This window comes from Marilutibacter aestuarii (genome assembly GCF_006546775.1).
Taxonomy (GTDB): domain Bacteria; phylum Pseudomonadota; class Gammaproteobacteria; order Xanthomonadales; family Xanthomonadaceae; genus Marilutibacter; species Marilutibacter aestuarii.
In genome coordinates this window covers 1-47,289 of record NZ_VICE01000073.1, presented here as the reverse complement: position 1 = coordinate 47,289, position 47,289 = coordinate 1, and the positions used below count along the sequence as shown (strand labels likewise).

The following is a 47,289-nucleotide window of genomic DNA, read 5'->3' as shown; positions in this document are numbered from 1 at the left end:
TGCCGTCGCTGCCTGGGCGCTCGCCGCCACGGTGGCCCTGGCGATCGGGATCGCCGTGCCGCGCCTGGATACGCCCGTGCCGGCAGCGCGGATGGCCTCGAAGCCATCCGCTGCACTGCCCGCGCGGGGGCATGGATCCCCCGGGCCGGGGCACGAAGCCTCGTCGCCCCCGCCCGGCCAGGTCGTTGCCGGCGAACCCGCGAACGCCGACCGACGGCCCGATGCCGCGGAGCCTGCCGTCGAACCTGCGGCAACGCACCGACGGGTGCGCGATGCCGGCGCCTCGCGGGCAGGGGCCATGGCCACCCGTGCGCCGGCGCCGGTCGACGCGCACCCCACGCCCACCGCCCCTGCATTCGATCGCCTGTACGAGGAATCCGCGCGCCTGGAAGCCGTGGTGGCGCTCGCCCGCGACGACGGCATGTCCAGCGCCACCGCGGCGGCGATGACCACGGCCATCGATGCGCGGATCGGCGGCATCGACGCCTCGCTCTCCGAACCTGGGCTGCTGCCGGATGCGCGACTGCAACTGTGGCAAGCGCGCGTCGACGCGCTTCGCGACCTCGCCGGGCTGGAAACCACACAGCGCCTGATGGCCGCCCAGGGACGCGACTACGACGCCACCCTGGTCCGCGTCGACTGATGGCCCACCGACTTCGAACCACCCAGACGAGGATCCCATGAACGCCCTGACTTCCCGTGCCCTCTGGATCGCCTGCGGCCTGTGCCTGGCCGCAGGGGCAATCCACGCCCAGACTTCGCCGCCCGCCGACACCGAGGCGGCACGCAAGGCGCTCGACGAGGCACGCGCCGAGCTGGATCGCGCCGCGCGCCGCGTGGCCGAACTGTCGCGCGCGAGCGGCGCCGACCCCGCGACGCCGGTGGTCATCGAGCGCCGCCTCCAGCGCTCGCCGGTCATCGGCGTGGTGCTGGCGCCCGATTCCGACAAGGGCGTGCGGATCGCCGCGGTGACGCCTGGCAGCGCAGCCGCGCGGGCCGGCCTCAGGAGCGGGGACCGGCTGCTCGAGGTCGATGGGCAGACGGTTGCCGCCGCCAGTGCGGACGCACGCCTGGCGCGCTCGCGCGAGTTGCTGTCCGACCTCTCGATCGACACGCCGGTGTCGATCGCCTACGAACGCGACGGCACGCGACGCAGCCTGGCGCTCACCCCGACCGTGAGCGAGCGCGTCATGGTTTTCCGTGGTGGCGACGACACGACGATACTCCCGCGCGGCCGCGTGCATTGGCAGCAGGCCGGCGACGGCACGCTCGAAGTCGAGACCGACGGCTTCACCCATGTCGTGGCCTCCGACGGTTCCGGCGCCCACGAGACGATCCTGATCCGCGGCAACGCCGACGGCAGCGGCCGGGCCGGCATCGCATCACCGATGGTGGCACCGCGCGTGCGCACCGAGATCATCGACCTGGGCCGGTCCGAATGCGCCGGCGGCACCTGCGCCTCGCCGCTGCTGATGGAAGCCTTTCGCTGGAACGGCCTGAACCTGGCGTCGGTGGATGCCACGCTGGGACGCTACTTCGGCACCGACGCCGGCGTCTTGGTGCTGAGCACCGGACCGGAACTGGAGGGACTGCAGGCCGGGGACGTGATCCGCTCGGTCGACGGCAAGCCGGTGGCCACGCCACGCGAGGCGATGGCGGCGTTCCGCGGCAAGCCAAGCGGTGTCCGGGTCCCGGTGGCATACCTGCGCGATCGCAAGGCCGCCACCGCCCAGGTCACCGTGCCGGAGCCGATGGTGATCAACCTCCCGCGCGCCCCGGCACCGCCACGACCGCCGGCACCCCCGGCCGCACCGTCCCCACCCGATGCGCGCCCTCCGTCCGCGCCGAACCCCCCGACGCCGCCGGCCCTGCCCTCCACCACGGTGCCTGCGGCACCGGCGCCACCACTCCCCCCGCCCGCACCCGCGGCATCCGGCATGGCGCAGGCGCTGGTCTTCGCGTGATCGCCGGCCGCCGGCGCGCTCAGCGCGTCAGCAGCGCGACGTTCGAACACCGCGTCGATCCCGGCGTCACCGACTTCGCCGCCGGACGACAGGGTCTCCGCCTGTCCGGACAGGGGCGTGGGCAAGGGCGTGCACGGAAAGCGCCAGTCCGATGGCCAGGCAATGCGGATGGAGCGAACGGGAAGTCACGGGGACCCGGCGATGGGGTATGTCGCAAGTAGCCGCCCGTGGCGCGATCCGGCATGGATGCCGGCGACCGGGAGGGGCGGATGAAGGAAAGGGCCTGCCACCGGTGAACGCGGTGGCAGGCAGGCCGTCCGTGGCGTGCCCCACCCGGCGGGGGAGAGAGGGCTTTCCGGGGGAAAGCCGCCGGGCGAGGCCGAGGGCAGCATCGTGCTACTTGGTCAGGATCAGCTTGTCGTTGCGGGTATGGCGCAGGCGGTAGACCTCGCCGCCATGCTGGATCAGCACCTCGCGCCCGCCACGCAGCAGGGCGTCACTGTCGAGCAGCGCACCGCGCGGGACCGGCGCGGCCGGCATCCCCACTGCCCCGGGCTTGAGCGACGCCCTGCGCTCGACGGCGCGCGGCGGAAACTGGACGGCAACGGACGAAGCAGCGATCGAATGACGCATGGGCATGGCCGTGACTCGTTGTGAATGAGATGATGATGATAATCATTCGCATTTTTGAGTCAAGCCGAGGGGGCAAGCGCCACGGCCCTGCCCCCGGCCCTCAGGACGTCGCGGCCTTGACCTGCTGCCAGCCGCGCTCGTCGACCTGTTCGAGTACCTCCAGCGCCTTGAGGTTCTGCTCGAGCTGGGCGGTCCGGCTGGCGCCCAGGATCACGCTGGACACGTGCGGGTTGCGCAGGCACCAGGCAATCGCCAGCGGCGCGGGGTCGACGCCCAGTTCGGCGGCGACCGCGGTGAAACGCCGGGCCCGCGCCAGCCGTTCGGCACCGGCTTCGCCGCGGATGTTGTCCTGCAACCAGGCCGCGTCCTCCTGCGCCAGCCTGGAGTCGCCCGGGATGCCGTCGTTGTACTTGCCGGTCAGCACGCCGGAGGCCAGGGGCGACCAGATCGTCGTGCCCAGCCCGTACTCGCCGTAGAGGGGCGCGTATTCCAGTTCCACCCGCTCGCGGTGGAGCAGGTTGTACTGCGGCTGCTCCATGGTCGGCGGATGCAGGCCGTTGGCGCGGGCGAACTTGCAGGCCTCGCGCAGCTCGGACGCAGCCCATTCCGACGTCCCCCAGTACAGCACCTTGCCCTGGCGGATGAGTGCATCCATGGCCAGCACGGTCTCGCCGATCGGCGTATCGGGATCGGCGCGATGGCAGTAATACAGGTCCAGGTAGTCCACCCGCAGCCGCTTGAGGGCGTCGTGGCAGGCGTCGGTCACGTGCTTGCGCGAGAGCCCGCGCTGGGTGGGCGCGGGGTCCCGGGCACTGCCGAAGAAGACCTTGCTCGAGATGCAGAAGCCGTCGCGGGGCAGCCGAAGGTCGGCGATCACGTCGCCCATCACCCGCTCCGCCTCGCCCTTGGCATAGACCTCGGCGTTGTCGAAGAAGTTGACGCCGTTGTCCCACGCGCAGGCGATGAGGTCGCGCGCCTGCGAACGGCCGATCTGCGCGCCGAAGGTGATCCAGGCACCGAACGACAGGGCCGACAACTGCAGGCCGGACGAACCGAGGCGACGGTATTGCATGGCGGGCTCCAACGTTGGGAAGCCTTCAGTGTATCGGTACCCACGGCGGCGCCAAGCCGGTACAATCCGCCCACTCTTCCTCCGGGGAGTAGCCCACCGGCCGCCCAGCGCGGGCCGGGGCGCGACGTCAACACACTTGGCCGGCAGGCCATGGCGCGCGCAGTCGACATCCGTCCAGGAAACGACCGGGCAAGACCGAAGGCAGGCGTTGCGCGTACCCGGGCCGGGCCGTGCGGCGTCCGCCTTCGCGTCCTGCGAAAGCCCGGCCCACGTCGAGACCCTGGACCCGATATGGATGCCCTGCCCTTTTCCACCACCCTGATCTCCACCGGCACGGTGGCGCTCGCCGAGATCGGCGACAAGACCCAGTTGCTCGCCCTGATGCTGGCGGCGCGTTTCCGCAAGCCGTGGCCGATCGTCGCCGGCATCCTCGTCGCGACGCTCCTCAACCACGCGCTGGCCGGCTGGCTCGGCAGCCTGGCCTCCAGTTGGCTGTCACCCCACGTGCTGCAGTGGATCGTCGCTTTCAGCTTCCTGGCCGTGGCCTTGTGGACGCTCAAGCCCGACACCCTCGACGAGGACGAGTCGCTGCCGGCGCGGGGCGCCTTCATCGCCACCCTCTTCGCCTTCTTCCTGGCCGAGATGGGCGACAAGACCCAGGTCGCCACCGTGTTGATCGCCGCGAAGTACTCGCCGCTCTGGGAAGTCGTGCTGGGCACGACGCTGGGCATGCTGCTGGCGAACGTGCCGGTGGTGGCGCTGGGCAGCCGCTTCTCCTCCCGCCTGCCGCTGAAGACCGCCCGGCTGGCGGCGGCGGCGGTGTTCCTGGCGCTCTCGGCCTGGGCCTTCTGGCGTGCATTGGGCGGCTGACGGCGACACCGGCTATCCTGCCGCCATCGTGACGGGGACCCCCCAATGCTGGCAGCGACCGACCATGGACTGAAGGCCGTCATCTCGACGTTGCTGACGCGGCCCGACGAGATCATGCTCGAGATCGGCGCCAGCGGCGAGCTCATGGTGGCCCGGCTGCGCGCGGTGATCGCGGTGCTGCTGCTGTTGCTCCCGCTGGCCAACATGCTCGGCGGCGGCCGCATCGACGAGAATCTGATCGGCCTGGCGGGCGCGGTGATCGTCAACGTCTTCGCCCAGGTCTGGCTGGCGCTGGCGCGTCGCCGGCGCCGCTTCCGCTGGCTGCCGTTCGTGACCACCGCCTTCGACGTCAGCATCGCCACCCTGGTGCTGGCCATGCTCGCCAGCCAGCACCTGCCGGCCGGCCTCAACAGCCTGATCGTGTGGTGCGGCTACATCCTCGCGATCCTGCTCACCGGCCTGCGCAACGATGGCCGCGTCACCCTGATGGCGGGCCTGCTGGCGCTGGTCCAGTACGGTGCGCTGTATGCATGCATCCTGCTGGTGGCGGACTCCCCCGAGCAGCTGATCTCCATCGACTACGGCACGGTCACGGTGGGCAGCCAGGTGCAGCGCCTTCTTTTGCTGGTCATCGTCACCCTGGTCACGGCGATGATCGTCTACCGCATGCAGCAGCTGGTGCAGATGTCGGGCACGGACGGACTGACCGGCCTGCCTAACCGGACCTGGCTGATCCACCGCATGCCGCGCCTGTTCGAGGCTTCCGACGACGACGGCAGCAGCCTGACCCTGGCCTTGATCAACCTGGACCGGTTCCGGCGCCTGAACGACGAGATCGGCCACGCCGAGGCCGACCGCGCCCTGCGCCACGTGGTGGCGATGCTCAACGAGATGATCGACGCTGGCGAATGGCTCGCGCGCGTGCGCGGCGACGAGTTCGTGCTGGTGCTGCGCAAGCCGGTCGGCACGGCATGGGAGCGGGTCGACGCGATCCGCCGGATCCTCGCCGACCGCCCCTACCAGCCCGAGCGTGGCGCCGATGCCGTCCGCCTGAGCTTCAGCGCGGGACTGGCCAGTTACCCGCACGACGGTCGCAACCTCTCGGCCCTGCTCCGCCGCGCGGACCAGCGCCTGCAGGGCGCCAAGCAGACCGGGCGCGACCGCGTCGTGGCCCGGGAGGCCTGACGCGCCGCCCCGGAAGGTACGCGCTTGCCCGTTCTCGCGGCCCTGCACTAGGCTGGCGGCTTGTCCATCGCGCCATCGCGGCCGCAGGGGTCACTACGTGGAATTCATCACCCGGATCGGGTTCGGCCTGTTCGGCCTCGTCGTTCTGCTCGCCATCGCCTGGTGCTTTTCCAACAACCGGAAGGCGATCAACTGGCGCCTGGTCGGCATCGGCCTGGCCATGCAACTGCTGATCGCCGGCTTCGTGCTGCTCACCCCCTGGGGGGCGAGCGTGTTCGACATGCTCTCGCGCGGCTTCGTCAACCTGCTGGGATTCACCACCGAGGGCGCGCGCTTCATATTCGGCGATTTCACCGACCCGGAGAAGTTCGGTTTCGTGTTCGCCTTCCAGGTGTTGCCGACGATCATCTTCTTCGCCAGCTTCATGAGCGTTCTGTACCACCTCGGGGTGATGCAGAAAGTCGTCCAGGGCATGGCCTGGGTGATCACCAAGCTGATGCCCGTGTCGGGCGCCGAGACCCTGTCGGTGTGCGCCAATGCCTTCATCGGCCAGACCGAGTCGCCGCTGGTGGTGAAGCCCTACATCTCGAAGATGACCGAGTCCGAGCTGCTGACCCTGATGGTCGGCGGCATGGCGACCATCGCCGGCGGCGTGCTCGGCGCCTACGTCATGCTCCTGGGCGGCGGCGACCCCGCGCAGCAGGCGTTCTACGCCAAGCACCTGATCACCGCCAGCATCATGGCCGCGCCGGCGACCCTGCTGATCGCCAAGATCCTGGTGCCCGAGACCGCGACCCCGCTGACACTCGGCACCGTGCGCATGGACGTGGAGAAGACCACCACCAACGTGATCGACGCCGCCGCGGCGGGTGCCGCCGATGGCCTCAAGCTGGCGCTGAACGTCGGCGCCATGCTGCTGGCCTTCATCGCGCTGATCGCACTGCTCAACGCGCCGCTGGTCTGGATCGGCGAGATCACCGGCCTGCAGGACGTGCTCGGGCGGCCGACCGACCTGTCCTCGCTGCTCGGTTACCTGCTCTCGCCGCTGGCCTGGGCGATCGGCGTGCCCTGGCAGGACGCCAGCACCGTTGGCGGCCTGATCGGGACGAAGGTGGTGCTCAATGAATTCGTCGCCTACGTGCAGCTCGGCGAGATCCTCCGCGGCAACGTGCCTGGCGTCGTGCTCACCGAACAGGGCCGGCTGATCGCGACCTACGCACTGTGCGGCTTCGCCAATTTCAGCTCGATCGCGATCCAGATCGGCGGCATCGGTGGCATCGCGCCGGAACGGCGCCACGACCTCGCGCGCTTCGGCCTGCGCGCGGTGCTCGGCGGTTCGATCGCGACCCTGATGACCGCCACCATCGCCGGCGTGCTCACGCACTTCGCCTGAGGACGCCCCATGCCCGCCGCCGTCGTCGTCATCGGTTCCTTCAACGTCGACCACGTGTGGACGGTCGACCGGCTGCCGCGTCCCGGTGAAACCCTCGCCGGCCGCTACCGCAGCGGCCCGGGCGGCAAGGGATTCAACCAGGCCGTGGCGGCGCGACGCGCGGGCGCGGGCACCCGTTTCGCCTGCGCCCTGGGCCGTGACCCCGGCGCCGAGCTGGCCTTGTCGCTGGCCGCCGACGAAGGGATCGAGATGCTGGCCCTGCGCGTGGACGAGGCCACGGGGACGGCCGGCATCCAGGTCGACGCGACCGGCCGCAACCGCATCGTAATCGGCGCCGGCGCCAATGCACGGCTGGACGCCGCCCACATAGGTCGCGTCGCCGACCGCTTCGAGGGCGCGCGCGTCGTGCTGGCACAGCTCGAGACGCCGGTGGACGCGGTGATGGCCGGGTTTGCCGTGGCCCGGGATCGCGGCATGGCGACGATCCTCAATCCGGCCCCGGCCGACGCCGGGGTACCCGACGCACTGTGGGCACTCACCGATTTCGCCACGCCCAACGAAACCGAGTTCAGCATGCAGCTCAAGCGCTGCTGCGGGCTGGAGGTCGATGCCGACACCCTGGCCGCGGAGCCGGACGCATCGCTCCACGCCCTGTGCCGCCGGCTGCTCCCGGCGGGCACCGTCATCGTGACACTCGGCGCGGCCGGTGTGTTCGCGTCGCGGCCGGACGCGGCCCTCCCCGATGGCGATCCGGCCTGGCTGCGCGTGGCGGCCCCCCGGGTCGAGGCGATCGACACCACCGGCGCCGGAGACGCCTTCAACGGGGCGCTCGCCGCGGCCCTGTCCCTGGCGCCCGGCCGCGCCCTCGAGGCGCAGCTGCGTGACGCGGTGCGCTTCGCCTCGCTGTCGACCGAGAAGGCGGGGGCCGCCCTCGCCATGCCCTTGCGCAGCGAGCTCCGGGCACGCTTTGCCACCGACGAGGCCTGAAGCCCAAAGCTTAACGCTCGATTAACAAGGCATGCCCTAGCCTGCTCCCGAGCCTCGTATTTGAGGCATCCGTCACACTTTCAGGGAGACAGCGCATGGCCGGCAAATTCGAGATCAGCACCCGCAGCAATGGCGAATTCCAGTTCAACCTGATGGCGGGAAACGGGCAGGTCATCCTCAGCAGCGAGGGCTATTCCGCCAAGGCGGCGTGCCTGAACGGGGTCGAATCGGTCAAGAAGCACAGCGAGGACGAGGCCTTCTTCGAGCGGCTCACCGCGTCCAATGGCAGCCCCTACTTCAACCTGAAGGCGAGCAACGGCCAGGTCATCGGCCACAGCCAGATGTACAGCAGCACGTCGGCGCGCGACAACGGCATCCAGTCGGTGATGACGCACGCGCCCTCCGCCCTGCTCAACGACAAGACCGCCTGAGGGGTTCCAGGGACTCGTCGCGGCGGCGCCGGGGATGCGCCGCGCCTTACAATGCGCGGATGTCCGACGACGTGTTCCGCATCGGTCCGCACGCCATCGCCCCGCGCCTCGTGCTCGCGCCGATGGCCGGCGTCACCGACAAGCCCTTCAGGATCCTGTGCAAGCGCATGGGCGCGGGCCTGTGCGTGTCGGAAATGACCACGTCCGACCCGCGCTTCTGGAACACCGCCAAGTCCCGCCATCGGATGGACCACGAGGGCGAACCCGAACCGGTCAGCGTGCAGATCGCCGGCACCGAACCCGAGGTGATGGCCGAGGCGGCACGCCACAACGTGGGACATGGCGCGCAGATCATCGACATCAACATGGGCTGCCCCGCCAAGAAGGTCTGCAACGCCTGGGCGGGCTCGGCGCTCATGCGCGAACCCGAACGCGTCGCCCGCATCCTGTCGGCCGTGGTCGCCGCGGTCGACGTGCCGGTCACGCTCAAGATCCGCACCGGCTGGGCGCACGACCAGCGCAATGCCCTGCAGATCGCCCGCATCGCCGAGGAATGCGGCATTGCCGCGCTGGCCGTGCATGGGCGCACGCGCGACCAGCAATACACCGGCGTCGCCGAGTACGACACCATCGCCGAGGTCAAGGCGGCACTGTCGATCCCGGTCTTCGCCAACGGCGACATCGATTCGCCCGAGAAGGCCGCCCACGTCCTGGCGCACACCGGCGCCGACGCACTGCTCGTCGGCCGCGCCGCGCAGGGGCGTCCCTGGATCTTCCGCGAGATCGCGCATTACCTGGCGACGGGCACGAAACTGGCGCCGCCTTCGCTGGGCGAGGTGCGCGACACGTTGCTTTCGCACCTGCGCCACCTGCATGACTTCTATGGCGAAACCTCCGGCGTGCGCATCGCGCGCAAGCACCTGGGCTGGTATGCACGCGACCGACCCGAGCACACGCTGGAACAACGCGCGCTGTTCCGGGCGACGGTCAACCGGGCCGACAATGCCCAGGACCAGTTGCGGATCACCGCCGAGTATTTCGATGCCCTGGTCGCGGGCGAGCCGCCGCGCCTGACCGCGGCTGCCTGAGCCGCGAACGCCCCGCGCCCGCCAAGCATCAAGCGTGCCAGCCAAAGGTCATCGGTGCGTCTGGCTCATGCGCCCGGCCAGGAACCGCGCTCCAATGGATACGCCGGGATGTCCCCATCGGCAGTATCCCCCGCTGCCGCGTCCCGGTGCCCAGGAGACCCCCATGAACGGCAAGATCACGCTTTTCGTACTCGCTTCGTTCGCGGCCATGCCCGCCCTCGCCGGCAACGATCCGGTCGGCGACCTGTCCGACGTCACCGGCCTGAGCGAGCGCAAGGTGCAGATGGTGCTCGGCAACCGCACCGCTTTCGCCGAGTACCGCTATACCTACGACCGCGCACTCGCCCGCTTCACCCGCGCAGTCGGCAAGGACGCGCACGAACGCCTCATGCGCGGCGAGTCGGTGGCACTTCGCGACGCCGAGGGTCGCGAGATCGTGGTGCAACTGCCTGCAGACCCGCACGCGGACCGCACGCTGTAGTCATCGAGGCGCGCTCAGCGCTCCAGGGCAGGCGCCGCGCGAGGCGGCGCCGCGCCCTCGCGGTCCACGATCCGTTCGTCGTCCGGCGAATCCTCCGGTGCCTGCCATATGCGGCGCCACATGTCGCCCAGCCGGCGACTGGCGTCCCAGGGCCACTCAAGCTGCGCAGGCGGAATCTCGCGCCATCCGCCTTCCTGCGCCTCGGCCACCGCGAAGCGGAAGCTGAAGTCGGGCTCGGCGCCCATGCGCAGGTCGGACAGCACGAGCTGGCCATCGCGCTGCTCGGCTTTCATGAAGCCGTGGTTGAACCAGCCCAGCCGGCTGACGCTGGGATAGTCGGCGACCTGGGCGAAGGCGCGCGCATCGGATGGATAGGCGCGGAAGGTCATCGGCCCGGTGTCGGCGGCGAGCGAGCGCTCGCCCTCCAGGAACCCTTCCGGCGTCATCGCCACGACCCGCCACAACAGGATGTTGAATGGCATGGGCACCGAGAAACGCGGCGCGTCGTCCAGTCCACGCGCGGCCAGCGTCTCGCGCGCGACCCGATCCACGCTGGACTTGGCCAGCAACGACGCCCCGAGGTAAAGCGAGCTGATGGTCAGTCCTACGGCCAGAGCGTGCTGCGCGAGGGGTCGCTCGCGTGCGAACCATGCCACCGCGCAGGCCACCAGCAACCAGATCGTGTAGAGCGGATCGATGATGAAGACGCTCGACCACATCACCGGTCGCGTCGGCAAGGGCCACCACAACTGCGTGCCGTAGACGGTGAACGCATCGAGCAGCGGGTGCGTGCACAAGGCCAGCTGGATCGCCCAGAACCAGCGCCGCGGCGATTGCGCGACGCGCTGCCCGCGACCCTTGCACCAGGCCCAGATCGCCCAGGCCAGGAAGGGCAGCACCAGCAGCGAGTGGCTCACGCTCCGGTGCCAGGTCATCCGCCGTACCGGGTCGTCGGTCAGCAGGTGGATGGGCAGCACGTCCAGGTCCGGCAAGGTGCCCAGCGCGGCCCCCGCGAGCAGGGCCGCGCGCCGGTGCCCGCGCGGCGCGATGGCGGCTGCGATCGCGCCGCCGAGGACGATCTGGGTCAGGGAATCCATCCGCGCATGCTACCGGTCCCCCGCCGCCCGGTCCCCTCCCGGAGGTCCTGCCCCTGCGTCCTCAGGCGGCGCTCGGCCACGCCACCGGCGACGGCGTGGTGTTGGCGAGGGCGGGTAGCAGGGCCAGCGTCTCTCCGGTATGCGACAGCAGCCGCAGGCTGCCATCGGGGTCCTCGCACAGGGCGGTGAGGCTTTCCACCCAGTCGCCGTCGTTGGCGTAGATGCGTCCGTCGCGCACGAAAAGCGCCGCCCGGTGGATATGGCCGCACACGATGCCGTCGAGGCCACGACGGCGCGCATCGGCCAGCCCCGCGCCGACGAAGCGCGCGATGTAGCGCTCGGCCGCGCCGCTTCGGCGCTTGAGGAATTCCGACATCGACCAGTAGCGCAGGCCCATGTGCCGGCGCGCGCGATTGAGCCACTGGTTGCCGGTCAGGATGCGGTAGTAGAGCCAGTCGCCGAGCCGCTCCTGCAGGCCACCGAACTGGGTGGCGTCGTCGTAGTCGTCCCCATGGGTGACGAGCAGGCGCCGCCCGTCCGCGGTGACGTGGACGGTGCGCCGCCTGACCTGCATGCGCGGCAGAGCCAGGCCGCAGAAGCGGCGGGCCGGACGATCATGGTTGCCGGGCACGTACACCAGTTCGGTGCCGGCGCGGGCCAGGGCATGCAGGGCTTCCACCACGCGTTGCTGGTGCGTCTTCCACACCGCCCGGCGCTGTGCCATCCACCACAGGTCGACGATGTCGCCGACCAGATAGAGGCGCTCGCAACGCAGGCCGCCCAGGAAATCCGCCAGCTCGGCGGCGTGGCAATGCTTGGACCCCAGGTGGACGTCGGAGATGAAGACCGCGCGGCGCCGGGTGGGCAGTCGAGTCACGGGATTGCCGTGCACGGGTGGCATCTTCATGGGCAGGCTCCATGCGTAGTGAGGGTATCGATCGCGGGTCCGGCGCAGCGCACCTGCAGGTAGCGCGCACGTTTCCGCGGCCGCAGCCGGTGCATGTCGACCTCGATCAGGCCGTCCACCGCGTCGCAGAAGCCCGGGTCCACGCCGAACGCGAGGAAGCGCGCGCCACCGGGCTCGCACAGCTCGGTGTACTGCTTGTAGAGCATGGGCAACGCCGCCCCCATCGCCTCGAGGTTGTCGCGCAGGACCGCGAAGGCCATGCCCGCGTCGAGGGCCTCGTCGAAGCCCGGCGGCGCGGCGCGATAGCGGAAGGGCCGATTGGAAACGGCGTGGCCCTCGGCGCCCCCGTAGAAGCGGCTGTAGTACGCGACGATCTGCTCGCGCGCGTCGACCGGCAGCGCGGCACTGATCGACACCGGCCCATACAGGTAACGCACCCCGGGATGGGCCACGAGGTAGGCGCCGATCCCCTGCCACAGGTAGTCGATGCTGCGGCTGCCCCAGTACTCCGGCGCGACGAAGCTCCGCCCCAGCTCCATGCCCTCCAGCAGCCGCGGCAGCGTGGCATCGGCATAGCGGAACAGGGATGCGGTGTACAGGCCCGCGAGGCCCCGGGAGGGCAACAGGTCCGCGCCGCGCGCGACCCGATAGGCGCCAGCCACCTTTCGTGCCGGGGCATCCCACAGCACGATGTGCTCGTACCAGCCGTCGTACTCGTCCAGGTCCAGTGCCGACCCCGTCCCTTCGCCGACGCGACGGAACGTCAGTTCGCGCAGGCGCCCGATCTCGCGCAGCAGCGGCGAACCCGTCGCGAGCCGACCGACCCGGATCTGCTTGCCGTCGGCAGTGGCGCCCAGCAGCGCCAGGCCTGCCACGCCGCGCGCGACCACGTCCGCATCGACGGGCGGCACCAGTGGCACCGTTGCATCGTCGGGCGCCCGGGTCGGCGACACCCGCCGTGTGCCGATGGCGTGCAGCTCGCGGCGGACGCGTCGCAGCAGCGCGGTCGGCTCTGCATCCGCCGGCAGGTGGAGCAGGCGACCGATGCGCAAAGTCACGCGGCGCCGCCGCCGGACGAACATCTCCCGCGCCAGCAGCATGGTGCCCATCGGCTTGAACACCGCCGAGGCGCCATAGAAGAGCGCCGAGTTGCGGGCCTGCACGCGGATCGGCAGTACCGGCGCGCCGCTGCGCCGGGCGAAGCGCAGGAAGCCACGACGCCAGCGGCCGTCGGAGACGCCCCGCAGCCCCAGGCGGGCGACCTCGCCCGCGGGGAACACGATCACGCACTGTTCCCGTTCCAGCGCGGCCTCCACGGCACGCAGGCTGTCGACCCCCGCGGCGCCACCGATCACCCGGACCGGCAGCAGCAACCCGTCCAGGCCTTCGACCATGGACAGCAGCTCGTTGGCGACGATGCGCACGTCCCGGCGCACGCTGCCGACGAGGTCGAGCAGGGCCAGCGCGTCGAGCGCCCCGGAAGGATGGTTGGCGATGACCAGGAGGCGGCCTCGCGGCGGGATCCGGTCGCGCTCGGCCGGGTCGACGACATAGTGCGCCTGGAGGAAATCCAGCGCCGCGGTGACGAAGTCGAAGCCCCGCAGGTGGCGGTTCGCCTCGACGAAGCGCTCCGCCTCGTCCAGTCGCGACCACCGGCCCAGGGTCCTGAGCAGGGGCCGCGACAGCCGCGACCTGCGGCCGCTGAACCACTGCGGGAAACGTTCTTGCAAACGCTCTTCGATCCGGCCCATCCGTTCGCACCACGGGCGACCCTGCGGTCGTCGGCGGCAGCTTGGGCGCGCCGCGCGACGCACGTGTGTCGCCGCGACGACAGCTCCGTGACATGGGTCCGGGCAGGCTGCACCCCCGGCGCATCGCTTAACCCGCAGGAAACGGTCGGAAGAGGCACAATGCACGTCCGGGCGGCAACCTGTATCATTTCGCCATCCCTTTATCCGAATTGAAGGATATAGCCTCGATGTCCAGCTACCTGTTCACCTCCGAATCCGTGTCCGAGGGCCATCCGGACAAGATCGCCGACCAGATTTCCGACGCCGTCCTCGACGCGATCCTCGCGCAGGACAAGCGTGCCCGCGTGGCCTGCGAGACGCTGGTGAAGACCGGCGCGGCGATCGTCGCCGGCGAAGTCACCACGACCGCGTGGGTGGACATCGAGGAGCTGACCCGCAACGTCATCAACCAGATCGGTTACGACAACTCCGGCGTGGGCTTCGACGGCCACACCTGCGCGATCATCAACATGCTCGGCAAGCAGTCGCCGGACATCGCCGCGGGCGTCGACGGCAGCGCGAAGAAGCAGAAGAAGCCCGAAGAACAGGGTGCCGGCGACCAGGGCCTGATGTTCGGTTACGCCTGCAACGAGGCGCCGGAGTTCATGCCGGCGCCGATCTACTACAGCCATCGCCTCGTCGAGCAGCAGGCCAAGGTGCGCAAGAAGCGCAACTCGCCGCTGCCGTGGTTGCGCCCGGACGCCAAGAGCCAGGTCACCCTGCGCTACGACAATGCCAACCAGATCGTCGGGCTCGATGCCGTCGTGCTGTCGACCCAGCACGACCCGGGCATCAAGCAGAAGGACCTGGTCGAGGCCGTGCGCGAACACATCCTCAAGCCGGTGCTACCGAAGAAGTGGCTCGACGCACTGCCGAAGAACAAGGTGCACATCAACCCGACCGGCATCTTCGTGATCGGCGGGCCCGTGGGCGACTGCGGCCTGACCGGCCGCAAGATCATCGTCGACACCTACGGCGGCATGGCCCGCCACGGCGGCGGTGCGTTCTCGGGCAAGGATCCGTCCAAGGTCGACCGTTCGGCGGCCTACGCCGCCCGCTACGTCGCCAAGAACGTGGTCGCCGCCGGCCTGGCCGACAAGTGCGAGGTGCAGGTGAGCTACGCCATCGGCGTCGCCGAGCCGACCTCGATCTCGGTCACCACCTTCGGCACCGGCCGCATCAGCGACGACAAGATCGAGAAGCTGATCCGCAAGCACTTCGACCTGCGCCCCTACGGCATCGTCAAGATGCTCGACCTGATCCATCCGATCTACCAGGACACTGCAGCCTACGGCCACTTCGGCCGCAAGCCCAAGGACGTCAGTTACGTCGATGGCGCCGGCAACACGCAGGTCGCCACGGCCTTTTCCTGGGAAAAGACCGACAAGGCCGAGGAACTGCGCAAGGCCGCGAAACTCAAGTAAGCGCGACAGTGCCCCGCGCGGGCGTCGCTTCCTGGAACGGGCCGCTTGCGGCCCGTTTTCATGTTCCCTTGCCGCCCGGTGGTGTTTGATGGCCCTGCCGTAGGGCGCGTCGTTGGCACGGCCCCGTGGGTCGCGCATTTGCACGAGAATCCTTGCGCCCTTCATCCTCCCGCCGCAGCGCGACGCTCGACCGCGCCGGCACCGCCCCATGGGCACGCCCGGAGGTATGGCACTCCCTTCCTTCGCGATGGAGCATGCCCATGCCCGACAGGTTCGACGAAATGCACGATGCGTCCGGACAGGTCCGGCCGCATTACCGCGCCTTCGACGATTGGGTGCGCGACACCCCCGACGCCCTCATCGCCGGCAAGCGTCGCGAGGCGGAGATCTCCTTCACCCGCGTCGGCATCACGTTCTCGGTCTACGGCGAAGAGTCCGGCAACGAACGCCTGATTCCGTTCGACATCGTGCCGCGCATCCTGCCCGCGTCGGAATGGCGCATGCTCGAAGCCGGCCTGCGCCAGCGCGTGCACGCGCTCAACCTGTTCCTGGGCGACGTCTACGGCGCCCAGAGGATCCTCAAGGAAGGGCGCGTGCCGGCGCACATGGTGCTGGGCAACAGCGAGTACCGGAACGAGATGCAGGGCCTGGCGGTGCCCGGTGGGATCTATTCGCACGTCTCGGGGATCGACCTGGTGCGCGCCGGCGATGGAGAGTACTACGTGCTCGAGGACAACCTGCGCGTGCCCTCGGGCGTCTCCTACATGCTGGAGAACCGGCGGATGATGGCGCGCCTGATCCCCGAACTCTTCGCCCGCCAGCAGATCGCGCCAGTGGAGCGCTATCCCGATGCCCTGCTCGAGATCCTGCGCCAGGCGGCGCCACCCGCGGTGGACAGCCCCATCGTCGCCGTCCTGACGCCGGGCGCGGCCAATTCCGCGTACTTCGAGCACGCCTTCCTCGCCCAGCAGATGGGCGTGGAACTGGTGGAAGGGGCCGACCTGTTCGTGCGCGACGACATGGTCTACATGCGCACCACCCGCGGCCCCCAGCGCGTGCACGTGATCTACCGCCGCATCAACGACGACTATCTCGACCCGACCGTGTTCCGGCAGGAGTCGATGCTCGGCGTGCCGGGCCTGTTCAATGCCTACCGCGCGGGTCATGTCACGCTGGCCAACGCACCCGGCACCGGGGTGGGCGACGACAAGTCAATCTACCCCTTCGTCCCGGACATGATCCGCTTCTACCTCAGCGAGGAGCCGATCCTGCACAACGTGCCGACCTACCAGCTTCGCCACCCCGACGAGCGCCAGTACGTGCTCGACAACCTCGCCGACCTGGTGGTCAAGGAAGTCCACGGCGCCGGCGGTTACGGCATGCTGGTCGGCCCGGCCGCCACCCGCGCGGAAATCGAGGCCTTCCGCCAGCGCATCCTCGACGATCCGGACAATTACATCGGCCAGCCCACGCTGTCGCTGTCCACGTGCCCTACTTTCGTGGAAAGTGGACTGGCGCCGCGACACATCGACCTGCGCCCGTACATCCTCTCGGGCGAGAAGATCCACGTCATGCCGGGCGGACTGACCCGGGTGGCCCTGCGCGAGGGCTCGCTGGTGGTGAACTCCTCCCAGGGCGGTGGCACCAAGGACACCTGGGTGCTCGACACCGACGCGCCGCTGCCAGGAGGAGCCCGCTGATGCTGTGCCGGACCGCCAACGACCTGTACTGGGTGGCGCGCCACATGGAGCGCGCCGAGAACACCGCCCGCCTGCTCGACGTGACCCAGCGGATCGCGATGCTGCCCGAGCGCCTCGACCGCGGCAAGGCGCATGCCGCGCCCTGGCGCCGCGCGCTGGAAGCGCTGGGCGTGGTCGAGCGCTTCGACGCCTGCCACGACCGCGTCGACGGCGACACGGTGGTCGATTTCCTGCTCCTCTCGCCGGACAACCCGTCTTCGGTGCACCACGCCTTCCATGCCGCACGCGAGAACGCGCGGGCCCAGCGCGTGGCGATCACCGCCGAGATGTACGAAGACCTCAACGCGACCTGGCTGGAGATGCGCGGGATCGATGCCACGCGGATCCGGAACGAGGGCATCAGCGGCGTGCTCGAATGGATCAAGAACTGTTCGGCTTCGTTCCGCGGGGTGATGATCGGCACCCTCGGCCGTGACGAGGGCTACCACTTCCTGCGCCTGGGCACCTTCATCGAGCGCGCCGACTGGGCGATACGGATGCTCGACGTGGTCGGCAGCGATGCCGACCTGGCCGAGAACCGCGAGGTCCGCGACGCGGTGGAGTACTTCCAGTGGAGCGCCCTGCTGCAATCGCTGTCCGCCTTCGAGACGTATCGCCGCCTCTACCGGGACTCGGTCAACCCGGTCACGGTCACCGAGCTGATGCTGCTCAACGGCGGCAATCCGCGCTCGTTGCGCACCTGCGTCGCGCGCCTTCACGAGGTCCTGCAGGCGCTGGCGGCGCACGATGGCCTGGAAGTCGTGCGCCAGGCAGGCTCGCTTGCCGCGCAGGTGCAGTACGCGCGGCTCGACGAGATCGTCGACAGCGGGCTGGAGGCATGGCTGCACGACGCGATGGAACGGCTTGCCCGCCTTGGCGACGAGATCCACCGCGAGTTCATGTCCGCCGATGACGAGGGCGCGCCGGTGGCTGACAGGTCGCGGAACGCGTCGCAGGCCCAATCGGCGGTGCGCCAGTGACGCGCGCTTGCCCCCTCCGGCCCTCCCGGCACAATGGCCATCCCGCGACCTGCCGCCACGAGGCCCGCCGCCCATGACCTACTGCATCGGAATGAACCTCGACGCCGGCCTGGTGTTCCTGTCCGACGCGCGGACCAATGCCGGGGTCGACGACCTGCGCAGCGCCGGGAAGATGCGCACCTTCGGCGCCGATGGCGAACGCTTGCTGGTGACGCTGTCGGCCGGGAACCTGTCGCTGACCCAGAACGTGCTCAACCTGCTCGACCAGCGCGCCCGCCACGAGCCCGATCGACCCGGCCTGCACAACGCGCGCTCGATGGTCGACGTCGCGCAGCTCGTCGGCGACTGCATGCGCGAAGTGCGCGCCCGCGACGAAGCCTACCTGCGCGCCCGCGACATCGACCCCACCGGCAGCTTCATCGTCGGCGGCCAGATCGCCGGCGAGGCGCCGCGCCTGTTCCTGGTGTACTCGGAAGGCAATTTCATCGAAAGCACGCCCGAGACGCCGTACTTCCAGACCGGCGAGACACGCTTCGGCAAGCCGATCATCGACCGCGTGATCGTACCGGGCACTTCCCTGCACGAGGCCAGCAAGTGCGCGCTGGTGTCGATGGACTCGACCATGCGCGCCAACCTGTCGGTGGGGCCACCGCTGGACCTGCTGGTGTACCGCCGCGACAGCCTCGGCGCGACCATCCAGCGCCGCCTGGAGGAAACCGACCCCTACCTGATGACACTCCAGCGCCAGTGGAACGATGCGCTGCGCATTGCCCTCAACGCGCTCCAGCCGGCGCCGTGGCTGGACGACTGCGACGGCTGAACGGGACGCGCCACGGGGGCGCCAGCGGGCGCCGCTCGCGGTAGAATGCGCACCTGCCCCGCCGAGGGGCGCTGCGACCGCCGCGACCGTCCCTATGGACGATCGTCGCTGGCGGCCAGGCTCGGCAGGGTTTCACACGCACCAACGGCGCCCGGTCTGCGAACCCCCGCCTCCGCGACGGCCCACGGCCGCCGGGGCGCACAGAACCGGAGTCCACATGAACGCTGTAAAGAAGACCTTCTCCCAGGATGGCGATTACAAGGTCGCCGACATTTCGCTGGCCGACTGGGGCCGCAAGGAAATCGACATCGCCGAGCACGAGATGCCGGGCCTGATGTCCATCCGCCGCAAGCACGCAGCCGAGGCACCGCTCAAGGGCGTGCGCGTGACCGGCTCGCTGCACATGACCATCCAGACCGCCGTCCTGATCGAGACGCTCAAGGACATCGGCGCTGACGTGCGCTGGGCCTCGTGCAACATCTTCAGCACCCAGGACCACGCCGCGGCCGCGATCGCCGCCACCGGCACCCCGGTCTTCGCCTGGAAGGGCGAGACGCTGGAAGAGTACTGGGACTGCACCCTCGAGGCGCTCAGCTTCCCCGACGGCAAGGGCGGCTACCTCGGCCCGCAGCTCGTCGTCGACGACGGCGGCGATGTCACGCTGCTGATCCACAAGGGCTACGAACTGGAGAAGGGCGACGCCAGCTGGGTCGACAGCGCCTCGGGCAGCCACGAGGAGCAGGTCATCAAGAACCTGCTCAAGCGCGTCAAGGCCGAGCGCCCGGGCTTCTGGACCACGGTCGTGGAAAGCTGGAAGGGCGTGTCCGAGGAGACCACCACCGGCGTCCACCGCCTGTACCAGCTGGCGCAGGACGGCAAGCTGCTGGTCCCGGCGATCAACGTCAACGACTCGGTCACCAAGTCCAAGTTCGACAACCTCTACGGTTGCCGCGAGTCGCTGGCCGACGGCCTCAAGCGCGCGATGGACGTGATGCTGGCCGGCAAGGTCGCGGTGGTCTGCGGCTATGGCGACGTCGGCAAGGGCTCGGCCCATTCGCTGCGCGCCTACGGCGCCCGCGTCGTCGTCACCGAGATCGACCCGATCTGCGCGCTGCAGGCGGCGATGGAGGGCTTCGAGGTCAACACGATCGAGAACACCCTCGGCCGCGGCGACATCTATGTCACCACCACCGGCAACAAGGACATCATCACCGTCGCGCACATGCAGGCGATGAAGGACCAGGCGATCGTCTGCAACATCGGCCACTTCGACAACGAGATCCAGGTCGATGCCCTGTACGCCCTGCCCGGCGTGGAGCGCACGAACATCAAGCCGCAGGTGGACAAGTTCACCTTCAAGGACGGTCGCTCGATCTTCCTGCTGGCCGAGGGCCGCCTGGTCAACCTGGGCTGCGCGACCGGGCACCCGAGCTTCGTGATGAGCAACTCGTTCGCCAACCAGACCCTCGCCCAGATCGACCTGTGGGCGAACAAGGACGCATACGCGAACAAGGTGTACCTGCTGCCGAAGAAGCTCGACGAGGAAGTGGCCCGCCTGCACCTGGAGAAGATCGGCGTGAAGCTGACCACGCTCAGCCAGGAACAGGCCGACTACATCGGCGTCGCCGTCGACGGCCCGTACAAGCCCGAGCACTACCGCTACTGAGCCGGCGCGCGTCGCCAGTGGCATCTCGGAACGGGCGCCTCGCGGCGCCCGTTTCCGTTCCGGGGAGCCGCGCATCCCGGCGATCGCATAGCACCGTAGGATGGGTAGCGCGACGCAAAACCCATCGTTCGACATGCGTACGGCTGCGCGGCGGTGGGTTTCGCCTTCGGCTCTACCCACCCTACGGCGACCCTGCGGCGACGGTGCGGCAAAACCCGTTCGGCGGCCCCACAAACCGTCATTCCAGTGAACGCCGGGATCCAGCTTTTGGCAGGCCCGTGCTGTCCCGGCCCGGACGCCAGTGCCCGGGCGTTCGTGGACGCGCGAACCGGTGGTTCGCAGCCTGCGTCCCCTCACCCCCCGGTCCAGCGCAACGCGCTGGGTGTTCGGCCGGACCGCGCGGCAGCGCCGCGCAATCGGTCCGCCGCACCCCAGCGTTCGCTGGGATGACGAGGGGTGGTGGCGTAGCGCCGTGGGATGGGTTGCGCTCATTGTGCTCGCCGATCCCGATGGCGGCGCGCGCGCCCGCTCACCGCCAGTTCGCGTTGGCGTCCCAGAAGGCGACGCTGCGCCGGTAGGCATCGCGGTCGATCGGCACGCCCGAGCCGCCTTCCTCCACGCCCAGGGCGTTGCGCATCATGGTGATCGGCGCCATCGGGATCTCGTCCGGCGTAGCGGTGTACAGGCAGCCCACCACGCCCCACTCGCGGTCGATCGGGTTGCCTTCCTTCTCGAGCTGCGCGGCGCTGTAAAGGATCACCACGAGGTAGTCGGCCACCGGCGGCTCCACGCCTTCGAACCAGCGAACGAGGACCGGCAGCTCCTGGCGCGAGCGCGCCTCGTAGCCCGAACGCAGCAGGTGCCGGTTGGCCGCCGTGACCGGCACCGTCAGGCAGCGCGTCGTGGTCCAGTTGCGGTGCACGTGCAGCTTGCAGAAGGGCGCATAACCCTCGAGCACGCGCAACGGGGACGTTGCATTGAGATGCTGCTCGAACTGCTCCGGACTGCAGTCGCGGATGGTGTTGGGACGTGGCTCGCGGGGGAACAGCCGGGTGCGGGCGAAGGGCGTGAGGCGGATGGACATCGGCGAATCGCGGGTGGAAGGGCTGTCGCACAGGGTAGCCCTTCGGCAACCGCGCATAACATTTACCTCTATCGCGATGAAGCGATATACTGGCTGCATCCAACCCCCGAGCGCCTGCCCGATGAGCACATCCCACCGCACGCCCGTCAGCTTCGAGTTCTATCCGCCCAAGAACGACGAGCAGCGCGCGCAGCTCGACCGCACCACGGAAAAGCTCAGGAGGCTCGCACCGGAGTACGTGTCGTGCACCTTCGGCGCAGGTGGCTCCACGCTCAGCTATACGCCCGAGACGGTGTCACGCCTCAGCGGCAAGCACGGACTGGACGCGGCGCCGCACGTCTCCTGCGTCGGGGGCTCGCGCGCGGAACTGTCCGAACTGCTCGGCCGATACCGCCAGATGGGTTGCCGCCGGATCGTTGCGCTGCGGGGCGACCTGCCTTCGGGCATGGGCCACCCCGGCGACTTCCGCTACGCATCCGACCTGGTCGCCTTCATCCGCGAGGAGCATGGCGACCACTTCCACGTCGAGGTCGCCGCCTACCCGGAAACCCACCCGCAGGCGCGCGACGCGCATGCCGACCTCGCGCACTTCAAGCGCAAGGTCGAGGCCGGGGCGGACGGCGCGATCACGCAATACTTCTACAACGCGGACGCCTACTTCCGCTTCGTCGACGACGCGCGCGCCCATGGCGTGGACATTCCGATCGTGCCGGGCGTCATGCCGATCTCCAACTTCAGCCAGATCCGGCGCTTTTCCGAGATGTGCGGAGCGGAGATCCCACGCTGGATCGTGCAGCGCATGCAGGCCTACGGCGACGATGCCGCCAGCGTCAGGGCGTTCGGTGCCGACGTGGTCGCCGGCCTGTGCCAGCGCCTGGTCGCGGGGGGTGCGCCGGCGCTGCATTTCTACACCCTCAACCTGGCCAAGCCGTCGCTGAGCGTGATCGAGCGCCTGTCCTGAAGGCGACTGGCGCGCCCCTGAACGGGGCGTGCCGCCTTCACTGTCCGCCCCCCGCGGGCGGCGGTAACCTGCACGGGTGCCCCCTCCCCGCCCCAACCCCACCGCCGCCTGGACGAACACGCGAGCCCTCGCCGCGCTGCTGGCCAGCGTCCTGCTGGTCGCCGCCTGGCCGCGAACGGCGGGAGCGCAGGTGCATCGCTGCAACGCCCCCGACGGCACCTCGATCTTCACCGATCGCGCCTGCGCCTCGCTGGGCGCCACCGCGAGCCTGCCCGACGCGGGCACGCACGGCGCCCGCCACGCCAGCAGGATGCGCTGCATGGGCTCGGTACAGGACCTGATGTTCGAGATGTCGATGGCCTTCGATGCCGGCGACCCCAATCGACTGGCCAGCGTCTACCACTGGGCCGGCATGTCCTCGGGCAGCGCCTATGCGACCATCGAGCGCCTGGACCGCATGGTCAGCCGCCCGCTGGTGGATATCGTGGCGATGATGCCCACGCCGCCCGAACCACCCCCCACCCAGCAACCGATGCCGCGCCGTCCCGCCGCCGATGCGGCGAGCACGGGCCGATCGCCGGAGCCGGCCGAGGAGGATCAATCCTACGTGGAGACACTTGCCCGGCGCTACGCCGACTCGCCAGAGCCCGAGCCGGCAGTCCACCATGCCGCCGCGGTCGCGGCACCTGGCCGTCCCACGCCCCCGCCGACCACGCTGCCTCCCGCGCCGGTCGTGCCGGTGACAGCGGCCAGGCCGGTCGGGATCAAGGTGGTGCAGACGCTCACCGATGGCGTGACCCCCACCAGCACCGTCTTCGGGCTGACCCGGCATTTCGGCTGCTGGTGGATCCGCAACTGAGCCCCCGGGCAGCGGGCGCCGCGCCGCGAGACAGGGCAAAATGGTCGCCTTTACTCCACTTCAAGGGACCCCGGCGATGCAGCAGTACCCCGATTGGATATGGCACAACGGCAGCATCAAGCGCTGGCAGGAGGCCACCACGCACGTCATGGCCCACGGCCTGCACTACGGCTCGTCGGTGTTCGAGGGCATCCGCTGCTACGAGACGCCGGACGGCCCGGCGATCTTCCGCCTGACCGACCACAATCGCCGCCTCTACGCCTCGGCGCGCATCTACGACATGGCGCTGCCCTACGACCTGGATACCCTCAACGCCGCCTGCCACGAGGTGATCGCGAGGAATGGACTGACCCGTGCCTACCTCCGCCCGTTCGCGTGGCGCGGCCTGGGCGGCTTCGGCCTGTCGGCCGACACGCCGATCGAGATGTCGGTGGCCACCTGGTTCATGGGCCCCTATTTGGGCGAGGCCGCGCTCGAGACCGGCATCGACGCCTGCGTGTCGAGCTGGCAGCGTTTCGCGCCCAACACCATCCCGGCCGGCGCCAAGGCGGGCGGCAACTACCTGTCCGGCCAGCTGATCGCCCGTGAGGCGCGCCGCCTGGGCTTCGGCGAAGGCATCGCGCTGGCATCCACCGGCCTGCTGAGCGAGGGCGCCGGCGAGAACCTGTTCCTCGTCTTCGACGGTGCCCTGCACACCACGCCGGTCAGTGCCGCCCTGCTCAATGGCATCACCCGCAACACCATCATCACGCTCGCCCGCGAGAACGGCATCGAGGTCGTGGAGCGCGACCTCCCGCGCGAGTACCTGTACCTGTGCGATGAACTGTTCATGTGCGGCACCGCGGCGGAGATCACCCCGATCCGCTCGGTCGATGGCCGCCAGGTCGGCGCCGGTCGCCCGGGCCCGGTGACCCAGAGAATCCAGGACCTGTTCTTCGGCCTGTTCGACGGCCGCACGAAGGACACCCACGGCTGGCTGGAACCGCTCAAGGGCTGACCGCCCCTCCAAGAGCGCGCCACCGCCGAAGGCGGCGGCGCGGCGGAGGTCAATCCGCGCCGGCGTCCGCGGCCTCCGGCGCGAAGGACATGGTCGCCACCACGCCCCGGGTTTCGCCCGGGGTGACGCGGACGTTCCAGCCGTAGAGATCGCACAGGCGGCGGACGATCGACAGGCCGATGCCGCCGCCCTGCGAATGGCCGGCATGGGTGCCGCGATAGCCGCGCTCGAACAGCTTGGCGGCATCCTCGGCGCTCAGGCCCGGCCCGGAATCGATCACTTCGACCGAATCGGGGAGCAGGCGGACGATGACCTCGCCGCTCTTGGTGTACTTGACCGCGTTGCCGATCAGGTTGCCGAGCGCCACCGAGACCGCGGCTTCCGGCGCATCGACGACCAGCTCGCTGTGCCCTTCGATCCGCAGCTCGAGCGGCTTGCCGGCGATCTGGGCGCGATGGGATTCCAGCAGGGTGTCGGCAAGCCGTCCGACGTTGGTGGCGCCATGTCCGCGCTCGTTGCGCGAAAGCAGCAGCAGCGCGCTGATCAGGTCGGTGCACTGCGCCTCGGCGCGCTGGATCCGCAACAACCGGTTGCGGGTCTTGTCGTCGATGCCGGGATGGGAAAGCAGCAGCTCCACCGCGCCCTTGATGACCGCGAGCGGCGTACGCAGCTCGTGGCTGACGTCGGCATTGAATTCGCGGTCACGCTCCACGACTTCGGTGAGCCGCGCGGAGTAGTCGTCGAGGGCCTCGGCCAGCTGGCCGACCTCGTCGTCCGGGAAATGGCTGGCCAGCGGTTCGAGCTGGCTGCTGTCGCCTGACTCCTTCAGGCGCGTGGCCAGTTCCGACACCGGGCTCATGACGCGCGACGCAGACCACCAGCCGACCAGCAGCGACAGCAGGCTGAAGACGAAGACCGAGACATAGATCGCCCGGTTGAACTGCGTCTCGCCGCGCACCGACTGGGTCATGTCATAGGCGAGGAAGAACCACTCGTTGGGCGTCTTGCGCACCGCCAGCTTGTAGGCGAACGGAGAGCCATCGGGGTTGGTCCCCGACATACTGTGGATGCCGTCGCCGAACTCGTACCAGTCCGGCTCCTCCTGTCGCAGCGCATCGAAGTTCTCGCGGCGCACGACCTTGCCGTACATCTGCTGGAACGGGATGCTCGGCGACTGCCCTGGCGCGGTGTAGTAGCTTTCCGCGTAGGCGTCGATGTTGCGGTTCATCACGTCCTCGACCAACTGGTTCTCCACGCGGTTGCGCGTGTAGTTGGTCGCCCATGCGAAAAGTGCCGTCAGGCCGAAGCCCAGCAGCACGAAGGCGAGGATGATGCGGCTGCGAAGTTGTCGCCGGAAGCGCCGGCGCCGGCGCGGGCGCGGGGATGCGTCAGTCGCGCTCATCGGGCGCGGCGATGCGGTAGCCGATTCCGTGGCGGGTCTGGATCAGGGGCACCTCGAAGGGCTTGTCCGCCACCGCCCGCAGGCCGTGGATGTGGACCCGCAGGCTGTCCGAATCGGGCAGTTCCTCGCCCCAGACGCGGGTTTCCAGTTCCTGGCGGGTGACCACCGCGGGCGAGGCCTCCATCAATGCCTGCAGGATCTTCAGCGCGGTCGGGTTGAGCTGGAGCAGCTTGCCCTGCCGCCGCACTTCCAGGGTATCGAGGTTGTACTCGAGGTCGCCCACGTTGAGCACCCGCGTCTGCACGCCCCGGCCGCGACGCGAGAGCGCGTTCAGGCGAACCTCCACTTCCTGCAGGGCGAACGGCTTGATCAGGTAGTCGTCGGCGCCGGAATCGAAGCCGGCCAGCTTGTTGTCCAGGCTGTCGCGCGCGGTGAGCATCAGCACCGGGGTCTGCTTGCGTGCCTCGTTGCGCAGCTTGCGGCACACCTCCAGGCCGTCCATGCCGGGCAGGTTGAGGTCGAGCACGATCGCATCGAAGTCGTGGACCACGGCCAGGTGCAGGCCTGTGATGCCGTCGGCGGCGAAATCGACCGTGTGGCCGCGATCTTCGAGGAAGTCGCCCAGGTTCGCGGCGATGTCCTGGTTGTCTTCGATTACGAGTATGCGCATCACGCCTTCCTTCAGTGGGTGCCGGCCCGGGGACCGCCGACCCGATGGTTGTTTGACCGCCGACCGGAGCCGCGGTTCCTGAACAGGCAGCATGGTCCCCATGCGACCGCATGCCTCGATTCTGCCAGAGCGACGGGACGGCGCCGTGCAGGCGCCTTCACCCGTTCGCGGCCCGGGCCAACAAAAGGCCCAGGGACGGGACCACCGTGCCTGGGCCAAGATTGGTTCGTACTGTCCCGATACCGTAACCCGCTATGTCCATCGACTGACCTGAGGCTGACCGAACTGGAACGGGCTGAGCTGCGGTCCGGCCAAGGCTACGCGGGTGCCGATTAAGGGCTTGTTAAATACCGACGCCTCGACCTGATTCCGAATTATTGTATTTGGAATCAGTCACTTGCACATGGATCACAGAAGATGTCAATCGCCCAGGACGCTTGCGGGGGTCAGACTCCCCTGGCGAAGCGCGTCCGCACCGGCCTCCTGCTGCCGCCGGCGCTCGGCCACGGTCTGGCAGGTGCTGACGACGAAATTGCTGCCCACGCGCCGCTCCCGCTTACAGACGCGGCGACTGTCCTCGGCAGCCTGGGTCAGCAAGGTGTTGACCTTTTCCTGGGCGTTGAACAGTTCCACGCGCTGGGCCGGGGGCATCGCCTCGATGGTTCCCGACTCCGCGAGCAGGCCTTGCATGGCATCAAGCGCGGCGACGACCTCGGCGCGCGCCGACGCCGAAAGCTCGGCGTAGGTCTCGCCATCGGCGAGGTCCCGCGTGATCGCCGCGCGCTGGGCATCGAAACCTGCCCCGGCCGAACGCGTCACGTCGAGCGCGGTCACGCCATTGGCAGCGCGGACCGGCGCGGACAGGCAAAGCAAGAGGGCACAGCCAAGGACGACTGCCTTCATCACGAACTCCTTCGTTTCCCGGAATGGACTGGCCCGGCCCAATGCCGGCCCCTGGCCCATGAAGCTAGCGCGGTCGAGGCACGCGTGGCATCGCGACGGGACAACCCGCCCGATCCGGCAAAGAACCGCCGTGTGCCGACCTAGGCCTTGCGCACCTGGTTGCGCTTGGCGGCGCGGCGTTTGTGGCGCTCGGCGGAATACTTGATGATCTCGCCGGCGATGTCGATGCCGGTGGCATCCTCGATCCCCTCCAGGCCCGGCGAGGCATTGACCTCCAGCACGAGCGGGCCACGCGCGGAGCGGATCAGGTCGACGCCGGCCACCCCCAGGCCCAGGACCCGGGCCGCACGGATCGCGACGTCCTGCTCGGCGGCGGTGGCCTTCACCACCCGGGCGCGACCGCCGCGATGCAGGTTGGAGCGGAAGTCGCCCTTCGGCGCCTGGCGCTTCATGGCCGCCACGACGCGCCCGCCGACGACGAAGCAGCGCAGGTCGGCGCCCTTGGCCTCGGCGACGAACTCCTGGACCAGGAACTGCGCATACAGGCCGCGCAGGGCCTCGATGACGCCGCGGGACGCGCTCAGCTTCTCGGTCAGCATCACCCCGGCACCCTGCGTGCCTTCGTTCAACTTGATCACGTGCGGCGGGGGCCCGAGCATCGACAACAGGTCGTTGGTGTCGTCGGGGTTGTCGCCGAACACCGTGGCCGGCATGCCGATCCCCTGCGCGGCGAGCATCTGGTGGCTGCGCAGCTTGTCGCGCGCACGCAGGATCGCGTCGGAGGCGTTGGGGGTGAACGTGTCCATCAGCTCGAACTGCCGGAGCACCGCGCTGCCGTAGCGGGTCACCGACGCGCCGATGCGCGGGATCACCACGTGGTACCCGGACATGGCCCGTCCCTTGTAGTGCATCTGGAAGCCGTCGGACGCGATGCGCATGTAGCAGCGCAGCGGGTCCAGCACGCGCACGGAGTGCCCCTGTTCGCGCGCGGCTTCCGCCAATCGCCGGGTGGAATAGAGTTTTGCGTTGCGCGACAGGATCGCGAATTTCATCGGCACATCATCCGGAAGGGGAAGCCGGCGCGTCGCCCTGGGGCGGGCGGCCATGCAGGTAGGAGCGTGCCGGATCGACCGTGAACGCACGGGCCAGGGCCGTGCGCCCCAGCAGCATCGGGAACAGCATGCCGCGTCGATCCGACAGGTTGATTTCAATCTCGCGTTCGATCCCCGCCAGTCGCAGCGTCGTGCGCAGGAAGACGCGCAGCGTCCTGCGCCCGCCCGAATCGGTCACCTCGCGCTCGTCCAGGACCGGGGCGACGACATCGCGCGCCGCGCCGCCCAGGCCGGGCGAGAGCCGGAAACCGACCCAGGGTGCGCCGGCTTCGACGAAGCGCCACTGCTGGTCGACGTGGAGGGCGGAACTGCGCGCGCCGGTGTCGACCTTGGCCTTCACCGCTGCCAGCCCCAGGTCCGGCAGCGCGACCGACTCTCGCCAGCCGAGCACGACCCGGGGCGGGCGCACCGGCTTGGGGGCATGCGGATGGGTCATCGGGCCTCCTGGACCCTGGCGACGGCCGGGGCGGGCGTCGGAAAGAACAACGGCGGCACGGCCCCGTGGGACCATCGCCGCCGCCTAGATCTGGAGCGGGTGAAGGGAATCGAACCCTCGTCAGTTGCTTGGGAAGCAACAGCTCTACCATTGAGCTACACCCGCGTGGCGCAGAGTCTACGCCGCGCGGCCCGTTCCAGGCAACGCGGCGCGACGTCCCGATCGATCAGAAGGCCTTGCCCAGGCTCAGGAAGGCCGACAGGTTGTCGGTACCTTCGCGCGCGAAGGCGCCCGAAATGCCGAAATCCGCCTCCAGCCCGAAGAGGCCGGCGCGAGCGCCGAGCAGGACCGAGCCGTGGTCGCCGTCGATCTCCAGGCCGGGCACGGCGAACGGCGCCGCGCTCGGCAGCGACTGCAGTCGCGCGAAGGCCTCGCCCTCCTCGTCCTCGAACTCGTGCTCCCAGCTGACCCGGGCATAGGGACGGAAGGCCTCGCTGGCCTCGATCTCGACCTGCCAGCCCAGGCTGCCGACCAGCGAGTCATGGTTCTGTTCCGGGAACGCCATCGAGGTCGACAGGGTCGGATCGTTCTCGGCCAGCTCGTCGATGTCGATGCGCTGCGACACCAGCGATGCCACCGGGCCATGGCGCAGCGTGCCGTGCTCGAACGCATAGCCGCCTTCCACCGCCACGACCAGGCTGGTGCCGTCCGCCGAGGCCGAATGCTCGCGGGTGACCGCGCCGAGCTGGACCTTGCGGTCGAGGTCGTAATTCGACCAGTTGTACCCGACCTGGCCCGTCACCCAGGCGCGTTCGCCACGCCAGCCCAGGTAGGCACCCAGGCTGGTGTCCTCGTGGCTGAACTCGCCGAAGCGGCGGCCGAAGTCCATGGTCTGGCTGCCGTAGCCGAGGAAGCCGCCGTAGACCAGGTTGCCGCTGCGCCAGTCGATGCCGGCGGTCAGCGCCGGGCCGATGCCCTCGGCGTCGACCATCAGCCCGGCGTCCTCGTCGAATTTCTGGTAGTCGCCGCGCACGTCGGCCCAGGCGCGCATGCCCTCGCTGTCCGGACGCCCCTCGACCTGCGCGGCGACGCGCTCGGTGCGCGCCAGGCCACTGATTTCCTGCGTATACGGCATCAGGGCGACCATGCGCGGCGCCTCGAGCACGGAGATCGCGTAGTCGGCGAGGATGTTGTGCGCTTTCGAGGACGGATGCACGCCGTCGGCAAAGGCATACGTGTCCGCCGCGTCGGGGCTGACGTAGGTGCCCGGGTTGCACGTCAGCGACTGCGCGGTGATCTGCGGCTGGCAGGCGGTCCCGGTGACGTTGGTGAAGCCGTAGGGCGCGGGATTGTCGGTGATTTCCTGGAGCAGATGGAACGTGTCGAGGGGAATCACGCGCAGGCCCGATGCCGCGAGGCCGCCGAACAGGGCGTCGTTGTAGGCCGTGGACAACTGGGTGCCCTGCGCCTGGGCCAGCGGGCCCTGCGCGATGAAGCCCGGCGTACGGCCCAGGTCCGGCACGGTCGGCACGAGGATGTAGCGCGCACCCGCGCCCTGCAACGCGCCGACGATGCCGATCTGCGACGTCACCGCGGCGCCGATGGTCGGCGCGGCCGGTGCGCCGCCGGTCACGGCGAACAGGTCGTTGGCGCCGCCCCAGACCGTGTACAACGCGTTCGGATCGGCACGGCCGCCCGTGCTGGCCAGGTAGTTGCCGACCTGTGTCGCCAACGAGGGGATCGGGCCGAGTGCGCCGGTCGTGTCCGTACCCACGCGCGCGCCGCCCACGGCGTAGTTGTCGCCGCCCTGGTTGGCGCTGAAGGCCTCGTCGCCGTAGAAGTCGGCCAGGTACTCGGACCAGACCAGGCCGGGGTTGGTGGTGAACTTGCCGAGGATCGCCGCCGACGGGCCCGCCTGGCTGACCAGCGCCGGGCGGAAGTGGCCGGAGTCGGTCAGGCTGTCGCCGAAGAAGACGGTTTGCGAATAGGTCTGTGCCGCGACGGGCGCGGCGGCGATCGCCAGGGCGGCGGCCAACACGGTACGAACGGGTGCTTTCATCGGAGTTCCTGGTTTCCTGGGATGTCGTGCGCGCTTGCACGCGGTGCATGATTGTCCGCAGGCAGGACATACGCTAGCGGATGGCGCATCCAAGCACGCCCCGGGGCGGCGACTCAAGCCGCAGTGCGTCATGGGGGACGCGCGCCGACTTCCCAGCCGCCGCGCATGGCGGGACAATGGCGGCATGGACATCCAACTCAATGGCGAGGCCCGCGACCTCCCCGCCGGCACCACCGTCTCGATGCTGCTCGCGAGCGAGGGCCTGGCGGAACGGCGCGTGGCGGTCGAGGTCAATGGCGAGATCGTGCCGCGCGGCCGGCATGCCGGGCACCCGCTGGCCGAGGGCGACCGGGTGGAGATCGTGCACGCCCTCGGCGGCGGCTGAGGCCGCACGTGCCGGCGAGCGCGCCGCCCGCAAGGCGTTGTCCCGCTCGCATGCATCCGCTTGACGCGGGATTGCGTATTCCTGTCCAGACGAAGACAGGAGCGCCCCATGCCGAATACCCGCGCCGAGCCGCGCGAAGCCAGCCCCGGTCGAACGCATCGATGGCGATCGATACTGCGCTGGTTCGACACCGCGGACGCGCAGGGTTACGAACCGGATGGCGATCGCGTCGACTGGCTGCGCGCGACGCCCTTCATCGGCATGCACCTGGCGTGCCTGGCGGTGCCCTGGGTCGGCGTGTCTGTCGTCGCGATCCTCGTGGCGGTCGCGCTGTACGCCGTGCGCATGTTCGCGCTCACCGCTTTCTACCATCGCTATTTCTCGCACCGTACCTTCGGCGCCTCGCGTGCCGTCCAGTTCCTGGGCGCGCTGGTCGGGGCATCGTGCGTGCAGCGCGGCCCCCTGTGGTGGGCCGCCCACCACCGCAACCACCACCGGCACGCGGACACCGATCAGGACCCGCATTCGCCGCGCATCCGTGGTTTCGTCCACAGCCACGTCGGCTGGTTCCTGAGTCCGCGGGGCTTCCACACCGACTGGGCGCGCATCCCTGACCTGGCCCGCTACCCGGAGCTGCGCTTGCTCGACCGCTTCGACCTGCTCGTGCCGGTGGGGCTGGCCGCCGCCGTCTACGGCCTGGGCGCGCTGCTTGAACGGGTCGTGCCGCAATGGGGCACCAACGGTCCCCAGATGCTGGTGTGGGGCTTCTTCGTCTCCACCGTCGTGCTCTTCCATGCGACCGTCACCATCAACTCGCTCGCCCATCGCTATGGCAGCCGCCGCTTCGACACCCGCGACGACAGCCGCAACAACGCCTGGCTGGCGCTGCTGACCTTCGGCGAGGGCTGGCACAACAACCACCACTTCTTCCCCGGCTCGGCACGCCAGGGCTTCCGCTGGTGGGAGATCGACCTGACCTGGTACGGCCTGCGCGCATTGGCGGCGATCGGCGTGGTGCACGGTCTCAAGCCCGTCCCGGCCTGGGTCGCGGAAAGGGCACGACGATGAGCCAGCGCATCGCCGTCGTCGGCGCGGGCATCGCCGGCCTCGCCAGTGCCTGGTGGCTGTCGCGACGCCACGAGGTCGTCCTGTTCGAATCGCAGGCGCGCCTGGGCGGCCACACCCATACCCACGAGATCGAGCGCGATGGCGAACGACACGCGGTCGATACCGGCTTCATCGTCTTCAACCGGTCGAACTATCCGCTGCTCGATGCCCTGTTCGACACCCTGGACGTGGCGTCGCGGCCCACCACGATGAGCTTCTCGGTGCACAGCGAGGCCAGCGGCATCGAATACAACGCCAGCACGCTCGATGGCCTGTTCTGCCAGCGCCGCAACCTGGCCTCGCCGCGCTTCCTGCGCATGGTCGCCGACATCCTGCGCTTCAACCGCGAGGCGCCGGCGCTGCTGCAGTCGCCCGGCGACGACCCGACGCTGGGCGAGTACCTGGTGCGCCATCGCTACGGTACCGCTTTCCGCGACGAGCACCTGGTGCCGATGGCCTCTGCACTGTGGTCGTCCCCGCCGAGGAAGATCCTCGAGTTCCCGATGCGCTTCCTGGTGCGCTTCCTGCAGAACCACCAGATGCTGCAGGTGTCGGGTCGACCGCAATGGCGCGTGGTGGAAGGCGGATCCTCGACCTACATCCGCGCCATGCAGGCGCGCTGGCAGGTCGACGAACGCCTCGCCTGCCCGGTGGAGTCCGTGCGCCGCGACCGCGCCGGCGTCGAGATCCGCCATGCCGGGGGGCGCGAGCGCTTCGACCAGGTCGTGCTGGCCTGCCACAGCGACGATGCACTCCGCCTGCTGCGTGACGCCAGCGCCGACGAACGCGAGATCCTGGGCGCGATCCGCTACCAGGCCAACGATGCCGTCCTGCATGGCGACACCCGCCTGCTGCCCGCCGACCCCAGGGCCTGGGCCGCCTGGAACGCACACGTGCCGGCCCGCGAAGGCGCCCCGTGCACGGTCACCTACCACATGAACCTGCTGCAGGGCATCGAGTCGCGGCACCCGTTCCTGGTGACCCTCAACCGGAACGCCGCGATCGACGAGGCCAAGGTGCTCAGGCGGATGAAGTACCGCCATCCGCTGCACGACCATGCCGCGGTCGCGGCGCGGGCCCGCCGCGGCGAGATCCAGGGCCGCCGCCATACCTGGTTCGCCGGCGCCTACTGGGGCTGGGGCTTCCACGAGGACGGCATGCGCAGCGCGCACGAGGTGGCCTCGGCCTTCGGCGTCGCGCCCGGCCAGGCCGACGGCAGGGCCGAACGCCAGGGCGAGGCCGCATGAGCGGCGGACTGGCCAGCGCGGTCTACGAAGGGCGGGTCCACCACCGGCGACACCGCCCCACCCTGCATGCCTTCTCGCATGGCCTGGGCCAGCTGTGGCTGGACCTGGACGAGGTCGACCGCGTGTTCGACCGGCACTGGCTGTGGTCGGTGGACCGGCGCAACGTCGCCGAGTTCCGGCGCCGCGACTACCTCGGCGGCGACGACGGCATGCCGCTGGCCGAGAGCGTGCGCAGCCGCGTGTGCGCGGCCATCGGCCACGCGCCGACCGGCCCGGTCCGCCTGTTGACCCATCCGCGCTACTTCGGCCACGTATTCAACCCGGTCAGCTTCTACTACTGCTACCGGGCCGACGGCGTGTCGCTGGACGCGGTCCTGGCGGAGATCACCAACACGCCCTGGCAGGAACGCCATGCCTATGTCCTCGACGTCGGCGATGCGCAGCGACGCGGCAACGTCCTGGAATGGGACTTCGACAAGCGCTTCCATGTATCGCCCTTCATGGCGATGGCGCGCCGTTATCGCTGGCGCTTCACCGTGCCGGGCGAGGTCCTCGGCGTGCACATGCAGGCGCGCGAGGGCGAGGACCGCGAATTCGACGCGACGCTGTCGCTCAAGCGCCGTCCGCTCGACGGCCGCGCGCTGGCCCGCCTGCTCTGGCGCTACCCGCTGATGACCGCTCAGGTCGTCGGCGCGATCCACTGGCAGGCCCTGCGCCTGTGGCTCAAGCGCACGCCCGTACACGACCATCCGCGCCACGCCGGAGAGACCCGATGACCGAAGCCGTAACCCGGATCGACGACCCCGCCCGCTATTCGACGCTGGACCGCTTCCTGCGCGAACGCCTCCTCGCGATGTTCGCGACACTGGACCATGGCGGCCTGACGCTCGTCGATGGCCTGGGCACCTCGCGCTTCGGCGGTGCCGCGCCCGATGGCCTGGAAGCCACGGTCCGGATCAACGATCCGGCGTTCTACCGGGCGGTCGCCGCGCGCGGCAGCGTGGGGGCCGGCGAGGCCTACATCGAGGGGCACTGGGAATGCAGCGACCTGGTCGCGCTGGTTCGCCTGCTGGTGCGCAATCGCGACCTGCTCGACGGCATGGAGGGCGGGCTGGCCCGCCTGGGCGGCTGGATGCTGCGCGCCTGGCACGCACTGCAGCGCAACACGCGCGAGGGCAGCCGGCGCAACATCACCGCCCACTACGACCTCGGCAACGAATTCTTCGGCCTGTTCCTCTCCCCCGACCTGATGTACTCGTCGGCCCTGTTCGAATCCGGGGACGAGCCGCTCGAGGCTGCGTCGCGGCGCAAGCTGGAGGCGATCTGCGCCCACCTCGAGCTCCGGCCCGGCGACCGGGTGGTGGAGATCGGCACGGGCTGGGGCGGCTTCGCCCTGCACGCCGCGCGCCACCACGGGTGCCACGTCACCACGACGACGATCTCCCGCGAGCAGCATGCGCTGGCCAGCGAGCGCGTGGCCGCGGCGGGACTACAGGACCGCGTCACCCTGTTGCTGGACGATTACCGCGACCTCCAGGGCAGCTACGACAAGCTGGTCTCGATCGAGATGATCGAGGCCGTCGGCGCGGACTACCTGGACACCTACTTCGCCACCCTCGGGCGCCTGCTGGCGCCGGGCGGACGGGCCGTGCTGCAGGCCATCACCATCGAGGACCACCGCTATGCGCAGGCCCGCGACTCGGTGGACTTCATCAAGCGCTTCGTATTCCCCGGCAGCTTCATCCCGTCGATCAGCGCCATGCTCGATGCCAAGGCACGCAACACCGACCTGCAACTGCTGCGCATGGAGGACTTCGGCCCCTCCTACGCGCTGACCCTGCGTGCGTGGCGCCAGCGCTTCCTGGCCCGGCTGCCCGAAGTCCGGGCGCAGGGCTTCGACGAGCGCTTCATCCGCATGTGGACCTTCTACCTGGCGTATTGCGAGGGCGGCTTCCTGGAGCGCGCCACCGGCGTTGCCCACCTGGTCATGGGCCGCCCGGACCGGCGCGGCATGGTCGTTGGGGCGGCGGCGTGAGCACCTTCTCCGATCTCCTGGTGGTGTGGGTCCTGGCCGCGCTGGCGATGGCCGTGGCCTGGACCTGGCAGCGGCGCCACGCCAACACGGGCATCGTCGACGTGGTCTGGGCCGGGGGCGTTGGTGCCTCGGCGGTGGTCCTCGCCGCGCTGGGCACCGGCGCCCTCCTGCCACGGGTACTGCTGGCCATGCTCGGCGGGCTGTGGGGATTCCGCCTGGCGCGCCACCTCTGGCAGCGCGTCCGGGACGAAGACGAAGACGGTCGCTACGCCTACCTGCGCCGGCACTGGAACGGCCACCAGGGCTTGTTCTTCCTGTTCTTCCAGGCACAGGCCCTGCTGGTGGTGCTGTTCGCGCTGCCCTTCCTGGCCGTGGCCGCCAACCCGGCCGACGGCTTCGGGGTCTGGACCGTGGCGGCCATCGCGACCTGGGGGCTTGCCGTGGCGGGCGAAGCGGTCGCGGACCGTCAACTGGCGCGCTTCCGCGCCGATCCGGGCAACCGCGGCCGCGTCTGCCGGAGCGGGCTCTGGCGCTACTCGCGCCATCCGAACTACTTCTTCGAGTGGCTGCACTGGTTCGCCTACGTGTGCCTGGCCGTCGGTTCTCCCGTCGCATGGCTGGCCTGGGCCGGCCCCCTCGTGATGTACGCGTTCCTGCGCTGGATCAGCGGCATCCCCTTCACCGAGGCCCAGGCCTTGCGCAGCCGTGGCGAGGACTATCGCCGCTACCAGCAAACCACGCCGATGCTGTTTCCGTGGTTCCCGCGCTCGCCTTCCTCCCCCACGTCCCAGCGAGGTCATCATGAACGCGCGGATTGAGTCCACCCTCCATCACGAGCGCCCCGGGCCCGGCCTGATCGGACTGGCCGAACGCGGCTGGATCCCCGACACGCTGCTCCGGCACGGCATCCGGCGCCTGTGCCGACAGCGCCTGCACGAAGAGCGCGCCGGGGGCTGGGCCGGCGAAGCACGCCGGTTCGAGGCACGCCTGGCCATGCTCCGCGGCAGCCCGGTGGCCATCCATGCCGACGCCGCCAACGCCCAGCACTACGAGCTGCCGCCGGAGTTCTTCAGGCTCTGCCTGGGCAACCGGCTGAAGTACTCGGCCTGCTACTACCCGGAGGGCAACGAAAGCCTGGACGAAGCCGAGGAGGCGATGCTCGCGCTCTACGGCGAGCGGGCCGGACTGGTGGACGGCCAGGACATCCTGGAGCTGGGCTGCGGCTGGGGCTCGCTGACGCTGTGGATGGCCGAGCGCTACCCCAACGCCCGGATCACCGCGGTGTCCAATTCGGCGGCGCAGCGCGAGCACATCCGCGCCCAGTGCCACCAGCGCGGCTTCGACCACGTGCGGGTCATCACCGAGGACGTCAACGTGCTGGAGCTCGACGCGGCGGCCTACGACCGCTGCGTGTCGGTCGAGATGTTCGAGCACGTGCGCAACTACGCCGTCCTGATGGAGCGCATCGCCGGCTGGCTGCGACCGGGCGGCAAGCTCTTCGTGCACGTGTTCCTGAATCGCACGCTGATGTATCCGTTCGAGACCGAGGGCGAGGACAACTGGATGGGCCGCCATTTCTTCACCGGCGGACTGATGCCGTCGGCCGATACCCTGGCCTGGTTCCAGGACCACCTGTCGCTGGAGCGCCGCTGGCTGCTGGACGGGCGCCACTATGCCCGCACGGCGAACCAGTGGCTGTCGCGGCAGGACCGCCATGGCGATGCCGTAAAGGAGGTGCTGGCACGGGTGCACGGCGAGGCGCAGGCCACGCTCTGGGTGCAACGCTGGCGCATGTTCTGGATGGCCTGCGCGGAGATGTTCGACTACGACGGCGGCCGCGAGTGGGGCGTGGGCCACTTCCTCTTCAGCCGCCCCGGCGGCGCCCACGCGGGTACCGGCCGATGAGCGCGTTCCCCGCGGTACTGCGTCCGCGCATCCTCGCCTTGCTGTGCGCGGCGATGCTCGCCGGCTGCGCCCACCAGGCACCGACCATCACGCCAGTGGACTCGGTCGAGCTCCCGCGCTTCATGGGGACCTGGTACGTCATCGCGCACATCCCGACCTTCGTCGAGCGCGACGCCTACAACGCGGTCGAGCGTTACGAACTCGACGACGAGGGCCGGATCCGCACCACCTACACGCAGCGCAAGGGCGGCTTCGACGCCGAGGAATCGGCCATGCACCCCATCGGCCGCGTCGTGCCCGGCACCGGCGACGCCGTGTGGACGATGCAGTTCGTGTGGCCCATCCGGGCCGAGTACGTGATCACCTACGTCGACGCCGGCTATACCCAGACGATCATCGGGCGCAGCAAGCGCGACCATGCCTGGATCATGGCGCGCACGCCGAGCATCCCCGAAGCCGACTACCAGGCCCACCTGCAACGCCTGCGGGAGATGGGGTATTCGCTCGAGGACCTGCGCCGGGTCCCGCAGCGCTGGCCCGAGTAACACCATCGGACCGCCGCGCGGCGCCCCCGCGCGGCCGGGTGGTGCGATAATGGGCGGATGAACGCCCCACACCGCATCGATCCGCTCGTCATCGCCGGGAAAAGCTACGGCTCCCGCCTGCTCACCGGCACCGGCAAGTTCAAGGACCTGGAAGAAACCCGGCTGGCCACCGAGGCCGCCGCCGCCGAGATCGTCACCGTCGCCATCCGGCGTACGAACATCGGCCAGGCGCCGGGTGAACCGAACCTGCTCGACGTCCTGCCGCCCGACCGCTACACGCTGCTGCCCAACACCGCCGGCTGCTATACCGCCGAGGAGGCCGTCCGGACCTGCCGGCTGGCCCGCGAACTGCTCGACGGGCACGCCCTGGTGAAGCTCGAGGTCCTCGGCGACCAGAAGACGCTGTTCCCGGACGTCGTCGCCACCCTGCAGGCGGCGGAGACCCTGGTGGCCGAGGGCTTCCAGGTCATGGTCTATACCTCCGACGATCCCATCCTGGCCAAGCGCCTGGAGGCCATCGGCTGCGTGGCGGTGATGCCGCTGGCGGCGCCGATCGGCTCCGGCCTGGGGGTCCAGAACCGCTACAACCTGATGGAGATCGTCGAGAACGCGAGCGTCCCGATCATCGTCGATGCCGGCGTCGGCACCGCATCGGATGCCGCCATCGCGATGGAACTGGGTTGCGACGGCGTGCTCATGAACACCGCCATCGCCGGCGCCCGCGACCCGCTGCTCATGGCCCACGCGATGAAGCTGGCCGTGGAAGCCGGTCGCGCCGCGTTCAAGGCCGGCCGCATCCCGCGCAAGCGCTACGCCTCGGCATCCAGCCCGGTGGACGGCCTGGTCGGCTGATGAGCGACGCGCCCGACACGCCGGCCGGCAAGACCCCGCCCAAGCCTTTCACCGTGCACGAGGGGCAACGGCAGATCCGCAGTTTCGTGCTCCGGCAGGGGCGCTTCACGCCGGCCCAGCAGCGCGCGTTCGACCAGGCCTGGCCGCGCTTCGGCCTCGACTACCAGGGCCGGCCCCGGGACTTCGACGCTGTGTTCGGGCGCGTGGCGCCGCGGGTGATGGAGATCGGCTTCGGCAACGGCGAGGCGCTGCGCTTCGCGGCCCGCCAGGACCCCTCGCGCGACTACCTCGGCCTGGAGGTGCATGCGCCCGGCGTGGGCCGCCTGCTCAACGCGCTGGCCGAGGACGGCAGCGACAACGTCCGGGTCTACCACCACGATGCGGTCGAGGTGCTGGAGCACGAAGTCGCCGACGGCAGCCTCGACGAGATCCGCATCTATTTCCCCGATCCGTGGCACAAGAAGCGCCACAACAAGCGCCGCCTCGTGCAGCCCGGCTTCGCCGGCCTGCTGGTGCGCAAGCTGGCCAGCGGCGGCCGCTTGCACCTGGCCACCGATTGGCAGGACTATGCCGAACACATGTGGGACGTCCTCGATGCCACCCCCGGCCTGGAGAACCGCGCCGGTGCGCGGGGATCGGTGCCGCGGCCGGCGTGGCGCCCGCAGACACACTTCGAGACGCGGGGCCAGAAACTGGGCCACGGCGTCTGGGACCTGCTCTACGACAAGGCACGGGATGCGTGATTCGTGGTTCGTGATCCGGCAAACACGCGGCAACCGGTAGTCTCGGTCGAAGCTCACGACTCCCGCATCGGCGCACGGCGGCACCGACCCTGCCGCGCGCCACGATCCGGTCACAGGCACGCACGGACCTGATGGACACCACGCTGGCGCTCACCACCGACATGAAGCTCGTCCTCGGGCTGGTGGGCTTCACGATGGTGATGTTCCTGTTCGAGCGCATCCGCGCCGACGTCGTGGCGCTGGTCGTGCTGGTGCTGCTGGGCCTGTCGGGCCTGGTGGCACCGGACGAACTGTTCAACGGCTTCTCGGGCCAGGCGGTCATCAGCGTCATCGCGACGATGATCCTCGGTGCCGGCCTCGACCGCACCGGCGCGCTCAACCGCCTGGCGGCATGGCTGCTGCGGCGCGCGCACGGGGTCGAGCAGCGGCTGATGCTGCTGACCGGGGCGATCGCGGGACTCAACTCCTCCTTCATGCAGAACCCGGCGGTGATGGCGTTGTACCTGCCGGTCGCCTCCCGCCTGTCCTCGCGCACCGGCCTCTCGCTGCCGCGCCTGCTGCTGCCGATCGCCGCCGCGATCATGATGGGCAGTGCGCTGACGATGGTCGGCAACTCGCCGTTGATCCTGCTCAACGACCTCCTCGTCGCCGCCAACAGCAACCTGCCCTCCGGTGCGGCCACGCTGGAACCGCTGAAGATGTTCGCGCCCCTGCCGATCGGCCTGACCCTGCTGGCGGCGGCGCTGGCGTACTTCCACTTCTTCGGCCACCGGCTCGAACGCGATGATGCCGGCAAGGGCGTGACGCCCGCGCGCACCCAGAGTTACTTCGCCAAGGCCTACGGCATCGAGGGCGACGTCTACGAACTGACGGTCACCGCCGAGAGCCCCCTGGTCGGCATGTCGCTGGGCGAAGCCGAGACCCTGCATGGCGTACCGCTGCTGCTCGCGCTCAAGAGCAACAACGAGGAGCGCCTGGCGCCCCCCGCCGATACCCGCATCTGGGTCGGCAGCGTGCTCGGCGCGATGGGCCCCAAGCAGCAGGTGGCGGACTTCGCGCAGAACAACTTCCTGCGCCTGACCTCGCGCCTGCGCAATTTCGGCGACCTCTTCAACCCCAGTCGCGCCGGCATCTCCGAGGCCGTGATCCCGCCGACGTCGAGCTTCATCGGCAAGACCGGCCGCGAGCTCGAGCTGCGCAAGCAGCGCGGCATCAGCCTGCTGGCGATCAACCGCGAAAAGGACGTGCTGCGCGAGGACGTGCGCAACCAGCCGCTGCGCTCGGGCGACATGCTGGTCCTGCACAGCATCTGGACCGACCTGGCCAAGGCCGCGGCCGGCAAGGACCTGGTGGTGGTCACCGACTATCCCAAGGGCGAGCAGCGACCGCACAAGTTCAAGATCGCGATGGGCATCTTCGCCGTCGCCATGCTGCTTGCGCTGTCCTCGCGCCTGCCGGTCTCGCTGGCGCTGATGGCCGGGGTGGCGGGAATGCTGATCGCCGGTGTCATCCACATCGACGAGGCTTACTCGGCGATCAACTGGAAGACCGTGTTCATGATGGCCTGCCTGATCCCGCTGGGTTGGGCGATGGATTCCAGCGGCGCGGCGGCCTGGGTCGCCGGCCACAGCATCGAGCAGCTCCCGCGCGGCACGCCGGTGTGGATCATGCAATTGCTGCTGGGGCTGTTGACGACCGCGTTCTCGCTGGTGATCAGCCACGTCGGCGCGACGATCGTGGTGGTCCCCCTGGCGATCAACATCGCCCTCGCCGCAGGGGGCAACCCGACCGCTTTCGCCCTGATCGTGGCCTTGTCAGCGTCCAACAACTTCATGACCGCATCCAACCCGGTCATCTCGATGATCACCGGCCCGGCCGGCTATTCGGGCAAGGAACTGTGGCGGATTGGCGCGCCGCTCTCGCTGGTCTACACCACCATCACGGTGCTGATGGTCAACCTGCTGTTCTAGGACGCTCCCGGACGCGGCACGCCACCGCGCATCGCCGGCCAGCGCCTGGCCCCCTAGCCCAGCCAGACCGCGCCGTGGCGTACCTGCACCTTCACTTCGCGCAGGGATTCACCGCGGCAAGGTCCCGCCACGCACTCGCCGCGGTCCAGCTCGAAGCTGGCGCCGTGCGCCGCGCAGACCAGCAGGCCTTCCTTGCTCCGGAGGAACTGGCCGGGCGACCAGTCCAGGCGCCGGCCGGCGTGCGGGCAGATGTTGAGCCAGCCGCGCACCACGTCGCCTTCGCGGAACAGGACGAGCGATTCCGCATCGCCGTCGAGCACGGCCTCCACCTCCACGAGCCCACCGTCGGGCAGGCGTTCGAGCGCCAGCAGCGGCGCGGTCGAACCGTCTGAATCCTGACTGCCATCACGCATCGTTAACGAATCCATTACACGGAGAACCGGTCGCCGTCCGATACTCGTCGCTCGGCGATGTTGCCGCATTGTGTCACGACGTATCGAATGTCCGCTTACGCTTTCCGCTTCGATCCCAGCTGGATCCGCTCACGCGTCCACGCCGCCGCCTCGCCGCGCAAGCCGCGGCAGCGCTGGTTGCGCGTCGCCTTCGGCGTCGTTGGCGTGGCCCTGCTGGCCGTGCTGGTGATGTTCAGCGTGGTCGTGGGCGCGGCGATGATCGCCATCGGGCTGTTGTTCCGCCTGTGGCAGCAGCGCGGCAAGCCGGTGGCCCGCGACAGCCGGGTCATGGACGGCGAGTACCGGGTGCTGGAAAAACACCGCCTGCCGCCGGTACGCTGACCGCCCCGGGTCCGTCGCGGCCCAGCACCAAGAGCCACCCCCCCATGGGCGACGTCATCCAGGCGCCGGCAGTGCCGCGCGTCCCCGTCCTGATCGACGGCAACGCTTCTTCCGAACACTTCCCGGTCCGCCGGATCTACTGCGTGGGCCGCAATTTCGCCGACCATGCACGCGAAATGGGCGCCGTCGCCCCCGCCAGCCGCGAAGCGCGCGGGCAGCCGGTGTTCTTCCTCAAACCCGCCGACGCGATCGTGATCGATGGCCAGGTGCCCTACCCGCCCGGCACGCGTGAACTGCACCACGAGGTCGAACTGGTCGTCGCGCTCGGTGCCGACGCGCCCACCGGCGTGCTGGACCCTGCCGATGCCGGCGCGCTGGTGTACGGCTACGCGCTCGGCCTGGACCTGACCCGGCGCGACCTGCAGGCGGCCGCCAAGGCCAAGGGCCTGCCGTGGGACACCGGCAAGTCCTTCGACCATGCCGCGCCGATCGGCGCCCTGTGCCCGGCCACGACGCTCGGCCCGCTCGACGGCCGCGCGATCCGCCTGGAGGTCAATGGCGAGCTCCGCCAGCAGGGCTCGCTCGACGACCTCATCTGGACCGTGCCGGAGATCCTGCACGAGCTGTCCCGCCTGTACGCGCTGCGCGCGGGCGACCTGGTCTTCATGGGCACCCCTGCCGGCGTCGGCCCCCTGCAGCCGGGCGATCGCTTCGAAGCCACGCTCGACGGCCTGCCGTCGCTGTCGGGCCGGATCCTGCCCGCGACGGGCTGATCCCCGCCGGCCACGAGCCCTGCCCCGATTCGGGTAGTCTCCCGGTATCCACCACACACGAGGAGCTCCCGATGGGCATGGTCAGCGAATTCAAGGCGTTCATCGCACGCGGCAACGTGATCGACCTGGCGGTCGCCGTGGTGATCGGCGCGGCCTTCGGCAAGATCGTCACGGCGCTGGTCAATGGCATCGTCATGCCCGTGCTGGCCACCCTGACGGGCGGGGTCAACGTCAGCGAATGGAAGATCGTGCTCGACCCGGCCACCGTGGATGCCGCGGGCAACGAAGTCGCCGAGGTCGCGATCAGCTACGGCATGTTCATCCAGAGCATCATCGACTTCCTGCTGATCGCCTTCGTGATCTTCCTGTTCGTGAAAGCCTACAACCGCCTCAAGAGGGCCGAGGAAGCGGCGGAGGAAACCCCCGCCGAGCCGACCGAGGAGGTCCTGCTGCTGCGCGAGATCCGCGACTCGCTGCGGAAATGACCCGCTCGTCTCCAACCTCGCACGGGATTGCAGGCTGCGGCACAAAACGCTCAAGCCACGCATGACTTGAGGCACCCCGGCCGAAGCCGCGCGCTTGCTAAGCTCGCGGCTTCGTCTTTTTTCCGGCCCCTCGTGGAGAACCCCATGCACAAGACCCTGCTGGCCCTGGCCACTGCCCTGCTCCTGTCGAGCACCGTCGCGACCGGCCCCGTCCTTGCAGGCGAGAGCGAGACCCGTATCGGCGTCGAAGCGCACGAGGTGGTGCCGGGCCTGCGCGACGCCGCCCTGCGCAGCGACCTCGCGTACCGGGTGGTCGAGTCACTGACCACCGAAGTCGGTCCGCGCCTGGCCGGCAGCGAAGCCGACGCGCGCGCCGTCGCCTGGGCCGAGGCCAAGTTCCATGAGCTGGGCTTCGACAAGGTCTGGAAGGAGCCGGTCACCTTTCCGAAGTGGGAGCGCCGCAGCGAACACGCTCGCGTGCTGGGTGCAAACGCGCAGCCACTGACGATCACCGCCCTGGGCGGCAGCCCCGGCGGCACCGTCGAGGGCGAGGTGGTGCGCTTCGCCGACCTGGCCGCGCTGGAGGCCGCGCCGGCCGGATCGCTGGCCGGCAAGATCGCCTTCGTCGACTACCGCATGGAGCGCGCACGCGATGGCGCGGGCTACGGCCCGGGCAGCCGCGTCCGCAGCCGCGGCCCTTCGGCGGCCATCCGCGCGGGCGCGGCCGGCTACGTCATGCGTTCGGCCGGCACCGACTCGCACCGCAACCCGCATACCGGCATCACCCGTTTCGACGAGGGCCTGCAGCCGATCCCCTCGGCCGCGCTTTCGGTCCCCGACGCCGACCAGCTGGCCCGCCTGGTGGCCCGCGGCACGACGCGCCTGCAGCTCGCGCTGGACTGCGGCTGGACGGGCACGGCCACCTCCTACAACGTCATCGGCCAGATCAACGGCAGCGAGCGTCCGGAGGAGGTGGTGGTGATCGGCGGCCACCTGGATTCCTGGGACCTGGGCACCGGTGCGGTCGACGATGGCGCAGGCGTGGGCATCACCATGGCCGCTGGCGCGCTGATCGGCCAGCTGCCTGCCCCGCCCGCACGCAGCATCCGCGTGGTGGCCTTCGCCAACGAAGAACAGGGCCTGTACGGCGGCAAGGCGTACGCCGAGGCCCACAAGGACGAGGTGGGCCTGCACGTGATCGGCGCGGAAAGCGACTTCGGCGCCGGCCGCATCTACGGTTACTCGAGCTCGGCGCCGGCGTATGCCGAGCCTGCCGACAAGGCGATCGCCGAGGCCCTGGCGCCGCTGGGCATCGTGCACATGCCCGGCGAGGGCGGCCCGGGGCCCGACATCGGCCCGATGGCGGCCAACGGCGTGGCCTGGGCGCGCCTGGCGCAGGATGGGACCGACTACTTCGACCTGCACCACACGCCGGACGACACCTTCGACAAGATCGACCCCGAGGCACTCGCGCAGAATGTCGCCGCGTATGCGGTCTTTGCCTACCTGGCGGCATCGAACGAGGTCCAACACGGCTTCGGCAGCGCACCCCGGGACACGCCCCCCGCGGAAGACTGAGCCGGCCCGGGACGCACCCGCGGCGCCGACCTGGCGTCGCGGGGAGGCGCGTCGTGAACGGGACGGGCGCGGAACGCCCATCGCAGGCCAGGGGCAATGCCATGTCGTTCGAGCCCCTTGCCGGCCGGACCTTCACCGGCGCGGCCGCACAGCAACACCCAGGTCGTGGACGGAGCCCCCGCCATGCAGGCCGCGCTCGAGGTGGCCAGCGCGGCCCGGTACCTCGCCTGCATGCGGCCCCTCGAGGTGGCCGCGACGGGCGCCTGCAGGCGCCCGCCTAACGCCGGGCAACCAGCACCCACTGTCCCTGGGGCAACCCCGCCGCCGGGTCATGGACCCGGTATGCCGCTGCCTCGTGGAAACCAGCCGCTCGAAGGTCTTCCAGCAGTTGCCAGCCAAAATGATGGAAGCACACGACGCCGCCACTGAGCGGGTCGCCATGGTATTCGGGCGCGCCGAAGTGCTCGATCCCGCCGCCGGCACGGGGCCGGGCGATGCGCCGGTTGCACGCCTGCGAGTCGTGGAAGGGCAGCGTGAGGACGAGCACCCCGCCTGGCCGCAGGACCCGCGCGAATTCACGCAACGCCGCCGGATAGTCGGACACGTGCTCCAGCACGTCGAGGCTCAGGACGCCATCGCATGATTCGCCGGGGTCGTCGAGCGCAGTCACGTCGCCATGCCGCACGAGTACCGCCGCGCCATGCCGCCACAACCATGCGGACAGGCGCAGCCGTTGCCGGAAACCACGCAGGTACTCGCTGCCGTGCAAACGCCGCACTCGTCGCCCCAGCGCCAGGAACAGCCGGCTGGCCTGCTCGGTGATGCGCACCGTCGACGATGATGGCACCGCCAGCAATGCCAGCAGCGCATGCGTTGCCGCACGCTGCCGGGCGTTGCAACCGCAGGACAGGCACGCAAGGCCCTCGCGCATGTTGCCATCGGCGTTGGCGAATCCACGCCGCGCGCCGCAGACCCCACACAGGCCCGGCAGGTGCTGCAGGCGGATCGCTTCGGCGACGGACGCGGCCTCCCCGAGGGCGATACGAGATGCGTCGGTGCGCCAATCGGCCAGGTTCGACCAGCGATGCATGCCAGCAGGTTCGACCATCCGCACTGGCCTCAGTGGCGCATGCGCCAAGCCGCCATCAACACGGCGCTGGCGGCGGCCACGTTCAGGCTCTCCACCGCGCCCGTGCCCGGGATCGAGAGCCGCATCTCGCAGGCCTGCGCGAGCTCACGGTCCATGCCCTCGCCCTCCGCGCCGAGCACCAGCACGAGGCGTTCGGGCAGCGTCGCATCGAACACGCTCTGCCCGCCTGCCACGACCGTCGCGGCAAGCTGGAAGCCGGCGCCACGGAGCTGGGCCAGCCCGTTTTCAGGCCGCCCCAGGCGTACCTCCGGCACCGCTTCGGCGCCGCCTTCGGCCACCCGCGCCGCCGCACCCGAAAGGGCGAGCGTCGAATGGCGCGGCAGCAGGATGGCGGACACGCCGAAGTGCGCCGCCGAGCGCAGGATCGCGCCGTAGTTGTGGGGATTGCCCACGCCGTCCAGCCAGATGGCAAGCTGCGGCCCGGCATCGAGCATCGCCAGCCAGTCCGACAGGTCGAGCGCGGGCGTGCGGAGCACGTCGGCCACGACGCCCTCATGGTGGCTGCTGGCGGCGAGCCTGCGCAGGTCGTCCTCGGCAACGACCCGGTAGCCGATGCGATGCGCCGCGCACCACTTCAGCAGCGGCTGCAGGTCCGGGATGCGCGATTCGGCCAGGTACAACTTGCGCAATGCGTCTGGACGGCGGGCGAACATCGCGCGCACGGCATTGAGGCCGTACAGGCGAAGTTCGCGCTGGGCGGCCGGCGCTTC

The 47,289-nt window shown here is 69.8% G+C and carries 46 protein-coding genes, 1 tRNA gene, 1 pseudogene and 1 riboswitch; of the genes and pseudogenes, 32 read left to right on the top strand and 16 right to left on the bottom strand.

Annotated features, from left to right (window positions below):
- A pseudogene (locus FKV25_RS16360) lies at positions 1–643 on the top strand (hypothetical protein); the annotation flags it as partial.
- A gap of 37 nt (positions 644–680) precedes the next feature.
- Complete coding sequence (locus tag FKV25_RS07960) at positions 681–1,964, top strand: PDZ domain-containing protein (RefSeq protein WP_141518254.1); 1,284 nt, start codon at positions 681–683, stop codon at positions 1,962–1,964.
- 396 nt (positions 1,965–2,360) lie between these two features.
- Here FKV25_RS07960 and hemP read toward each other — a convergent pair whose 3' ends face one another.
- Together hemP and FKV25_RS07950 are read right to left on the bottom strand one after the other, a co-directional pair.
- Entirely contained in the window at positions 2,361–2,504 is a 144-nt protein-coding gene (hemP, locus tag FKV25_RS16475) for a hemin uptake protein HemP (RefSeq protein ID WP_246072014.1), read from the bottom strand.
- 193 nt (positions 2,505–2,697) lie between these two features.
- Positions 2,698–3,669 (bottom strand): potassium channel beta subunit family protein, encoded by a 972-nt coding sequence (locus FKV25_RS07950; protein ID WP_141518253.1) that lies wholly within the window; start codon positions 3,667–3,669, stop codon positions 2,698–2,700.
- Positions 3,670–3,960: 291 nt separating this feature from the next.
- Between FKV25_RS07950 and FKV25_RS07945 the strand changes: the two genes are divergently transcribed.
- The 7 genes from FKV25_RS07945 to FKV25_RS07915 all read left to right on the top strand — a co-directional run bounded on the left by FKV25_RS07945 (position 3,961) and on the right by FKV25_RS07915 (position 10,104).
- Entirely contained in the window at positions 3,961–4,539 is a 579-nt protein-coding gene (locus FKV25_RS07945) for a TMEM165/GDT1 family protein (protein ID WP_141518252.1), read from the top strand.
- Between the two features lie 45 nt (positions 4,540–4,584).
- Positions 4,585–5,724: a GGDEF domain-containing protein gene (locus FKV25_RS07940; protein ID WP_141518251.1), complete on the top strand. Its 1,140-nt coding sequence runs from the start codon at positions 4,585–4,587 to the stop codon at positions 5,722–5,724.
- A gap of 97 nt (positions 5,725–5,821) precedes the next feature.
- Complete coding sequence (locus tag FKV25_RS07935; protein ID WP_246072012.1) at positions 5,822–7,117, top strand: NupC/NupG family nucleoside CNT transporter; 1,296 nt, start codon at positions 5,822–5,824, stop codon at positions 7,115–7,117.
- Positions 7,118–7,126: 9 nt separating this feature from the next.
- Positions 7,127–8,104 (top strand): ribokinase, encoded by a 978-nt coding sequence (locus tag FKV25_RS07930; protein ID WP_141518250.1) that lies wholly within the window; start codon positions 7,127–7,129, stop codon positions 8,102–8,104.
- Positions 8,105–8,199: 95 nt separating this feature from the next.
- On the top strand, positions 8,200–8,535 hold the full coding sequence (locus tag FKV25_RS07925) for a YegP family protein (protein ID WP_141518249.1): 336 nt from the start codon (positions 8,200–8,202) through the stop codon (positions 8,533–8,535).
- 59 nt (positions 8,536–8,594) lie between these two features.
- On the top strand, positions 8,595–9,623 hold the full coding sequence (gene dusB / locus FKV25_RS07920) for a tRNA dihydrouridine synthase DusB (RefSeq protein WP_141518248.1): 1,029 nt from the start codon (positions 8,595–8,597) through the stop codon (positions 9,621–9,623).
- A 163-nt stretch (positions 9,624–9,786) separates the two neighbouring features.
- Positions 9,787–10,104, top strand: a complete 318-nt coding sequence (locus tag FKV25_RS07915; RefSeq protein WP_141518247.1) for a hypothetical protein — start codon at positions 9,787–9,789, stop codon at positions 10,102–10,104.
- A 14-nt stretch (positions 10,105–10,118) separates the two neighbouring features.
- Here FKV25_RS07915 and FKV25_RS07910 read toward each other — a convergent pair whose 3' ends face one another.
- From FKV25_RS07910 to olsF, 3 genes are all read right to left on the bottom strand, one after another.
- The gene (locus FKV25_RS07910) at positions 10,119–11,201 is read right to left on the bottom strand and encodes a metal-dependent hydrolase (protein WP_141518246.1); all 1,083 of its coding nucleotides are present in this window, start codon (positions 11,199–11,201) and stop codon (positions 10,119–10,121) included.
- Between the two features lie 61 nt (positions 11,202–11,262).
- The gene (locus tag FKV25_RS07905; RefSeq protein WP_141518260.1) at positions 11,263–12,102 is read right to left on the bottom strand and encodes a UDP-2,3-diacylglucosamine diphosphatase; all 840 of its coding nucleotides are present in this window, start codon (positions 12,100–12,102) and stop codon (positions 11,263–11,265) included.
- Positions 12,103–12,104: 2 nt separating this feature from the next.
- The gene (gene olsF / locus FKV25_RS07900) at positions 12,105–13,859 is read right to left on the bottom strand and encodes a bifunctional ornithine lipid synthase OlsF (RefSeq protein WP_170218588.1); all 1,755 of its coding nucleotides are present in this window, start codon (positions 13,857–13,859) and stop codon (positions 12,105–12,107) included.
- A gap of 227 nt (positions 13,860–14,086) precedes the next feature.
- Here olsF and metK point away from each other — a divergent pair, with 227 nt between their 5' ends.
- The 5 genes from metK (at position 14,087) to ahcY (ending at position 20,527) form a co-directional block, all read left to right on the top strand.
- The gene (metK, locus tag FKV25_RS07895; protein ID WP_141518245.1) at positions 14,087–15,322 is read left to right on the top strand and encodes a methionine adenosyltransferase; all 1,236 of its coding nucleotides are present in this window, start codon (positions 14,087–14,089) and stop codon (positions 15,320–15,322) included.
- Positions 15,323–15,582: 260 nt separating this feature from the next.
- Complete coding sequence (locus tag FKV25_RS07890) at positions 15,583–17,022, top strand: circularly permuted type 2 ATP-grasp protein (RefSeq protein WP_141518244.1); 1,440 nt, start codon at positions 15,583–15,585, stop codon at positions 17,020–17,022.
- Positions 17,022–18,041, top strand: coding sequence for an alpha-E domain-containing protein (locus tag FKV25_RS07885; RefSeq protein WP_141518243.1), 1,020 nt, complete (start codon positions 17,022–17,024; stop codon positions 18,039–18,041). The genes FKV25_RS07890 and FKV25_RS07885 overlap by 1 nt, the downstream gene beginning before the upstream one ends.
- 73 nt (positions 18,042–18,114) lie before the next feature.
- Complete coding sequence (locus FKV25_RS07880; RefSeq protein ID WP_141518242.1) at positions 18,115–18,861, top strand: proteasome-type protease; 747 nt, start codon at positions 18,115–18,117, stop codon at positions 18,859–18,861.
- A 57-nt stretch (positions 18,862–18,918) separates the two neighbouring features.
- A riboswitch (S-adenosyl-L-homocysteine riboswitch) is annotated at positions 18,919–19,021 on the top strand.
- Positions 19,022–19,078: 57 nt separating this feature from the next.
- Positions 19,079–20,527: an adenosylhomocysteinase gene (gene ahcY, locus FKV25_RS07875; protein ID WP_141518241.1), complete on the top strand. Its 1,449-nt coding sequence runs from the start codon at positions 19,079–19,081 to the stop codon at positions 20,525–20,527.
- A gap of 529 nt (positions 20,528–21,056) precedes the next feature.
- Here ahcY and FKV25_RS07870 read toward each other — a convergent pair.
- Complete coding sequence (locus FKV25_RS07870) at positions 21,057–21,611, bottom strand: DUF3228 family protein (protein ID WP_141518240.1); 555 nt, start codon at positions 21,609–21,611, stop codon at positions 21,057–21,059.
- Between the two features lie 121 nt (positions 21,612–21,732).
- Here FKV25_RS07870 and metF point away from each other — a divergent pair, with 121 nt between their 5' ends.
- The 3 genes from metF (at position 21,733) to FKV25_RS07855 (ending at position 24,428) form a co-directional block, all read left to right on the top strand.
- Positions 21,733–22,572 (top strand): methylenetetrahydrofolate reductase [NAD(P)H], encoded by an 840-nt coding sequence (metF, locus tag FKV25_RS07865; protein ID WP_141518239.1) that lies wholly within the window; start codon positions 21,733–21,735, stop codon positions 22,570–22,572.
- 76 nt (positions 22,573–22,648) lie between these two features.
- On the top strand, positions 22,649–23,431 hold the full coding sequence (locus FKV25_RS07860; protein WP_141518238.1) for a hypothetical protein: 783 nt from the start codon (positions 22,649–22,651) through the stop codon (positions 23,429–23,431).
- Positions 23,432–23,507: 76 nt separating this feature from the next.
- Positions 23,508–24,428, top strand: a complete 921-nt coding sequence (locus FKV25_RS07855; RefSeq protein WP_141518237.1) for a branched-chain amino acid transaminase — start codon at positions 23,508–23,510, stop codon at positions 24,426–24,428.
- A gap of 49 nt (positions 24,429–24,477) precedes the next feature.
- Here FKV25_RS07855 and FKV25_RS07850 read toward each other — a convergent pair whose 3' ends face one another.
- From FKV25_RS07850 to FKV25_RS07820, 7 genes are all read right to left on the bottom strand, one after another.
- The gene (locus tag FKV25_RS07850; RefSeq protein ID WP_141518236.1) at positions 24,478–25,830 is read right to left on the bottom strand and encodes a sensor histidine kinase; all 1,353 of its coding nucleotides are present in this window, start codon (positions 25,828–25,830) and stop codon (positions 24,478–24,480) included.
- A complete protein-coding gene (locus tag FKV25_RS07845; protein ID WP_141518235.1) occupies positions 25,817–26,500 on the bottom strand; it encodes a response regulator transcription factor in 684 nt (227 codons plus the stop codon). The genes FKV25_RS07850 and FKV25_RS07845 overlap by 14 nt, the downstream gene beginning before the upstream one ends.
- A 420-nt stretch (positions 26,501–26,920) precedes the next feature.
- Positions 26,921–27,463, bottom strand: coding sequence for a magnesium and cobalt transport protein CorA (locus FKV25_RS07840; protein ID WP_141518234.1), 543 nt, complete (start codon positions 27,461–27,463; stop codon positions 26,921–26,923).
- 80 nt (positions 27,464–27,543) lie between these two features.
- Positions 27,544–28,455 (bottom strand): 30S ribosomal protein S6--L-glutamate ligase, encoded by a 912-nt coding sequence (rimK, locus tag FKV25_RS07835; protein WP_141518233.1) that lies wholly within the window; start codon positions 28,453–28,455, stop codon positions 27,544–27,546.
- 7 nt (positions 28,456–28,462) lie between these two features.
- Positions 28,463–28,951, bottom strand: a complete 489-nt coding sequence (locus tag FKV25_RS07830) for an ATP-dependent zinc protease family protein (protein ID WP_141518232.1) — start codon at positions 28,949–28,951, stop codon at positions 28,463–28,465.
- A gap of 91 nt (positions 28,952–29,042) precedes the next feature.
- Positions 29,043–29,116: transfer RNA gene (locus FKV25_RS07825), tRNA-Gly, on the bottom strand.
- 61 nt (positions 29,117–29,177) lie between these two features.
- Positions 29,178–31,010 carry an autotransporter domain-containing protein gene (locus tag FKV25_RS07820; protein WP_141518231.1) on the bottom strand — a complete coding sequence of 611 codons (1,833 nt, stop codon included), beginning with the start codon at positions 31,008–31,010 and terminating at the stop codon, positions 29,178–29,180.
- Positions 31,011–31,194: 184 nt separating this feature from the next.
- On the opposite strand from FKV25_RS07820, the gene thiS reads away from it, so the two are divergent.
- From thiS to FKV25_RS07765, 11 genes are all read left to right on the top strand, one after another.
- The gene (thiS, locus tag FKV25_RS07815; protein WP_141518230.1) at positions 31,195–31,395 is read left to right on the top strand and encodes a sulfur carrier protein ThiS; all 201 of its coding nucleotides are present in this window, start codon (positions 31,195–31,197) and stop codon (positions 31,393–31,395) included.
- 108 nt (positions 31,396–31,503) lie between these two features.
- The gene (locus tag FKV25_RS07810) at positions 31,504–32,463 is read left to right on the top strand and encodes an acyl-CoA desaturase (protein ID WP_141518229.1); all 960 of its coding nucleotides are present in this window, start codon (positions 31,504–31,506) and stop codon (positions 32,461–32,463) included.
- Positions 32,460–33,749 carry an NAD(P)/FAD-dependent oxidoreductase gene (locus FKV25_RS07805; protein ID WP_141518228.1) on the top strand — a complete coding sequence of 430 codons (1,290 nt, stop codon included), beginning with the start codon at positions 32,460–32,462 and terminating at the stop codon, positions 33,747–33,749. Before FKV25_RS07810 ends, FKV25_RS07805 begins: the two co-directional genes overlap by 4 nt.
- A complete protein-coding gene (locus tag FKV25_RS07800) occupies positions 33,746–34,525 on the top strand; it encodes a DUF1365 domain-containing protein (protein ID WP_141518227.1) in 780 nt (259 codons plus the stop codon). Before FKV25_RS07805 ends, FKV25_RS07800 begins: the two co-directional genes overlap by 4 nt.
- The gene (locus FKV25_RS07795) at positions 34,522–35,784 is read left to right on the top strand and encodes an SAM-dependent methyltransferase (RefSeq protein ID WP_141518226.1); all 1,263 of its coding nucleotides are present in this window, start codon (positions 34,522–34,524) and stop codon (positions 35,782–35,784) included. Before FKV25_RS07800 ends, FKV25_RS07795 begins: the two co-directional genes overlap by 4 nt.
- 47 nt (positions 35,785–35,831) lie before the next feature.
- Positions 35,832–36,602 (top strand): DUF1295 domain-containing protein, encoded by a 771-nt coding sequence (locus FKV25_RS07790; protein WP_141518258.1) that lies wholly within the window; start codon positions 35,832–35,834, stop codon positions 36,600–36,602.
- Positions 36,586–37,689, top strand: a complete 1,104-nt coding sequence (locus FKV25_RS07785) for an SAM-dependent methyltransferase (RefSeq protein WP_141518225.1) — start codon at positions 36,586–36,588, stop codon at positions 37,687–37,689. The genes FKV25_RS07790 and FKV25_RS07785 overlap by 17 nt, the downstream gene beginning before the upstream one ends.
- A complete protein-coding gene (locus FKV25_RS07780; protein WP_141518224.1) occupies positions 37,686–38,234 on the top strand; it encodes a lipocalin family protein in 549 nt (182 codons plus the stop codon). Before FKV25_RS07785 ends, FKV25_RS07780 begins: the two co-directional genes overlap by 4 nt.
- A gap of 57 nt (positions 38,235–38,291) precedes the next feature.
- Positions 38,292–39,086, top strand: coding sequence for a thiazole synthase (locus FKV25_RS07775; RefSeq protein WP_141518223.1), 795 nt, complete (start codon positions 38,292–38,294; stop codon positions 39,084–39,086).
- Complete coding sequence (gene trmB, locus FKV25_RS07770; protein WP_141518222.1) at positions 39,086–39,829, top strand: tRNA (guanosine(46)-N7)-methyltransferase TrmB; 744 nt, start codon at positions 39,086–39,088, stop codon at positions 39,827–39,829. The genes FKV25_RS07775 and trmB overlap by 1 nt, the downstream gene beginning before the upstream one ends.
- A gap of 131 nt (positions 39,830–39,960) precedes the next feature.
- On the top strand, positions 39,961–41,799 hold the full coding sequence (locus FKV25_RS07765) for an SLC13 family permease (RefSeq protein WP_141518221.1): 1,839 nt from the start codon (positions 39,961–39,963) through the stop codon (positions 41,797–41,799).
- 53 nt (positions 41,800–41,852) lie between these two features.
- Here FKV25_RS07765 and FKV25_RS07760 read toward each other — a convergent pair whose 3' ends face one another.
- Entirely contained in the window at positions 41,853–42,212 is a 360-nt protein-coding gene (locus FKV25_RS07760) for a Rieske (2Fe-2S) protein (protein WP_141518220.1), read from the bottom strand.
- 87 nt (positions 42,213–42,299) lie between these two features.
- Between FKV25_RS07760 and FKV25_RS07755 the strand changes: the two genes are divergently transcribed.
- The 4 genes from FKV25_RS07755 (at position 42,300) to FKV25_RS07740 (ending at position 45,429) form a co-directional block, all read left to right on the top strand.
- Positions 42,300–42,593, top strand: a complete 294-nt coding sequence (locus tag FKV25_RS07755) for a hypothetical protein (protein WP_246072010.1) — start codon at positions 42,300–42,302, stop codon at positions 42,591–42,593.
- A 44-nt stretch (positions 42,594–42,637) separates the two neighbouring features.
- A complete protein-coding gene (locus FKV25_RS07750; RefSeq protein ID WP_141518219.1) occupies positions 42,638–43,366 on the top strand; it encodes a fumarylacetoacetate hydrolase family protein in 729 nt (242 codons plus the stop codon).
- 71 nt (positions 43,367–43,437) lie between these two features.
- Positions 43,438–43,851, top strand: a complete 414-nt coding sequence (gene mscL / locus FKV25_RS07745; RefSeq protein WP_141518218.1) for a large-conductance mechanosensitive channel protein MscL — start codon at positions 43,438–43,440, stop codon at positions 43,849–43,851.
- A 144-nt stretch (positions 43,852–43,995) separates the two neighbouring features.
- Positions 43,996–45,429 (top strand): M28 family peptidase, encoded by a 1,434-nt coding sequence (locus tag FKV25_RS07740; RefSeq protein WP_141518217.1) that lies wholly within the window; start codon positions 43,996–43,998, stop codon positions 45,427–45,429.
- Between the two features lie 277 nt (positions 45,430–45,706).
- Here FKV25_RS07740 and FKV25_RS07735 read toward each other — a convergent pair whose 3' ends face one another.
- On the bottom strand, positions 45,707–46,519 hold the full coding sequence (locus FKV25_RS07735) for a class I SAM-dependent methyltransferase (protein WP_141518216.1): 813 nt from the start codon (positions 46,517–46,519) through the stop codon (positions 45,707–45,709).
- Between the two features lie 29 nt (positions 46,520–46,548).
- The coding region (locus tag FKV25_RS07730) for a TrmH family RNA methyltransferase (protein WP_246072009.1) at positions 46,549–47,289 on the bottom strand (741 nt) is incomplete at its 5' end.

Bases quoted from the DNA above. Each gene is read 5' to 3' on its own strand.
- FKV25_RS07925 (WP_141518249.1), top strand. From the start codon at position 8,200: ATGGCCGGCAAATTCGAGATCAGCACCCGCAGCAATGGCGAATTCCAG.
- FKV25_RS07780 (WP_141518224.1), top strand. From the start codon at position 37,686: ATGAGCGCGTTCCCCGCGGTACTGCGTCCGCGCATCCTCGCCTTGCTG.
- rimK (WP_141518233.1), bottom strand. From the start codon at position 28,455: ATGAAATTCGCGATCCTGTCGCGCAACGCAAAACTCTATTCCACCCGG.
- FKV25_RS07820 (WP_141518231.1), bottom strand. From the start codon at position 31,010: ATGAAAGCACCCGTTCGTACCGTGTTGGCCGCCGCCCTGGCGATCGCC.
- FKV25_RS07735 (WP_141518216.1), bottom strand. From the start codon at position 46,519: ATGCATCGCTGGTCGAACCTGGCCGATTGGCGCACCGACGCATCTCGT.
- trmB (WP_141518222.1), top strand. From the start codon at position 39,086: ATGAGCGACGCGCCCGACACGCCGGCCGGCAAGACCCCGCCCAAGCCT.
- FKV25_RS07850 (WP_141518236.1), bottom strand. From the start codon at position 25,830: ATGAGCGCGACTGACGCATCCCCGCGCCCGCGCCGGCGCCGGCGCTTC.
- FKV25_RS07905 (WP_141518260.1), bottom strand. From the start codon at position 12,102: ATGCCACCCGTGCACGGCAATCCCGTGACTCGACTGCCCACCCGGCGC.
- FKV25_RS07795 (WP_141518226.1), top strand. From the start codon at position 34,522: ATGACCGAAGCCGTAACCCGGATCGACGACCCCGCCCGCTATTCGACG.
- FKV25_RS07890 (WP_141518244.1), top strand. From the start codon at position 15,583: ATGCCCGACAGGTTCGACGAAATGCACGATGCGTCCGGACAGGTCCGG.
- ahcY (WP_141518241.1), top strand. From the start codon at position 19,079: ATGAACGCTGTAAAGAAGACCTTCTCCCAGGATGGCGATTACAAGGTC.
- FKV25_RS07830 (WP_141518232.1), bottom strand. From the start codon at position 28,951: ATGACCCATCCGCATGCCCCCAAGCCGGTGCGCCCGCCCCGGGTCGTG.
- FKV25_RS07750 (WP_141518219.1), top strand. From the start codon at position 42,638: ATGGGCGACGTCATCCAGGCGCCGGCAGTGCCGCGCGTCCCCGTCCTG.
- FKV25_RS07765 (WP_141518221.1), top strand. From the start codon at position 39,961: ATGGACACCACGCTGGCGCTCACCACCGACATGAAGCTCGTCCTCGGG.
- FKV25_RS07805 (WP_141518228.1), top strand. From the start codon at position 32,460: ATGAGCCAGCGCATCGCCGTCGTCGGCGCGGGCATCGCCGGCCTCGCC.
- dusB (WP_141518248.1), top strand. From the start codon at position 8,595: ATGTCCGACGACGTGTTCCGCATCGGTCCGCACGCCATCGCCCCGCGC.
- FKV25_RS07855 (WP_141518237.1), top strand. From the start codon at position 23,508: ATGCAGCAGTACCCCGATTGGATATGGCACAACGGCAGCATCAAGCGC.
- FKV25_RS07885 (WP_141518243.1), top strand. From the start codon at position 17,022: ATGCTGTGCCGGACCGCCAACGACCTGTACTGGGTGGCGCGCCACATG.
- FKV25_RS07915 (WP_141518247.1), top strand. From the start codon at position 9,787: ATGAACGGCAAGATCACGCTTTTCGTACTCGCTTCGTTCGCGGCCATG.
- FKV25_RS07800 (WP_141518227.1), top strand. From the start codon at position 33,746: ATGAGCGGCGGACTGGCCAGCGCGGTCTACGAAGGGCGGGTCCACCAC.
- metK (WP_141518245.1), top strand. From the start codon at position 14,087: ATGTCCAGCTACCTGTTCACCTCCGAATCCGTGTCCGAGGGCCATCCG.
- FKV25_RS07760 (WP_141518220.1), bottom strand. From the start codon at position 42,212: ATGCGTGATGGCAGTCAGGATTCAGACGGTTCGACCGCGCCGCTGCTG.
- FKV25_RS07790 (WP_141518258.1), top strand. From the start codon at position 35,832: ATGGCCGTGGCCTGGACCTGGCAGCGGCGCCACGCCAACACGGGCATC.
- FKV25_RS07930 (WP_141518250.1), top strand. From the start codon at position 7,127: ATGCCCGCCGCCGTCGTCGTCATCGGTTCCTTCAACGTCGACCACGTG.
- FKV25_RS07845 (WP_141518235.1), bottom strand. From the start codon at position 26,500: ATGCGCATACTCGTAATCGAAGACAACCAGGACATCGCCGCGAACCTG.
- hemP (WP_246072014.1), bottom strand. From the start codon at position 2,504: ATGCCGGCCGCGCCGGTCCCGCGCGGTGCGCTGCTCGACAGTGACGCC.
- FKV25_RS07940 (WP_141518251.1), top strand. From the start codon at position 4,585: ATGCTGGCAGCGACCGACCATGGACTGAAGGCCGTCATCTCGACGTTG.
- FKV25_RS07910 (WP_141518246.1), bottom strand. From the start codon at position 11,201: ATGGATTCCCTGACCCAGATCGTCCTCGGCGGCGCGATCGCAGCCGCC.
- FKV25_RS07950 (WP_141518253.1), bottom strand. From the start codon at position 3,669: ATGCAATACCGTCGCCTCGGTTCGTCCGGCCTGCAGTTGTCGGCCCTG.
- FKV25_RS07785 (WP_141518225.1), top strand. From the start codon at position 36,586: ATGAACGCGCGGATTGAGTCCACCCTCCATCACGAGCGCCCCGGGCCC.
- mscL (WP_141518218.1), top strand. From the start codon at position 43,438: ATGGGCATGGTCAGCGAATTCAAGGCGTTCATCGCACGCGGCAACGTG.
- thiS (WP_141518230.1), top strand. From the start codon at position 31,195: ATGGACATCCAACTCAATGGCGAGGCCCGCGACCTCCCCGCCGGCACC.
- metF (WP_141518239.1), top strand. From the start codon at position 21,733: ATGAGCACATCCCACCGCACGCCCGTCAGCTTCGAGTTCTATCCGCCC.
- olsF (WP_170218588.1), bottom strand. From the start codon at position 13,859: ATGGGCCGGATCGAAGAGCGTTTGCAAGAACGTTTCCCGCAGTGGTTC.
- FKV25_RS07945 (WP_141518252.1), top strand. From the start codon at position 3,961: ATGGATGCCCTGCCCTTTTCCACCACCCTGATCTCCACCGGCACGGTG.
- FKV25_RS07870 (WP_141518240.1), bottom strand. From the start codon at position 21,611: ATGTCCATCCGCCTCACGCCCTTCGCCCGCACCCGGCTGTTCCCCCGC.
- FKV25_RS07775 (WP_141518223.1), top strand. From the start codon at position 38,292: ATGAACGCCCCACACCGCATCGATCCGCTCGTCATCGCCGGGAAAAGC.
- FKV25_RS07755 (WP_246072010.1), top strand. From the start codon at position 42,300: ATGTCCGCTTACGCTTTCCGCTTCGATCCCAGCTGGATCCGCTCACGC.
- FKV25_RS07840 (WP_141518234.1), bottom strand. From the start codon at position 27,463: ATGGGCCAGGGGCCGGCATTGGGCCGGGCCAGTCCATTCCGGGAAACG.
- FKV25_RS07880 (WP_141518242.1), top strand. From the start codon at position 18,115: ATGACCTACTGCATCGGAATGAACCTCGACGCCGGCCTGGTGTTCCTG.
- FKV25_RS07810 (WP_141518229.1), top strand. From the start codon at position 31,504: ATGCCGAATACCCGCGCCGAGCCGCGCGAAGCCAGCCCCGGTCGAACG.
- FKV25_RS07740 (WP_141518217.1), top strand. From the start codon at position 43,996: ATGCACAAGACCCTGCTGGCCCTGGCCACTGCCCTGCTCCTGTCGAGC.
- FKV25_RS07960 (WP_141518254.1), top strand. From the start codon at position 681: ATGAACGCCCTGACTTCCCGTGCCCTCTGGATCGCCTGCGGCCTGTGC.